Raw genomic sequence first — 56,686 nt, 5'->3', positions numbered from 1 at the left:
CCCAGTCAGCCGTTCAGCCTGAGAGGACCCTGCTCAATGTCTTTCGTGCAATCCCGCTTCGCCAGAGCGGCCGGCGCGGGCACGGCCGCGGCAACGCTGCTCAGCGCGGCAGCGCTGGTCGCCACACCGATGATGGCCCACGCCGCCCCCGCCGCCACCTCGATCACCATCGCCTCGCCCGCCGGCGGCAAGGTCGCCGCGGACACCGAGAAGCAGGTGGTCATCATCAACGTCGTCGGCCTGACCGGCGCGACCCTCGACGAGAACTCGGTGGCGAGCGTCGACCTCGGCGCCGACACCGACTGCCAGGGCCTCGACTTCTACATTGTGACCGGGACGACCCAGATCGCGACCAAGACGCCCACCGGCGGCTGCGCGGCGACGTCCGGCGTGGCCTCCGAGACGATCGCGATCAACTTCGCCAACGGCGGCGGCACGCTCACCAAGGCGCTCTCCGGCCTGGTCTTCATCGCGCCGCCGGAGCTCGACACCACCGCCCCGGTCATCACCGACCTGAGCAGCGCGCTGCAGTCCGCGGACCAGATCAAGCAGTTCGCCTCGACCGGCGGCCAGGTCGTCCGGGTCAAGGCCGGCAACAACTTCACCTTCAGCGGGGCCAGCGGCGCCCTGAGCGCCACGCTCGGTGGCAAGCCGCTGACCGAGGTCAAGGTCTGGAAGAAGACCGACGGCACCCAGATGACCACGGCGCCGTCGGGCGCCACCGAGAACGGCAACTGGTTCACCGGCAAGACCGCCGCCGGCATGACCAACGGCAACCTGTCGATCACCCACAACGGCGTCACCAAGACGTGGACCGCCACGGACCTCACCACCAGCGTCGTCACGGTGCCCGTGGTGACCGCCATGACCCCGAACATCGGCAAGATCAACACGGCCACCAGCGTGACACTCACCGGCACCTTCACCGGCGCCACCGACGTGACCTTCTGCGGCGTGTCCGGCACCAACTTCACGCTCAACACGGCCGCCACCTCGATCACCGTCAAGACGCCGACCACCGGCCTCGCCGACGACGCGGCCGGCCTCGGGGCTGGCAAATTCTCCGGCGTGTGCCCGGTGAAGGTCGTCGCCCCCGCCGGCTCGAACATCCACACCGCGACCACGGTGTTCTCGTTCGTCGCCGAGTAACGCTCCGCTCCACACGGCAACGGCCCGGCCTCCACCACATCGTGGAGACCGGGCCGTTCCGGCTTGGGGGTTTTGGCAGGCGAGGGCACACCATCGCGATATATGCGGGGGAACCACGAAACGTGTGCCCTCGCCTGCCGTGGTAGACCCGCCCGATCCCTGGGGAGGACGCCTGGCCGGAGGCGTTCGGAGCCGGCGGAGGCATGCCGGCAACCGTGCCCGGGCGGGTCTGTGTGTCGCGGTGACCGCGGCCATGGCGGGAGCGCCGAAGTCACCGCTCAGATCAACGATCGGGTCAGAGAAAGGTTCCCCGGTTGCCGCCGGCGCGGTGCCAGCCGCCCCGGGAACGTTGCGGGGCGCCGAGGTCGATCCGCCAGTCGGGCATCGTCCTCAGGCTGTACAGGTCGTGCCGGGCGGTCCAGGCCTCGTTCCACGGCCGCCGCGAGGCGGCCTCGGCGTTCTCAGCGAGCCGGCGTGGCGCGCACGGCCACTCCCGCCCGCACCAGATGCACTGTCCGTCACCGTCCGACCCGTTGTGCCGGCTCAGGATCTGCGTGGCGTCGCGCCACAGCAGACGGTCGACGACGTCTGTTGGCTCGGACTGGTCAACACTGACCAACTTCCCTACCCCCAAACTCTTGAGGCTCCCTGAGAACCTCCGGACGAAACGTTAAACAATCTGGATGCACGCATGGGCGGACAGCCTGTGCGATTCCCGTGCGACCACTCGAAAGGGGACGGCGTGGCGGAGCGGATAATGACCGGCATGGAGAGCCCCCTGCTGCAGCGCATCCGCGACGCCGTCATCGGTGACGACCAGGTGATGTGGGGGCCGTACGGCGCGCGCCGCGTGACCTACGCCGACTACACCGCGTCAGGACGGGCGCTGGACTTCATCGAGCGGTTCATCCGTGACGAGGTGTTGCCACGGTACGCGAACACCCACACCGAGTCCTCCGGCACCGGACTGCAGACGACCCGCCTGCGGGAGGACGCCCGGCAGATCGTCAACGACGCCGTCGGCGGCGACGCCGAGACCGTGGTCATCTTCACCGGGTCCGGCTCGACCGCCGCGATCGACAAGATGGTGCACATCCTGGGGCTGCGGGTGCCCGCCGCGCTCGACGACCGCTACGGCCTGTCGGCGCACATCCCGCCCGCCGACCGGCCCGTGGTGTTCATCGGCCCGTTCGAGCACCACTCCAACGAGCTGCCGTGGCGGGAGTCCATCGCGGACGTCGTCGTCATCCCCGAGGACCACAACGGGCACATCGACCTGGCGTGCCTGCGGGCCGAGCTCGACCGGCACGCCGACCGGCCGCTGAAGATCGGCTCGTTCTCCGCGGCGTCCAACGTCACCGGGATCGTCAGCGACACCCACGCGATCTCGGCCCTGCTGCACGAGCACGGCGCGCTGTCCTTCTGGGACTTCGCCGCCGCCGCGCCCTACGTGGACGTGGCCATGTACGGCCCCGGCCCCGGCCAGTACAAGGACGCGGCCTTCATCTCGCCGCACAAGTTCGCCGGCGGGCCCGGGACGCCCGGCGTCCTCGTCGTGCGGCGCGAGGTGCTGCGCAACCGCGTGCCCACCGTGCCCGGCGGCGGCACCGTCGACTACGTCAACCCGACCGACCACCACTACATCGCCGACGCCGCGCACCGCGAGGAGGGCGGCACGCCGGCGATCGTCGAGTCCATCCGGGCCGGCCTGGTCTTCCAGCTCAAGCAGGCCGTCGGCACCGACACCATCCGCGACCTCGAGGAGCGCTTCCTGCGCGAGGCCATCACCTCGTGGAAGACCAACCCCAACATCGAGGTCCTCGGCAACCTGGACGCGTCGCGGCTGTCGATCGTGTCGTTCGTGGTGAAGCGGCCCGGCGGCCGCTATCTGCACCACAACTTCGTCGTGTCGCTGCTCAACGACCTCTTCGGGATCCAGTCGCGGGGTGGCTGCTCCTGCGCCGGCCCCTACGGCCACCGCCTCCTCGGCATCGACATCGAGCGCTCGCAGCGCTTCGAGCAGGAGATCATCGCCGGCTGCGAGGGCATCAAACCCGGCTGGGTCCGGGTGTCCTTCAACTACTTCATCTCCGACGCGGTGCTGCGCTACATCGTCGACGCCGTCCACTTCGTCGCCACCAACGGCTGGGCGCTGCTGCCGCAGTACCGCTTCGACCCGTACACCGGACTCTGGAAGCACAAGGACGGCCTGGTCGAGCCGCCGCTGCGCCTCTCGGAGCTGCGCTACGACACCGACGGCGAGCTGCGCTGGCCCTCCAGGCACGAACGTGCGCCCGAGTCCGCGCTGGCCGGATACCTGGACGAGGCGGCGCGCATCGTCGCCGAGGCCTCACAGGTCTCGCAGGTCGAGCAGCCCGACGGCGTCGTCTCCGCCAACTTCGAGGCCCTGCGCTGGTTCGAACTCCCGGCGATCTCACTGTCGCCCTGACGCGCGTCCCGCCATGACGCGCGTTCCGCCATGACGCGCGTTCCGCCATGATCCGGAAGAGAGATTGTCGCCAGAGCGGCGACATGTCTTCCGGATCATGGCGGAAGTGGGTCAGCGCAGGTGGGCGAGGAGGTCCTGCCTGGTGATGACGCCGGCGGGCTTGCCGTCGATCAGGACGACCGCGGCGTCGGCCTTCTCCAGCAGGGCCACGGCCTCGCTGACGGGCTGGCCGCCGCCGATCATCGGCAGCGGGTCGCCCATGTGCTTCTCGACGATGTCGTGGAGGTGGGCCTGGCCGGTGAAGAGCGCGTCCAGCAGGTCACGCTCCGCGATCGAGCCGGCGACCTCGCCCGTCACGACCGGGGGCTCGGCCTTGAGCACGGGGAGCTGGGAGACGCCGTACTCACGCATGTAGTCGATGGCGTCGCGGACGGTCTCGTTGGGGTGCACGTGGACCATCTGCGGCATGCGCCCGTCCTTGCCGACCAGGACGTCGGCGACGGTCGGCAGTTCCGCGGCGGTACGAAGGAAGCCGTAACGGGCCATCCAGCCGTCGTTGAAGATCTTGCTGAGGTAGCCGCGGCCGCCGTCGGGCAGCAGGACGACCACGACGTCGTCCGGACCCGCCTCGCGGGCGACCTTCAGCGCCGCGGCGACGGCCATGCCGCAGGAGCCGCCGACGAGCAGGCCCTCCTCGCGCGCCAGGCGGCGGGTCAGGTCGAACGAGTCCTTGTCGGATACCTCGACGATCTCGTCGCAGATGTCGCGGTCGTACGTGGTGGGCCAGAAGTCCTCGCCCACGCCCTCCACGAGGTACGGCCGGCCGGTGCCACCGGAGTAGACGGAGCCCTCGGGGTCGGCGCCGACGATGCGGACCGTGCCGCCGGAGGCCTCCTTGAGGTAGCGGCCGACGCCGGAGATCGTGCCGCCGGTGCCGACGCCGGCGACGAAGTGCGTCACCTTGCCTGCCGTCTGCTCCCAGATCTCGGGCCCGGTGGTCTCGTAGTGGGAGCGGGGGTTGGCCGGGTTGGCGTACTGGTCGGGCTTCCACGCGCCGGGGATCTCCCGGGCCAGCCGGTCGGAGACGTTGTAGTAGGAGCGGGGGTCCTCGGGCGCGACGGCGGTCGGGCACACGACGACCTCCGCGCCGTAGGCCCGCAGCACGTTCTGCTTGTCCTCGCTGACCTTGTCGGGGCAGACGAAGACGCACCGGTATCCGCGCAGCTGCGCGACGAGGGCGAGCCCGACCCCGGTGTTGCCGCTGGTCGGCTCGACGATCGTGCCGCCGGCCTTCAGCAGGCCGGCCTTCTCGGCCTCCTCGACCATGCGCAGCGCGATGCGGTCCTTCACGCTGCCGCCGGGGTTGAGGTATTCGACCTTGGCCAGGACGGTGGCGGAGATCCCGTCCGTCACGTTGCGGAGCCGGACAAGGGGCGTGTTGCCCACCAATTCGACGACGTTGTCGTAATAGCGCACACGACCAGCGTATAGCGCCGGAATCGGCTACTTGACGACGTGCCCCGGGATCACGTTGTCGCGCTGCTTCTCCCACTCCAGGAAGCGCTCCAGCTCGTCCAGCAGCGCACCGGCGAAGTAGGTCGCCATCGCCAGGTCGTCGACGACGCCGAGCACCAGCAGGAACAGCTCCGGCACGGCGTCGATCGGGGACACGATGTAGACGGCCGAGGCGGCGAGCAGCGCCAGGCGGGTGCTGCCGTCGTATTCACCTTTGAGCGTCGCCTTCACCATCCGCGGGATGGCGCCGAGCCGCTTGCCGAGCCCCGGCGTGCCGGGCTTGAAGACCCTCAGCAGGGCCGTCCACGCCAACCGCCGTCGCAGCGCGCTGTCTGCCATGATCGCCGCCCTCTCTCCTCTGGCTATGAATGTAACGGTGTCTGTCACGGACGGCGCGCGGTAAGAATGACGGATGGATCTCGGCGGTCCCCGCGGGCGCGGACGTTTGGCCGGTTGCTCCCTTCGGGCAACCGGAGGGGACCACCTGTGCTGGGATGATCACCCACGGCAGCGACCGGCATCCCGATCGGTCGGGATGAAGACGATCGGGATCTTTACTTGAGAGAGCGGATACTTGTGATCTGGGGGTTAGCCTCGCCAGGGCGCTGAGTGGCGAGAGGCGGGAAGGCGATGGGGGCGTTGAGGCTTCGGTCAGAGCAGGTGCGGCGGATCGCCACGGCAGCGGCGCTCGGCAGCGGCGGCATCGCGAGCGCCGGCGCGCTGTTCTACGGCGTGGTCGTCGGGCAGGCGCTGCTCGCCCGCCGGGTCATCCCGCAGGTCGTGAGCCCTCCCCCGCGCGCCGACGGCACCTACGGCGCCCACTTCGACGGCGAGCCGATCCGCCTGGTCGTGCTCGGTGACTCCTCCGCCGCGGGGTATGGGGCGGAGGTGCCCAGCGAGACCTTCGCCGCGGCGGTCGCGGCCGGGCTGGCGGAGCAGCAGCGGCGGCCCGTGTGGATGCGCTGCCTCGCCGTCGTCGGCTGCGAGTCGCGGGGGCTGCCGCCGCAGGTGGACGTGGCGCTGCGGCACCGCCCCGACGTGGCCGTGATCTGCATCGGCGGCAACGACGTCACCCACCGGGTCAGCGTCTCCCTCGCGGTGCGCCACCTGGTCGAGGCGGTCCGCCGGCTGCGGGCCGCAGGCATCCAGGTCGTCGTTGGCACCTGCCCCGACCTGGGCACGATCCGGCCGATCCAGCCGCCGTTGCGCTGGCTGGCGCGGCACTGGAGCCGGCAGATGGCGACGGCGCAGACGATCGCGGTGGTCGAGGCCGGCGGGCGGACCGTGTCGCTGGGTGACCTGCTCGGCGAGCTGTTCTACGCGGAGCCGGACCGGATGTTCAGCTTCGACCGCTTCCACCCCTCCGGCGCCGGTTACCTCGCGGCGGCGCAGGCGGTGCTGCCGACCGTGGTCGCGTCGCTGACCGAGCCCGACGTGGCGGCGCCGCTGACCGCGTCGCTGCGGGCCGGCGAGGGCGTGCGGTCCCTGCCGCGCGCGGCGGCCGAGGCGGCCCAGCGCCCCGGCACCGAGGTCAGCGCGGCGCAGGTGGCCGGCAAGGAGCGCGGCCCGGCCGGTCGCTGGGCGCAGCTGCGCCACCGGGTCTGGCACAGGCTGCCGCAGCAGGCGGCACGCGAGCCCTCCCCAGCCCCTGAGACCGCCGTAGAGATCGCCCCTGAGCTGCACGGCCGGTCCCCGCAGGAGTCCACATGACCACGATGGAGTCGGCATGATCACGATCAAGCGACTGGCGCGGATGGCCACGGTCACCGTGATCGCCGGCACGGTCGGCGGCGCCGCGGTCCTCGCCGCGCAGGCGATGGCCGCCCGCGCCCGGTCCTACGCGAAGCCCGACATGCGGCTGGCGATGCGCTCCACCGTCGGCGCCGCCGGCAAGCCGCCGATGCGGCTGGTGCTCCTCGGCGACGCGACCGCGCTCGGCGTCGGCGTCGACCGCGTCGCCGACACCGTCGGCGGCCAGCTCGCGGCGCTGCTGTCGGAGGGCACCACCGAGGGCGCAGTGGGCCGGCGGGTGGAGCTGTCCAGCGTCGCCGTGGCCGGCTCCCGCTCCTCCGACCTGGCCACGCAGGTGGCCCGGGCGCTGGTCGGCCCCGCGCCCGACGTGGCGGTCATCCTCGTCGGCACCAACGACGTGACCCACGTCGGCCGTGGCTCCGACGCCGCCGAGTACCTCGGCTCCGCCTGCCGCCGCCTGCGCGACGCCGGCATCCCGGTCGTCGTCGGCACCTGCCCCGACTTCGGCGCGCTCCGCGCCTTCGCACCCCCGCTGCGGCAGTTGCTCGGCTGGCGCAGCCGCAGGGTGGCGAAGCAGCAGGCCGCCGCCGCGGGCACCGCCGGCGCGGTGGTGGTCGACCTGGCCGCCCGCACCGGCGCCGTCTTCCGCGCCGACGCGGGCACGCTGTGCCACGACGGCTTCCACCCGTCCGCCGACGGCTACCGCGTCTGGGCCCACGCCCTGCTCCCCGCCGTCGAGGAGGCCGCCGCCGTCCGCGGCTTCCTGCACTGACCGCCGCTCCGAGAGCGCTGCTTCCGGCGCTCGGTCGTGTTTTCCTGCACTGAAGATGCACTAAGTCTGCAGATTTCTCACAGGTGCTCGCTGGGGTTGATTACCCTGCAGTAGCGTCAGTGACATGCCGGAAGCTGTCATCGTCGCCACCGCCCGGTCCCCGATCGGCCGTGCCGCCAAGGGATCGCTGCGCGAATTCCGCCCCGACGACCTCGCCGCGACCATCGTGCGCGCCGCGCTCGCCAAGGTGCCCGAGCTCGACCCGCGGGACATCGAAGACCTGTACCTCGGCTGCGGCCTGCCCGGCGGCGAGCAGGGCTTCAACATGGCCCGCGTGGTCAGCACGCTGCTCGGGTTCGACCACCTGCCGGGCGCCACCACCACCCGCTACTGCGCGTCGTCGCTGCAGACGACCAGGATGGCGTTCCACGCGATCAAGGCCGGCGAGGGCGACGTGTTCGTCTCCGCCGGCGTGGAGTGCGTGTCGCGCTTCGCCCGCGGCAACTCCGACGGCCTGCCCACCGAGGCGCAGGCGGCGGTCGGCGGCCCGTGGCAGAACCCGGCCTTCGCCGACGCGTACGCGCGCACCACCAAGCGCGCCGAGGGCGGCGGCGAGCCGTGGCACGACCCGCGCGAGGACGGCGCCCTGCCCGACATCTACATCGCGATGGGCCAGACCGCCGAGAACCTCGCCGAGCTCGAAGGCGTCACCCGGGCCGACATGGACGAGTTCGGCGTCCGGTCGCAGAACCTGGCCGAGGAAGCGATCAAGAACGGCTTCTGGGCCCGCGAGATCACCCCGGTGACCGCCCCCGACGGCACGGTCGTCTCCACCGACGACGGCCCCCGCGCCGGGGTGACCCTGGAGGGCGTGGCCGGCCTGAAGCCCGTGTTCCGCCCCGACGGCCGGGTCACCGCCGGCAACTGCTGCCCGCTCAACGACGGCGCCGCCGCGGTCGTCATCATGAGCGACGTCAAGGCCCGCGAGCTGGGCATCACGCCCCTCGCGCGCATCCTGTCGACCGGCGTGACCGCCATGTCGCCGGAGATCATGGGCATCGGCCCGGTCGAGGCATCCCGCAGCGCCCTGAAGCGGGCCGGGATGACCATCGACGACGTCGACCTCGTCGAGATCAACGAGGCCTTCGCCGCGCAGGTGATCCCGTCGTACCGCCAGCTCGGCATCCCGATCGAGAAGCTCAACGTCAACGGCGGCGCCATCGCCGTCGGCCACCCGTTCGGCATGACCGGTGCCCGCATCACCGGCACGCTGATCAACTCGCTGAACTGGCACGACAAGTCCATCGGCCTGGAGACGATGTGCGTCGGCGGTGGCCAGGGCATGGCCATGGTCATCGAGCGCCTGTCGTAGGTAGGGTCGCGCCGACCGGGCGGGGGCGTCAGAGCTGACCGCGCACGGCCTTCACCTTCTCGGCGGCCTCGTCCACCAGGGCGGGGCCGCCGAAGCGTGCCAGGTCCGCCGCCACCACCCGCAGCTGGTCGGGCAGCGCGAGATCGTTGTCGAGCCGCGGCACAGGCAGTCGCGGCCGGCCCTCGGCGTCGGCGCAGCGGTCGGCGAGCCACTGGATCAGCTCGTGGACCGTGTCGCCGCGCGGGACCCCGGACGCACCGGACGCCGCCCATCGGGGCGGCGTCCAGTGTCCGACCTGGCCGACCAGCCTGCCCACCGTCGCGGTGAGCTGGTCGTCGGCACTCATCAGCGTCGCAGGTAGCTGAGCATGCGCAGGATCTCGAAGTACAGGAAGATCAGGCCGACGAGGATGCCGAACGAGCAGTACCACGCGTACTTCTCCGGCAGCCCATACCGGACGCCCTGCTCGACAGCGTCGAAGTCGAGGACGAACGTGAGCGCGCCGACGACGATGATCACGAGGCTGAAGACGATCGGCAGCCAGCCGACCTTGCCCTCCAGGCTGTACTGGCGCAGGCCCAGGTTGATGTCGAAGAGGTAGAACAGGAAGTTGGCCAGGCTCAGCACCACGACGCCGATGAGCGCGCCGATGACCATCTTCGTGAAGCGGGGCGTGGCCCGCACGATCTGCAGCTTGTAGAGCACCGCCATGATCGCGAAGATGCCGAACGTGCCGATGACCGCCTGGATGACGATGCCGCTGTAGGCACCCTCATACCAGCGGCTGACCAGGCCGAGCAGCACGCCTTGCAGTGCCGCGTAGGCCATGATGACGGCCGGGTTGGTCACCCGCGCGAACGAGATGACCAGGCCGAGGACCACGCCCGCGATGATCGAGCCGACGGCCGCGATCGCGGTGATGGCGCCGCCGGCGGGCAGCAGCGCCCACGACACCGCGCCGAAGATGCCGGTGATCGCGAGCAGGGCGACGGTGCGGACGACGACGTCGTCCATGGTCATCGCCCGCGTGGCGGCCGGGGGCTGAGGCACCCCATAGCCGGACTGGGGATACCCGAAGCCAGGGGCCGACAGCTGCGAGCGCTCCTGCCTCGCCGCCTGACCCAGGCGGTTGAGCACCGGGTTCGAACTCTGCACGATCAGCCTCCAGAGGCGTCGCATTCATGTGTACGACCAGCGTACCGCGTGTGCCGGCGCTGAGTGGATCTCAGTTTCGCCGGCACACGCGGCGTCAGACGCCGAACGACTCGCAGCGACCGCCCGCGTTGGTGTCGGTGCCGCGACCGGCGGAGGCGCTGTCGGTGCCGGTGCCGCAGTCCACGACGTCGTTGCCGCTCCCGGTGCCGATCACGTCGGCGCCCGCGCCCGTCGAGACGGTGTTGTTGCCGTTCCCGGCGTCGACGCGGTCGTCGCCCGCGCCCGTGGTGATGCTGTCGTTGCCCGCGGCGGTGACGACCACGTTGCCGCCGTCGCCGGCGCGGATGACGTTGTTGCCGCCACCGGCCTCGATCCGGTCGTCGCCGGCGCCGGTCGTGATGACGTCGTTGCCCGAGGCGGCGATCACGGTGTTGGCACCGGCGCCCGCGTCGACGACGTTGTTGCCGCCGCCCGCGTCGATCAGGTCGTCGCCGTCCGCGGTCGTGATGACGTCGTTGCCGGGGCCGGTCACGACGCAGTCGGCCCCGCCACCGCCGGTGACGGTGTCGTTACCACCGCGGCCGATGATGAGGTCGCTGCCGGCGGTGCCGGCCAGCCGGTCGTTGCCGGTGGTGCCGACCACGACCGCGTCGACCGCGAAGCACGTGAGGCCGGCGGCCTGGACGGTGACGGCGCCGGCGTGCTGGATGCCGGTCAGGGCCGCCGTCAACGCCAGGGACGCACCGGCCGGGACGCTGAACGTGACCGGCACCGACCGCGCCGTCACCGCGACGGTCGCCGCGTCGCCGGCCAGCGCCGACACCCCGACCACGCCCGTGAGCAGGTAGGAGCCCTCGCCGAGGCGGATCGCCGCATCGCTGCCGGACAGCTGGACGACGGCGGGAGTCGTACCGGCGCCGACGTCGAACCGGACGGCCGAGGACGGCCCGGCCGAGACCGCGACAGTGCGCCCACCGGCGTCGACGATCCGGCCGGTGACGGCCGCCGAGGCGAACGTCGCGTTGGCCGGGTCCGTGGGCGCCGGGTCGACGGTGTCGAGGATGCCGTCGTCGTCGGCGTCCAGGTCGACGCAGGCGATCGTGCCGGCGCGCAGCGCGTGCCCGCCGGTGCCGCTGTCGTCGGACCAGACCACCGGCTTGCGACCGGCGACGCACGACTGCTGCGGCGCGATCGCGAAGCCCTCGTTGTTGAGGTTCGGCAGGCCGGCGGGGCGCTCGTACAGGCCGCTGACGGCGAACGCGCCCGCGGTCACGTCGAGCGTGGCGACCCGGCCGTTGCACGTGTCGTCGCAGACGGCCCACAGGTGGCCGGTCTCCGGCTCGAACTCCAGGTCCATCACCGACGGGAACCCGCTGGCGAACGTCGCGACCCGGGTGAAGCCGCCCGGCGTGAGCGCGTACGCGTAGACGCTGCCGTTGGCCTCGAGCCCGACGAGGAAGAGCCCGTCGCCGTGGCCCGGGTACGCGGCCGGGTCGTACGCGGCGCCGGTGCGCTGGTCGGCGAACCCGTGCGCGGTGAGGTACGCGTCCGGCACCCAGGTGATCGCCTCCAGGCCGCTGTTCGCGGCGACGGCCGGCAGGTCGGCGGTGAGGTTCCACTCCGCGTTCGCGGTGCCGCTGACGCCGTCGTAGCGCTCGATGGTGGGCCGGCTCACGCCGCTGACGGCGTTGTTCCGCTCGGTCGACACGTAGATCCCGTCCGGCCGCCACACCACGCCCTCGGCGTCGACGTCGCCCGTGCCGTCCGCGTAGTGCAGCAGGGTGGACGACGACGGCGTCCAGGCCGTCCCGTCCCAGGTCAGGCGGTACAGGGTGCCCGGTCCGTTCTTGACCGCCCAGAGGACGCCGCCGCTCTGGAACGACAAGCCGCTCATGTTCCCGCCGAACGCGCCGGACTGGTCAGCGGTGGTGACGCCGGCGCCGCCCGGCCAGGCCGTGGCGGGCGTCTGGCCGGCGCAGGCGTTGGCCGCGCCCCGCGTCGAGGCGGTCGTGGCGGCGAACTGGCCCGTGCCGTCCGGGCAGCGCCCGTAGGTGATCGCCGCGTGGGCGGTCCAGGTGTACGAGTCGACCAGCGTCACGCCGTCTGCCGCGAACAGCCGGGCGGAGTCGGCGGCGCCGAGGCCGAACACGGGATCCACGTCCAGGGCCAGGTAGGCGCCGGGCGCCACGGACGTGTTCGCCGGGATGGTGAACACGTGCGTGTCGTCGTTGTCCTTCACCAGCCACCCGGACACGTCGACGGCCGAGGCGCCGGTGTTGACCAGCTCGACCCAGTCTCCGGGCGTGCCGCCGTTGGACTCAACCTCGTTGATGTGGATGGCGGGCGTTTCCGCCGCGGTCGCCGAGGGGGCCGCGACAGCGATACCGGCCAAGGCGGGCAATAAGGCAAGAATCGTTCGGAATGGGGTGCGCAATGTCGCAGGTCCTTCGCGGGGAATGTGTTTCCCGCGAGCCTCGGCCACGAGGAAGGCCAGCACATGAACACACGGCGAAACGCTCGGTGCGAGTCCACCGCCCGCGGGGTGGAAACCCACCGCGCGGACATCAGGGCAGCAGGAAAGGGTGCCCGGGGCGGGGTTCGAACCCGCACGCCTCGCGGCAGCCGCTTTTAAGGCGGCCGTGTCTGCCGTTCCACCACCCGGGCGTAGAAACGCGTCTCACGGTAGCCCGTCCGACGAACCCTCAACACCGACAAGGGGACCGCCGTTACTGTCATCCGGGTGACCAGCCCCCCACTGACCGACGAGGTTGAGATGGCGCCGCCGGAGGCCTTGACAAACGAGGGCCCGCCGTTGCAGGCACCGCGACGCTGGCCGGTCGACGTGGGCGCCGGGCTGCTCTTCATTCTCGCCGCCGCGCTGCTGACGCACCGGCTCTGGCCCGGCCCGGCCGGGCGTGCGCTCGCGCACAACCCCAGTGACCAGGCACTCGACGAGTGGTTCCTCGCCTACGCCACCCGAGCGTACCGTGGCGACTTCACCTTCGTGACCGACATGCTCAACGCGCCCGAGGGCGTCAATCTCCTCGCGAACGCCTCGCTCATCGGCATGGGGCTGCTGCTGGCCCCGGTGACCCTCGCGTTCGGCGCGCCCGTCACGTTCAGCCTGCTGGTCGCCGGCAACCTGGCCGCGACGGGGATCGGCTGGTACCTGCTGTTCGCCCGCACCCTCGGCACGCACCGGGCCGGCGCGCTGCTCGGGGGCGCGTTCGCCGCGTTCGCGCCCGGCATGGTGTCGCAGTCCAACGCGCACCTGCACATGACGGCGGCGTGGCTGGTGCCGCCGATCGTCTGGTGCGTGGTCCGCCTCGCCCACCAGACGGACGTGACGTGGCGGACCGCGCGGACCGGGCTGCTGCTCGGCGCGCTCGTCACCGCGCAGTTCTTCGTCGGCGAGGAGGTGCTCTTCCTCACGGCCGTGACCCTCGCGGTGTTCACGCTGGTGTTCGCGGCGGCCGCCCGGCCGTCGCGGCGGGTGGCGCCGCCGTTCATCCTCGGCCTGGGCATCGGCGCGGGACTGGCCGCGATCCTGCTGGCGTACCCGCTGTGGCTGCAGTTCCAGGGGCCGCAGAGCGCCGCGGGCGGGGTGTTCCAGCCGGTCTTCTTCTCCGCCGACCTCTACAGCTTCACCGCCATCTCGCCGCTGTCGCTCGCCGGCGACGACAGCGCCGCGCGGCTGGTCAGCGGGCCGGCCGAGTACACCACCTTCTTCGGCGCGCCGCTGCTGCTGGTCGCGCTCGGTGCGACGGTCTGGATGTGGCGGCAGCCGGCGGTCCTCGCCTCCGCCGTGACCGCGGTCGTGCTGTCGCTCTTCGCGCTCGGGCCGTGGATCGTCGTCGACGACTCGCCCACCGACCAGCGCGGGCCGTTCGCGCTGCTGTCCGGCCTGCCGGTGATCGAGTCGGCGCTGCCGACGCGGTTCGCCCTGCCCGCGATCCCGTTGCTCGCCGTGATCGTGGCGCGAGTCGTACACGCGGCGATAACGCAGACGGAGACGCTGCGGCTGCTGGTGCCGGTCGCGGTGACGGCCGCGCTCGTGCCGCTCGCCCCGGTGCCGCTGGCGGTGACCGACCGTGCCCCCGCGCCGCGGTTCTTCACGGAGGGGTACTGGCGGATGTACACGCCCGAGGACGGCGTGGTCGTGCCCGTGCCGCTGCCGGACCCGCGGGACCCCGACGCGATGCGGTGGGCGGCGGCGACCGACGTGCGGATCGCCACCCCGCAGGGCTGGTTCATCGGGCCGTACGGCAAGGGCGGCGCCGCGGCTGTCGGCGTCTACCCGCGGCCGACGTCACAGCTGCTGCAGCGGGTCGCGAAGTCCGGGTCCGCCGCTTCCGTGACCGACCAGGACCGTGCTTCGCTCGACCGCGACGTCGCGTACTGGCGGGCGTCGTCCTTCGTGCTGGACCCGCGCCACCCGAACGCCGGGGCGCTCAAGCAGACCATGGATGGGCTGCTCGGCCCCGGCGAGCGGGTCGAGGACGTCTGGGTGTGGCGCGCCCCGTAGCTTCCGGCGCTCCGCGGCTTTCCGGCGCTCCGCAGCTTTTTCGGCGTTCCCGCTAGGCGGCCTTCACCGACTTATGCGGCCTTTGCCGACTTTCCCGGCTTTTCCGCCTTTGCCGGGTGCAGCGGGATCGGCGGCGCCACGGTCAGGAACGGCTCGCGCGGATCGTGCAGCGACCCGAGCGCGACGACCTCGCGGCGCAGCACGAGCTGCAGCGTCCAGTCGACCAGGACCCGGATCTTGCGGTTGAGCGTGGGGATCCTGCTCAGGTGGTACGTCCGGTGCATGAACCACGCCGGCAGCCCGCGGACCTTGACCCCGTAGACGTGCGCGACACCCTTGTAGAGGCCGAGCCCGGCGACCGAGCCGACGTGCTTGTGCTTGTACTCCACCGGCCGGCGCCCACGCACCACGGCGGCGATGTTGTCGGCGAGCTGCGCCGCCTGGCGGACCGCGTGCTGCGCGCTCGGCGAGCACAGCGCGCCGGGCACCTCCGACGTGAGGTCCGGCACCGCGGCGCAGTCACCGGCGCTCCAGGCCCCGTCGACGACGTTCTGGTCCGCGTCCACGACCTGCAGCGTCGGCAGGCAGGTGATCGCCCCGCGCTGGGTCCGCGGCAGGTCCGTGTCCTCCAGCATCGGGTGCGGCTTGACGCCCGCCGTCCACACGATCGTGTCCGCCGGGAACTCGTCGCCGTCGGACAGCTTCACGATCCCGTCGACGCACGACTCGAGCCGCGTGCCGAGCCGGATGTCGATCGCGCGGCGGGTGAGCTGCACCACCGTGTAGGCGCCCATCTCCGGCCCGACCTCGGGCAGGATCCGCTGGGCCGCCTCGACCAGCACGAACCGCACGTCTTCCTGTGGGATCTCCGGGTAGTAGCGCAGCGCGCCCCGGACCATGTCCTCCATCTCGGCGAGGGCCTCGATGCCCGCGTACCCGCCGCCGACGAAGACGAACGTCAGCGCCCGGCGCCGGGTCGCCGGGTCGTCGGTGGTCGCGGCGACGTCGAGCCGGTCCAGCACGCTGTTGCGCAGGAAGATGGCCTCACCGATCGTCTTGAAGCCGACCGCGTGCTCGCGCAGCCCTGGGATCGGCAGCGTCCGCGACACCGACCCCGGCGCGACGACGATGTGGTCGTACGGCACCTCGCGAGCCGGGCCCACGATCGGCTGGACGATGGCCACCTTCCGGGCGTGCTCGATCCGGGTGACCTCGCCGGAGAGCACATGGCAGCGCTTCAGCTCGCGCCGCAGCGGCACGACCGAGTGCCGCGGTGAGATGTTGCCGGCCGCCGACTCCGGCAGGAACGGCTGGTAGGTCATGTGCGGCTGCGGGTCGACAACCGTCACCTCGGCCTCGTGCCGGCGCAGCTTCTTGGACAGACGAAGAGCGGCGTAGAGCCCGACGTGCCCCGCGCCGACGATCAGGATTCGCTTAGCAGCCACACCAGCAACGCTAGCCGCGAACACCTCTCATCTTCAGTCAGGCCACAGACATGTAACGACCATTACGCAAGCTGTAACCGCAGTCACTGTAATTCCCCCCACCGCTGCCGCGGCGGGGCCCGGCGGGGATTCTCACCCGCACCCCAATGCGCCGCTCCGCGACGCACTGCCCGCGCTGAGACGCGTGGCAGGAAAGCGGCGCATGCGCGCCGCATCCGCTGGTCGCCGCCCATCCAGGACTGTCCACAGCTGCCTTTGATCGGCAATCGAGACATCCCGCTCGCCGCCACGAAACCGTGACGCCCGCCACTCCAGGAATCGGATCGCCCAACTCATTTGCCGCTTCATCGTAGCGACCGGGTACGACAATTCCCGCCACGCCGCAGGACCATCAAACAATGCTCCTGTACATCACCAATGCAGCGGGTTCTCCAAATGCTGTCGTCGAACAACCTTGGCCCGCCCCGCCACCGCGCTCCGTGTTGAGCGCGCCGAGAAGGTCGACGATCTCCGAGCCGCGGCACTGGCGTCCGCAGTGACGATCGGTTGTTCGGCGGGTGGGGTGCCATGGATCGAGGGCACGCACCTCGGGCAGGCCGGCCAGGACAGCGGGCGAGCACCGGATGCGGCGCGTACGCGTCGCTTTGCCTGCCTCGCGCCTCGGCGCGGGCAGTGCGCCGCGGAGCGGCGCATTGGGGTGCGGGTGAGAATCCCCGCTGGGACCCGCCGCGAAGCGGTGGGGCGGAAACACAGCATCCCCGCCGGGACCCGCCGCGACAGCGGTGGGGTTGTTACTGAGCTTTGCGGGTGATGAGCCAGGCGAGGGCGGCGGCGGCGAGGACGCCGATCAGGGAGGCGGCCAGGAAGACGGGGCCGATGACGGCCTTCACCACGGCGAGGAGCATGACGCTGACGATCGCGCTGGCGCTGACGATGGCGGCGGCGCGGAGCAGCCAGCCGACGATGATGCCCGGGGAGACGATGGCGTCGTAAGGGAGGGCGGCGGCGAGGGCGGCCAGGGAGTGGGTGAGGTAGAGGAGGGTCGCTAGGCCGATGAGGCGCGGGATGGTGATGGTCTGGCCGTACTCGTAGGTGTTCAGGAGCCAGCCGAACACGCACAGCAGGATGGCCAGCCCGACCAGCCGCGTGCGGGGGAAGACGGCGGGCAGCGCGGCCAGTACCGCGGCCGCCAACAGGGCGAGAGGGCGCAGGATCACCTCGGCCGGGAACGCGACCAGGGCCGCGACCAGGGTGAGCAGGAAGACCGTGAAGCGGACGAGGAGGGGGCCGGCGGCGGCGCGCTCGAGCATGTCCTTGAGGCGGCCGAGGCGGGTGAGCAGGGCGTCCTGCAGCTCCTCGATCATTTGGTGACCGTCCGGGAGAGGGCGACGCGGGCCACGCCGCGCAGGACCTCGTCGAGGCTGCCGGCGCCGCCCCAGGGGACGACGGGGACGCCGTGCTCGCGGAGCTGGCCGATGACGCTGTCGCGTTCGAGGAGCCAGAGGCGGTGGGCGACCGCGCCCCACGGGCCGGTGCCGCGCAGGGCGGCGGAGGGCTCGGTGAGGGTGTCGACGGCGACGACGAAGCGGCCGGCGCGGGCCAGGTTGGCCAGCATCGCGGCGGAGCGGGGGTCCAGGAGCGGGGTGAGGACCATGACCAGCGCGTTGTGCTGCACCATGTGCGGGCCGAAGACCGACGGCGGCGGCTCGTCGGCGACCTGCGCGGGCGCGATGTCGAGCAGCCACTCGAGGGTCGTCATGTAGTGCCTGCGGCCGCTGGCGGGGCGCAGCTGGCGGATCTGGCCGCCGTACTGCAGCAGCGCCACCCGGTCGCCGCGGCGCAGGTAGTGCTCGGCGATGCCGGCGGCGGCGCGGACGGTGGTGTCCAGGACGGACGCGCGGCCGTTGATGCCGCCGGAGCGGCCGGCCTCGTGCAGCGCGTCGAGCAGGACGACGACCTCGGCGTCGCGGTCTGAGAGGGTACTGACGACGTGCAGCTCACGCGTGCGCAGGGAGACACGCCAGTCGATGCGGCGCAGCCGGTCGCCGGAGCCGAAGCGGCGGACGCCGGCGAGCTCGCCGCCTTCGCCGGGGCGGCGGGAGCGGTGGCCGCCGACGTGGCCGGCGGCGCGGGGCATTGCCTCGGCGGCGTCGAAGTGCTCGATCGCCGGGTACGCCTTGACCGGTAGCGCGGGTGCCTGCACGGCGCGGCTGATGAGCAGGCCGTCGGCGGCGAAGCCGTGCGCGTCGACGGGGCCGAGCGGGTGGCGGCCCCAGCGCAGCACCTGGCCATGCAGGTCGACGGAGGCGATCGTGCCGGGGTCGACGCCGACCGCGTACGGGCGGTCGCTGTGCTCCAGGCGGATCCAGCGGGGCACAGTGATGCGGACCACGACGAGGTCGAAGCCGCCCGGGTTGGGGTTGCCGACGCCCACGCTCACGTCGAGGTCGGCGCCCTCGACGACGAACGGCTCGGCGGCGGTGACTTCGAGCGTCGGCGCGCGGCCGGGCCGGCGCAGCAGCGACAGGGCGGTGCCGAGGGCGAACGGCGTGGCGAGCACGACCAGGTCGAAGCGGCCGACGAGGACGGCGACGAAGACGAGCACGCAGGCGACGAGGATCGCCCGGCCGAGGGCGCGGGTCGGTTCGAAGGCGCGCGCGTGCGACCGCGCGCCGGCGACCGGGCGCGGTGAGGGGCGCCGCTCAGCCACGCCTTCCGCCGTACGTGGGCAGCGCGCCGCTGGCGGGTGCCGGGGTCTGCGCGAGCACCTCGCCCACGACGGCCCGGGGGTCGATGCGCTTGAGCCACATCTCCGGCAGGAGCGTGATGCGGTGGGCGAGGGCGGGCACGGCGACGGCCTTGACGTCTTCGGGGATGACGTAGTCGCGGCCGCTGAGCGCGGCGGCGGCCCGGGCGAGCAGCAGCAGCGCGAGCGAGCCACGGGGCGAGGCGCCGACGAGCACCTGCGGGTGGGAGCGGGTCGCCGCGGTGAGGGTGACGATGTACCGCCCGATCGAGTCCTCGACGCTGACGTCCTCGAGCGCGCCCTGCATGGCGAGGAGGGTCTCGGAGTCGACGACCGGCTCGATGATCGCGTCCTCCTGCCGGCGGGACATCCGGCGGCGCAGGACCTCCCACTCCTCGTCGGCCTCCGGGTATCCGAACGACACCCGCAGCAGGAAGCGGTCCAGCTGCGCCTCGGGCAGCGGGTAGGTGCCCTCGTACTCGATCGGGTTGGCGGTGGCGAGGACGTGGAACGGCGGGTCCAGCCGGTACGTGGCGCCCTCGACCGACACCTGCCGCTCCTGCATCGCCTCCAGCAGCGCCGACTGCGTCTTCGGCGGGGTGCGGTTGATCTCGTCGGCGAGCAGCAGGTTCGTGAAGACCGGGCCGGCGCGGAAGGTGAACTCGTGCGAGCGCTGGTCGTAGAGGAACGAGCCGGTGACGTCGGCGGGCAGCAGGTCGGGGGTGAACTGCAGCCGGCGGAAGCCGATGCCGAGCGTCTGCGCGAACGAACGCGCGGTCAGCGTCTTCGCGAGGCCCGGCAGGTCCTCCAGCAGCACGTGCCCGCCGGCGAGGATCCCGGCCAGCACCAGCTCCAGGGAGTCGCGCTTGCCGACGACCACCGTGCCGACCTGGTCGAGGACCACCTTGGCGATCCGGCCAACCTCGGCCGGTGCGAGCGTCTTCATAGCCCCTCCACCTTCGCGACGATCGATGCTACGTCCCCTGGGCTCGGCACGCGCGACGGCGGCTGGTGCAGCAGCGTCCACAGCTCCTCCCCCAGCAGTGCCCTGGCCTGTCTCGGCGACCCCGCCAGGGTGATCCCGTGCCGCTGCCGCAGCCTGGCGTCGACCAGGTCGGCGATGCGGGGCACGACGAGCGCGGCGAAGCGTTTCGCGTCGCGCTCGCCCCAGACGAGGCGGTCCTCCCACCGGCCGACGGCGAGGCGCAGGCCGTCGAGGACCGGGACGCCGTCGAGGACCTCGCCGGTGCGCCGCGTCCTGGCCAGGGCCTTCTTCTTGGCCAGGGTCGGCGGGCGGACCGGGGTGAGGCCCCGGCCGGTGACGGTGACCGGCAGCTCGTCGGCGCGGACCTGCCGCAGCGCCTCCTGGATGATGCCGACCGCCAGGATCCCGAGGAAGGCGAGCGGGTAGGAGACGGTCAGGCCCACCACGTACAGCAGCCCCCAGCCGACGGTGGTGAGCGCGAACGCGATGAACAGCCGGCGGATCCACCAGCGGGTGTCGTACGGCCGGGACGGGCGGCGCACCGGCCGCGGGTCGGCGGCGACGGCGGTGCGGCCGGCGTCGAAGAGCTCCTCGAGGCTGACCATCTCGTCGGGGTTACGCGCCACGGACGGCACCTCCCTGCAGCGCCAGCTCCGTGCGCAGCTGCCGCAGCGCCTCGATCGCGCCCTGGCGGGACCGCTCGTCGACGGGGCGGGTCGCGTACCGGGCCTCGCGGTAGACGAGGGCGAGCCCCTCCAGGGTCGGCCGGCTGACCTGGTGCCCGGCGAGGAGCCTGGTGACCAGATCGGTGGGGCTGTCACCGATCTCGCGGGGGGTGCCGGCGGCCGCGGCGGCCCGCTCCAGGCGGACCCAGCAGGCGATGACCGCGCGGCGCGGGTCGGTGTCGGTGTCGGAGAGCTCGACGATGCCGGCGTCGACCGCGGCGATCACCTCGGCGCCGCCGTCGGTCATCGGGGTCGGCTGCTTCGGCTCGACGAAGAGCCGGGCCTTGCGCTTCGGGCCGGCGTTGCGCAGCAGCGACCAGGCGAGCCAGCCGACGAGCACCACGACGACGAGCAGGCACAGGGTGCCGGCGGTGTACGTCACCCAGTCGGGGAGCGTGAACGGGGCGTCCTGCGGCGCGGCGGAGGTCAGCGGCCGGCCCGAGGCCATGACCTCCGGCGTCGGGGAGGCCGCGGGTGGTGTCCCGCCGAGCTCCGGCAAGGGCACCTTGCTGATCTCGGGCGACGAGGTGGACGCGGCGACAGCGGCGATGCCGAGGACGGCGACGACGGCGAGCACCGGCAACCAGCGGTTGAAGGTGCGGTCCATGACATCCCGTCGGTCAGCGTCATCCGATCCCGGCGAGTGCCTTCGCGCGGGTGAAAACCTCGTCCAGCATTCCTGGCGTGAGCCTGCCGGTAAAGGTGTTCTGCTGGCTCACGTGGTAACAACCGAGCAACGCGGGGGCGCCGTCGGCCTGCCACAGGGTGCCGTGGCCGAACGGTACCTTTCGCGCCGGTGCTACACCGTAGACGGCGCGCAGCGCGGGCCAGAAGGCGGCCCAGGCGAATCCGCCGAGCGCCACCACGACCCGCAGGGTCGGGCGGATGAGGGCGAGCTCGCGGTGCAGGTAGGGCGCGCAGGTGTCGCGCTCCGCGGGGGTCGGTTTGTTGTCCGGCGGGGCGCACCGCACCGCGGAGAAGATCCTGGTGCTCTCCAGTGTCAGGCCGTCGTCGCGGGCGACGCTGGTGGGCTGGTTGGCGAGGCCGGCCCGGTGCATGGCGGCGAACAGCACGTCACCGGACCGGTCGCCGGTGAAGATGCGACCGGTCCGGTTCCCCCCGTGTGCGGCGGGTGCCAGGCCGAGGATGGCGAGTGTGGCGTCGTGGGCGCCGAAGCCGGGGACAGGGCGGCCCCAGTACTCCTGGTCCTGGAACGCGGCCCGTTTCGTCGCCGCGACCTTCTCCCGCCAGGCGACCAGCCGGGGGCACAGCCGGCAGCCGGAGATTTCGGCGTCGAGGAGGTCGAGGTCGTCGAGGTCGTCGGGCACGCCTCAAAACTAGCGGGACGGGCTCGGGCTGAGTGACGCCGACGGGGACGCTGACGGAATCGCTGACGGCGGCACGGACGCGGCAGGAGACGCGGACGGCGACACGGCGGGAGCCGCGGATGGCGACTCCGACGGCGACACGGGCAGCGACGGCGTCGCGGACTCGTCGGGGCGGGGCGTGCCGAGACACAGCGGGTAGCTCACCGGCTTCGACTCGTCGCCGGTCGTGCAGCGCCAGTAGTCGCCGACCTGGATCGGCTGGCCGTTCTGGTCGTACAGGGTGATGTGCTGCAGCGAGCGGCCCTGCTCGTCGACCGGGAAGACGTTGGTCACGCTTTCGAAGCGACCGCTGCTGGCCTGGTAGTAGTCCTGGCTGCTGCCATACCCCTGCAGCAGGTTCGGCGCGTTCGCGATCACGAACAGCACGCCGACGGCGGCGACGGCGGTCCCGGCGAAGCGGATCCAGCGGGGCGCCCGGGGCACGCCGGTCGCGCCGATGCGGATCGACACGACGATCGCGACGGCCAGCAGCAGCCAGCCGATCGGGTCGTCGAAGCGGTCGGCGGGCACCACGTCCATGGCGAAGATCAGCACCACGATCCCCACCGCGCGGGCGATCCACCAGGCCGGGCGCAGCAGCCGCAGGAACTCCGTCGCCCGCGGGTAGCCGATGACCCGGCCGGCGCGCCGGTCAAGCTCCGGCAGGGCCGCGACGAACCGCTCGTAGTAGACGACGAGCGGCGCCCGGCCGGCGGTGTCGCCCGTGGCGGCGTCGAGGCCGGCGGCGGCGCGCAGCTCGGCGGCGTAGGTCGCCGGCGGGCCGAGGCGGTCGACGAGCGGGCCGCCCTGCTCCTCGAGCACCTCGGCGAAGTGCGCCGGCAGGTCCTCGAGAAGCTCGTCGCGGGTCTCGGCGGGCAGGTCGGCGAGGGCCGCGGCCACCCGCTCGTAGTAGTAGTCGATCTCGATCGTGGCTGCCTCGGTCACGACGTCTCCCCGATCAACTGGTCCATGGTCGTGGCGAAGCCCCGCCACACCTTGCCCGAGGCGCTGAGCTGGGTCCGGCCGGCGGCGTTCAGCGCGTAGTACTTGCGGTGCGGCCCCGACTCGCTGGGGACCACGTAGGTGGTGAGCATCCCGGCCTGGAAGAGCCGGCGCAGGGTGCCATACACGGAGGCGTCGCCGACCTCGTCGAGCCCGGCCGACCGCAGGCGGCGCAGGATGTCGTAGCCATACCCGTCCTCGTCCCGGAGGACGGCGAGCACGGCCAGGTCGAGGACCCCTTTGAGCAGCTGGGTGGTGTCCACGTGAAGCACAGTAGTACGCAATGCACAGTACTATCAAGTGCGTAAACCAACGGGCGGCCCGCGTGTCACGCGGGCCGCCCGTCAGGAAGTGTGTCCGGAGCTACTTGGCGGGACCGAGGCAGAGCGCCTGTCCCTTGGCCGGGTCGGTGCCCTGCCAGAGCACGGACTCCGCGCCCTTCTCGATGTACGCGTCGCAGACGGTGGTCTTCGCCTTCAGCGCGTCAGCCTTGGCCACCTTGTCGACGATGCCGACGACCTTGTACCGCGCCTTGGAGTCGGTGCACTTGACGATGTTGAGGTCGACCTCTTTGGTGTTCGTGCCGGTGATCTCGTCACCCGCGAGGCAGTCGCCGACCTTGGCGTTCGTCGAGCCGTCCTTGGCGAAGTACCAGATCGCGCCGCCGCACCCGACGCACAGCACGGCGAGGACCGCGACGATGATCAGGATGACCTTGCCCGCCTTGCCCTTGGGCGGCGGGGGCGGCGGGGCGCCGAAGGGCGGGCCGGGCGGCGCACCGAACGGAGGCTGGTCGCCGTACTGCGGGACGCCACCGTACTGCGGCTGCTCCCCGTACTGCGGGGCGCCGAACTGGGGCTGCTGCCCGTACTGCGGCTGCTGGCCGTACTGCGGTGGCTGCTGCCCGTACTGCGGTGGCTGCTGCCCGTATGGATCACCGCCACCGGGAGGCGGCGGATAGCCGCCGGGCGGCGGGTACTGATCAGACATGTGCTTCCTTCCGGATTTGCCGCAAATATCACCCTAACGTGCCCTTAGGGCCCGGGGGTGACGGCCCACGATAACCGCAGGCGCGGGACGCATACAGTCAAGTGCGCGCACGTATTACGGTGTGCGCCGTGACCGATCTGTTGAAACGCCTCGCCTCGGCGCCCGGTGTCTACCGCGGGCGCGGCGACGGGCTGGAGTCCGGGCCATTCGTCGCCCGCATCAAGGTGACGTCGGTGGTGCGCGGCAACGCGATCACCCTCGATTACGAGGCGGTCAGCGACAGCAAGGGCCTGCAACACGTTGAGCACACCATCCTCACGGCGAGTGAGGCCGGGCGGCTCGAACTCCACGTCACATGCCTGGAACTGCCCGGTGTGACCCGGTTTGTGGAGCACGAGCCCGGGGTGTTCAACGCGTACGAGGGGCCCATGCCCGCGAAGATCATCATGACGATGCCGGCCGAGGGCGTCCTGACCTACGGCTGGTGGTGGTCCCGCGACGACGCCGACCCCCGCGAGCAGTCCCGCGCCGAGGTGCGCCGCACCGGCTGAGCCGGGCCGGTCAGTACTGACGGGAACACGACATCGCCACGCCGTCCAGAATGTCGGATTCGGAGGCGATGACGGCGTCCGCGCCGGAGCGCTCCAGGATGATGCGCAGGATCAGCGCGCCGGCACCGATCACGTCGGCGCGCCCCGGGTGCATGACGGCGTTGGCGAGCCGCTGCTCCGGCGTGGCGGCGAGCAGGTCCGCGGTCACCTTCGCCACGTCGGCGGTGGAGACCCGGGCCCGGTGGATGCGCTCCGCCACGTACTCGGTCAGCCCCAGCGCCAGCGCGGTCACGGTGGTCACCGACCCGGCCAGCCCGACGAACGTGCGGGCCCGGCCGGCGTCGACCGCCGCGAGGGCCCGGTCGACCGCGCCGGTGATGTCCTTCTCCGCCGCCGCGACCTGCGCCGCCGTCGGCGGGTGGTCGTGCAGGTGGCGCTCGGTGAGCCGGACGCAGCCGATGTCGACGCTGATCGCGGCGTCGACGCCGTCGGCGGAGCCCACCACGAACTCGGTCGAGCCGCCGCCGATGTCGAAGACCAGGAACGGCGCCTCGGCCCGCAGCCCCTGGACCGCGCCGGCGAACGTGAGGCGGGCCTCCTCGTCGCCGCTGACGACCTCCGGGGCGAAGCCGAGGGTGGCGGTGACCATGGCCCGGAAGTCGTCGGCGTTGGACGCGTCCCGGCTCGCGCTGGTGGCGACCATCCGCGCGTGATCCACCCCGGCGGCGGCGATCTCGGCGGCGTAGTGAACCAGGGCGACGCGGGTGCGCTCGATCGCCGCCTCCGCCAGCCGCCCCGTCCGGTCGACGCCCTCTCCCAGCCGCACGATGCGCATCTGCCGGGTGACGTCGACGAGGGACCCGTCGGGCTGGAGGTCGGCGATCAGCAGGCGGACGGAGTTCGTTCCACAGTCGATGGCCGCGACGCGAGTCATGCGATCAAGCTACAGATGCAGCAGCATCCGGTGGTTGCCGAGGGTGTTGGGCTTGACCCGCTCCAGGTCGAGGAACTCCGCGACACCCTCGTCGTACGAGCGCAGCAGCTCCTCGTAGACCTGGTGGGTGACCGGGGTGCCGTCGATCGGCACGAAGCCGAACGACCCGAAGAACCGCGTCTCGAAGGTGAGCACGAAGACCCGCCGGACGCCGATCTCGCGGGCCGCGGTGAGCAGCTCCGCCACGATCCTGTGCCCGATCTTGTGCCCGCGCATCGTCGGGTCGACCGCGACGGTGCGCACCTCGGCCAGGTCCTCCCACATGACGTGGAGCGCGCCACAGCCGACGATCACCCCGCCGCGCTCGGCGACCCAGAACTCCTGCACGGCCTCGTAGAGCGCCACCATCGGCTTCGACAGCAGCCGCCGGTCCGCCACGTACATGGCGACCAGCCGCCGGATGCCCCGCACGTCTCCGGTCCGGGCCCGCCGGACGGTTACCTCCATGACGGCCAGGGTAGTGGCGCGCGGATGTGGCATATGACACGTGAGCGCGTGCTTGTCGTCACCGCCGCGGTGGCGATCGTGGCCGCGGGCACCATGACCGTCCTGTACCTGACGCAGGATCCCGCCCCGAGGGTGGTGACCGTGGAGCGGACGCAGCTCGTGACGCCGAGCGCCTCCGCCGACAAGCCTGTCGCGAAGGGCGGTGTGAAGGCCGGCTACGCGGTGCGCAGCAAGTGGAAGGACGGCTTCAACGCCGAGGTGACGGTCACCAACATCGGCAGCCAGCCGCTGCAGGGCTGGGTCGTGCAGCTGCAGCTGCCGCCGCATGTGAACCCGACGTCCACCTGGGGCGCCGCGGCCGAGCACAAGGCCGACCGGCTGACGCTGCGCTCCCAGTCGTGGAACACGTACCTGGAGCCGGGCGGGTCGATCCGGATGGGGTTCGAGGCGAAGGGCGTCGCGGCCGATCCGGTCAGCTGCACCGTCAACGGGTCGCCCTGCTGACAGATCGTTGAAAGACGCGGTGACGGCCCCCACATTGGGCGGCATGCATCGACCCTGCGCCCGAATCCTGACCGTCGTGCTCGCCACCGCCCTCGGCGCCGGCACGCTCGGCTGCGGTCTCATAAACCAGGTCAAGCAGACCGTCGACAACGTCTCCGCGATCACCGACCTCGCCGACCGGATGGGCAAGTCCGCGAGTCTGACCTTCACCGCCGAGTACAAGACCGACGACGGCACCCCGACGACCGTGGTGCAGCAGCCGCCGAAGGCCGCGTACATCGGCAAGGACGGGCGCTTCATTCTCACCGAGGACGCGCTGCTGGCCTGCACCGCCAAGAGCGGCCAGAAGGTCGTCTGCCAGAAGAGCGCCGTGCAGGGCGGCCAGCTGTCCTCCACCGACCAGGCCGCCTACCTCTCCGCCGTCGCGGGCGGTGGCTTCATCAACACGGAGATGGCGCTCGGCCTGATGACGGCAGCCGCGCTGGTACCGGGTGTCAAGATCGCCGAGAGCACCGCGACCATCGCCGGTCAGAAGAGCGACTGCCTCGACGTCACCGGCATCCCACAGGACGCCAACGCGGGCCCGAACGGCGTCACGGCGAAGGAGTTCCACGTCTGCGTCGCCGAGAGCGGCCTGCTCACCCGGTTCAAGGGCGTGGGCACCGACGACAAGGCGATCGGCGTCGAGCTCAGTAAGTACAGCGACAAGGTCGACGCGCAGGCGTTCGTCGCCCCGAAGGGCGCCCAGATCGTCGAGGGCACCGCTCCGCCGGTCGCTGGTAAGTAACCGTTCCTGTCCTACTCTGTAGTCGTCGGGCGGCGAAGGCGCCGGGGCTGCCGTAACGTGCAGAACCGTGCTGACGCCGCCCGCTGGTCTTCCCGAAGACGCGCTCAAGGAGGCCCTTCTCCGCGAATGGGGCCTTTCCGTCGCGTCGCTGGGCTACCGGGCGGTCGGCTTCGGCAGCCACCACTGGGAGGTCGCCGACGACGAGGGCAACCGCTGGTTCGTCACCGTCGACCAGGACACCGACGTCCCCCGCCTCACCGCGTCGCTGAGCGTCGCCGTCGACCTGCACGCCACCGGCCGCACCTTCGCCGTCGCCCCCGTGCCGACCCGCCGCGGCGAGCCGCTGTTCCTGCTGGGGAGCTTCGCCGTCACGCTGTACCCGTTCGTCGACGGGCAGAGCTTCGACTGGAACGCCTTCCGCGGCCCCGAGCACCGCCAGGCCACCCTCGACATGATCATCCAGCTGCACACCGCGCCCGCGATCGTGCACCGCCACGCGCGCGTCGACGACTTCGCCGTCCCCGGCCGCACCGAGATCGAGGCGGCGCTGAAGGCCCCCGGCCCCGACTGCGGCCCCTACGCCCGCCTGGCCGCGGAGCTCCTCGCCGGCCACCGGGAGGCGCTCGCCGGCCTGCTCGCCCGCTACGACGAGCTGGTCCTGGACAGCCACGGCGAGCCGGTCCGCGCGGTCCTCACCCACGGCGAGCCCCACTCGGGCAACACGATGCTCACCCCGACCGGCTGGCGCCTCATCGACTGGGACACCGTCCTGATCTCCCCGCCCGAGCGCGACCTGTGGCTCATCGAGCCCGGCGACGGCTCGATCTTCTCGGCCTACGCGGCGGCCACCGGCGTCCTGCCCCGGCCCTCGACCATCATGCTGTACCAGCTGCGGTGGGCCCTGACCGACATCGCCGTCGAGGTGCGCCGCTTCCGCCGCCCCCACACCGGCACCGCCGACGACCTCGAAGGCTGGGAGATCCTCCGCTCCGTCGTCACCCGCATCTGAACGGCTGTAATTCCCCCCACCGCTGCCGCGGCGGGGCCCGGCGGGGATTCTCACCCGCACCCCAATGCGCCGCTCCGCGGCGCACTGCCCGCGTTGAGGCGCGTGGCAGGGCAAGCGGCGCGCACGCCGCATCCGGTGGCCGGCCGCCGTCGTGGCCGGGGTCAGCGTCTGCTGTGAGTCCGGGTGCCGTGAGTCCGGGTGGCCGAGGTGGCCGGAATGGCCGAGGTGGCCGGAATGGCCGAGGTGGCCGGAATGGCCGAGGTGGCCGGAATGGCCGAGGTGGCCGAGGTGGTGATCGAAGTCGCGTGGTGGCTGTTCGGGCGGCCATTTCACGACTTGGATCTTCGGACGGTCCACCGACCGTAGACGGGCGTCCCGTGGCCGCGGCGGTTGCCTGACTTGTGCGGCAGGCGGGTCTGGCATACCGCGATCCGGAACAGGTTGATCGTCAGCGCTGCCGGCATCGCACAGAACATGACCGGCTTCACCGCGGCCGGCCGGGGCCGCGTGACCGGATGGCCGGGATGGCCGAGGTGGTGATCGAAGTCGCGTGGTGGCCATTCGGGCGGCCATTTCACGACTTGGATCTTCGGACGGTCCACCGACCGTAGACGGGCGTCCCGTGGCCGCGGCGGTTGCCTGACTTGTGCGGCAGGCGGGTCTGGCATACCGCGATCCGGAACAGGTTGATCGTCAGCGATGCCGGAATCGCACAGAACATGACCGGCTTCACCGCGGCCGGTGGCCGCGCGACCGGTGGCCGGGGTCAGGTGGCCAGCCACCGTCGCGGCCGGGGTCAGCGTCCGCCGGGTGGCCGGGGTAGCCAGGCGGCCAGGGTGGTGATCGAAGTCGCGTGGTGGCTGTTCGGGCAGCCGCTTCGCGACTTGGATCTTCGGGCAGTTTGCGGCGGTGGACGGGCGTCCCGGGGCGCGGCGGGGTCAGGCGGGTGGGGGGACGCACGGGCCGGCGGCCCACCACTCGGCCGCGAGGGCGAGGGTCTCGTCGCCGAACGGATTGACGCCCGGGCCGACCGCGAGGGCGTGGCCCAGGTGGACGTGCAGGCACTTCACGCGGGTCGGCATGCCGCCGGCCGAGACGCCGGCGATCTCGTCGACGTGGCCGACCTGTTCGCGGCGGCGGAGGTAGTCCTCGTGGGCCGCTTCGTACGCCTTGCGCAGCTCTGGGTCCTCGGCGAGGCGGGCGCCCATCTCGCGCATCAGGCCGGACGACTCCAGGCGGCTGCACTCGTGCACGGCGCGCGGGCAGGTCAGGTAGAACAAGGTCGGGAACGGGGTGCCGTCGGGCAGCCTGGGTGTCGTCTCGACCACGTCGGGCAGGCCGCAGGGGCAGCGGTGGGCGACCGCCCGGGTGCCGCGCGGGGTGCGGCCGAGCTGCGCGGCCACCACCGCGAGATCCTCGTCGGTGGCCGGCTCGAACTCCGTCCCGGAAGCGCCCGCCGACCCAGCAGCCGGCTCAGCAGCCGCCTCAGCGGGCGCAGGCGAAGGGGCCGCCGACCCGGGGGCCGCCGGCTCGAATTCCGTTGTCATCCTCAGTCCGCCGCCTCGACGCTCGACCACAGTTTGCCGTACCAGGGCCGGGCGGACTTCTCCGCACCGGGGATCGCGGCCGGGTCGGTCTGCTGGCCGCGCGCCGGGTCGATCACGACGATCGTCTTCTCGCCCGGCAGCACCATGTTCAGCCGCTGGCGGGCCTGGCTGATCACGTACTCGTCGTCATTCCACTTCGCCGCCCGCTCCTTCATCTCGTCGATCTTGACGGTCTGCCGCTCCTGGCTCTGCTCCAGGGCGGCGATCTCCGCCTGCTGGGCGAGGTAGACCCGGACGGGGTAGGCGTAGGCGAGCAGGAGGACGCTCAGGAGGAGGCCGAGGACCACGGCGCGGCTGGTGAAGCGCTTGGGCTGCGGCGCCCGGGTGCGCATCGCGGCGCCGCCGGACGACACGGACCTGCGGGCCACGGTCGGCCTGGCCGGTGCCCGGCCCGCGCCGGCCCGCCCGGCAGCGCCCCGAGGACCCGAGGCCCTGGTGGGCGCGCCGCGCCCGCCCGGCCTGGTGCGCTGCTGCATGCCTCCCCCTTGCTCGCCGCCGCAGTCCTGCCCTGGTCACTGCCCGGAAGCGACGTGGCACACACCCGCGGCCCTCATCGAAGAGGGCCGCGGACGTGAAACCGGACTAACGGTACCGCGGGAACGCGCCCCGACCGGCGTAGCGCGCCGCGTCGTCGAGCTCGTCCTCGATGCGCAGGAGCTGGTTGTACTTGGCGACCCGCTCGGACCGGGCCGGGGCACCGGTCTTGATCTGGCCGCTGCCGACCGCGACCGCGAGGTCGGCGATCGTGGTGTCCTCGGTCTCGCCGGAGCGGTGGCTCATCATCGTGCGGAAGCCGGCGCGGTGCGCCAGTTCGACGGCGTCGAGCGTCTCGGTGAGCGAGCCGATCTGGTTGACCTTGACGAGCACCGCGTTGGCGGTGGCGGTGGCGATGCCACGGGCGATGCGCTGCGGGTTGGTGACGAAGAGGTCGTCGCCGACGATCTGGATGCGGCCGCCGAGCGCGTCGGTCATCGCCTTCCAGCCGTCCCAGTCCTCCTCCGACAGCGGGTCCTCGATGGACACGATCGGGTAGGCGTCGACGAGCTGGGTGTAGTACGCGATCATCTCGTCGGAGGACTTGCCGCCACCCTCGAAGGCGTACGCGCCGTCCTTGTAGAACTCGGTGGCGGCCACGTCGAGGGCGAGGACGATGTCGCTGCCGAGCGAGAAGCCGGCCTTCTCGACGGCCTCGGCGATCAGGTCGAGCGCGGCGGCGTTGGTCGGCAGGTTGGGCGCGAAGCCACCCTCGTCGCCGAGGCCGGTCGACAGGCCCTTCTTCTTCAGGACCGACTTGAGCGAGTGGTAGACCTCGGCACCGGTGCGCAGCGCCTCGCGGAAGGTCGGCGCGCCGATCGGGGCGATCATGAACTCCTGGACGTCGACGTTGGAGTCGGCGTGGGAGCCACCGTTGAGGATGTTGAGCATCGGCACCGGCAGCAGGTGCGCGTTGGGGCCGCCGAGGTACTTGAACAGGCTGAGGCCGGCCGAGTCGGCGGCGGCCTTGGCGACCGCGAGGGACACGCCCAGGATCGCGTTGGCGCCGAGGTTGGACTTCTCCGGTGTGCCGTCGAGGTCCAGCATGGCCTGGTCGACGAGGCGCTGCTCGGTGGCGTCGAAGCCGCGGACGGCCTCGGCGATGCGCTCGTTCACGTTCTCGACGGCCTTCTCGACGCCCTTGCCGAGGTAGCGCTTCGAGTCGCCGTCGCGCAGCTCGTTGGCCTCGAAGGCGCCGGTCGAGGCACCGGACGGGACGGCCGCGCGGGCCAGGGTGCCGTCGTCGAGGACGACCTCGACCTCGACGGTCGGGTTGCCCCGCGAGTCGAGGATCTCCCGCGCGCCGATTGCTTCAATCGTGGCCACTGTCACTCCTTGCAGACAAAGATTGGTCGGCCGCCACGGTGCGGCACCCTGAGCCTATCGGTTGCACCGATCCCGCAATCCCGGACCTAGAGGTCCAGCAGGGTTCGCAGGTGACGGGGCGGGGGTGAGCCGTGGGCGAGCATCCGGTCGTGCCAGTCGCGCAGCGTGACGTTCACCGGTCGTTCACCGGCGATCTCGCGGACCTCGGTGTAGCCCACGAAGTACGTCGACAGCTGCGTCGAGGAGAGCAGCGCCCGGCGCCACTTCCCGGCCGCCTCACCCTCCTCCTGGAAGCCGGGGCCCATCATGAGCGCCATCGCCTCCTGCTCGGTCATCCCGTCGCAGTGGATCCGCTGGTCGATGATGGCGTTGATGCTCATCCGCAGCTGCATCTTGAGCTGCTGCAGCCGCACCGGCAGACCACCGAACCCGCGCTCGGCCAGCAACTGCTCGGCGTACACCGCCCAACCCTCGACGAACGGCCCGCTCCAGCCGATCGCCCGGGCCCGCGTGCGCCCCCGGAACCGCCGGGCGTGCGCGAGCTGCAGGAAGTGACCGGGGGTCGCCTCGTGGACCGTGAGGTCGCGCAGCATGTGGCTGTTGTACTCGCGGTAGAACGACGCGACCCGCTCCGCGCTCCAGTCCGACGGGGTGGGCGAGATGCAGTAGAACGTCGGCAGCGCCGCGGACTCCAGCAGGCCGGGCGGGTCGCAGTAGGCGACGGCGAAACCCCGCGCGAACTCGGGCATCTCCATGATGACCAGCGGGTCGTCGATGAGGGTGACGAGGTCGTGCTCCCGGACGAACGCGGTGGCCTCCTCCAGGGCGACCTTCGCCAGGTCCACGATCGTGTCGTTGTCGGGCGCGTCGGCGGCGGCCTGCGCGAACGCGGCGCGGACCGTCTCGTCGGACTCCGGGCCGCCGGTCAGCTCGGCGGCCGCGGCCCGCAGCTGGGCGGTCACCTCCGCGAGGTTGGCCTCGGCGCGCCGCAGGACGGTCGCGGCGCCGAGCTCGGTGTCCAGGGTGTGCCACAGCCGGGCCTCCCACAGCCGCCGGCCGAGCCGCGGGTCCCGGTCGGCGGTGTCGACCCGCTCGCGCAGCCAGGCGGCGAACCCGTCGAGCTCGGCCGCGGCCCGCTCCTGCAGCGGGCGCACGACGTCCGCCAGGCCCGGCGCCTCCTTCAGCAGTTCGCCGAGTTCATCCCGTACGAGCCGCGCGGTGCCCTGGAACTGCCCTGCCGCGGTCTCCACGTGGACCCGTGGCATGTCGGTGAGCGTGTCCCGGGCGGTGGCGAGCGCGTCGGGGATCGCCGACAGCCGGGCGGCGATCGAGACCAGGCGCTCCTCCGCCGGTGCGAACGGCCGGGAGATCAGCGCGTTGAGCAGCGTCGCCGGGTTGTGGGCGAGCGGGTTCCACTCGTGCTCGCGGATCTCGGTCCGCTCGAACAGCATCCGCTCGACCCGCGCCAGGAGCACCGCGTGGTCGACCTGCTCCTGCGGGTCCAGCAGGTCGAGGTCGACCTGGGTCAGCGCGGCGGAGGCGTCGCGGAGCATGTCGACGTCGCCGGCGACCGCCTCCGCGGACAGGTCCGGCAGCCGGTCGTCGAAGCGGTGGTCGCCGGCCGACGCCGCGAGCCGGGGGTCGGACTCCAGCAGCGCGTCGGCGATGTGCTCGGCCAGTGGCACGAAGTCATGCGGCATGGCTCGAACCTATCCGAGAAAAGCTATACGAGACCGGCAAGGGTCCTGACCGCTCTGGCGAGCTCGTGCGGGGTGTGCGCGGCGTACCCGAGGACGAGCCCCGGTGGCCCCTTGCGGACCCGCAGCGACGACAGGGCGAGGGGTCCCAGCCCGCACTCGGCGGCCCGCTGCGACACGGCCCGGTCGTCGGTGCCCGGCGGCAGCTCCACGACCAGGTGCAGCCCGGCGGCGATCCCGCCGATGCGGGCCCGCGGCAGGTGCCGGCGCAGCGCGGCGACCACCGCGTCGCGGCGCTCCCGGTGCAGCCGCCGGGCCCGGCGCAGGTGCCGGTCGTAGCCGCCGCCGGCGAGGAACTCGGCGAACGCGAGCTGCTGCAGCACCGGCCCGCCGTTGTCGGCGTCCGCCTTCGCCGCGCGCAGCGTCTCGAGGAGCGCCGGCGGCGGCGCGAGCCAGCCCAGCCGCAGCCCCGGCGCGAGGACCTTGCTCACCGAGCCGACCAGCGCGACCCGGTCCGGTGCGAGCCCTTGCAGGCAGGCGACGGGCTCGCGGTCGTAGCGGTGCTCGGCGTCGTAGTCGTCCTCGACGATCAGCCCGTCGACCCGGCGCGCCCAGGCGATCAGGTCGGTGCGCCGCTGCGGGGCGAGCACCACGCCGGTCGGGAACTGGTGCGCGGGGGTGACGACGACCGCCGTGCACCTGCTGCGCGCGAGCGCCCGGACGTCGAGGCCGTCGTCGTCGACCGGCACCGGCACCACGTCCAGCCCGAGCCGCCGCAGGTGCTCCCGCAGCGCCGAGGGGCCCGGGTCCTCCAGCGCGATCCGCCGCACGTCCCGGGCCAGGAGCGCCTTCGCCAGCAGGGCCAGGCCCTGGGTCACGCCGGCGGTCACGATCAGCCCTTCCGGCGGCACCAGCGAGGCCCTGACCCGCCCGAGGTAGCCGGACAGCTCCTGGCGCAGCCGGGGCGCGCCGGTCGCTTCGCCGTAGTCGAAGTCGGCGTCCAGTGCGCTGGTCAGGGCCGTCTCGTACGCCCGCCGCCACGCCGTGCGCGGGAACATCCCCAGGTCGGGCACGCCCGGCCGCAGCGGCGCGACCGCGACGGGCCGGTCCGGCGGGTCGCTGTGCCGGTGCTGCACCGGTGTGGCGACGGCGGCGACGACCGTCCCGGACCCCCGCCGCGTCAGCAGCCGCCCTTCGGCCGTGAGCTGCTCGTACGCCCCGACGACAAGGCCTCGCGAGACACCGAGGTCGGCGGCGAGGTCCCTGGTCGACGGCAGCCGCGTCCCGGGCGCCAGCCGCCCCCGGGTGATGGCCTCGCGCAGCGCGCCGACGAGCTGGTCACCGACCCGCGGCCGAGTGCGGTCAAGCTCGACCAACGCCTCCCAGACCGACAAAGTGGACCTCCAAACGCGGCGCTCGGTGGCACTGTAGCGTGGACCACTGGCGATCGTAAGTTCGCTGTCATGAACCGGCTGCACACCTTCTACTGCGTGCTGACCTGCGCGATCCTGGGCTCGTCGTTCACCGTCAGCCGGTCGCTGGCCGGCTTCCCCGTCCTGACCGGCCAGGCGCTGCGCTACACCCTCGCCGCGGCCGCGCTCGCCCTGCTCACCACCTGGCTGCGCCCCACCGGCCGCGAGCTGCTGCGCCTGCTGGGGGTCGCGGCGACGGGGCTCGTCGGTTTCAACGTGCTGCTCATGTACGCGCTGGGCCACGCCGACCCGGCGGCCATCGGCACGATCGTCGGCGCCAGCCCGCTGCTGCTCGCCCTGCTCGGCCCGCTGCAGGAGCGCCGCCGCCCCGCCCCGCGCCTGCTCCTCGCCGCCGCGGTCGTGGTCCTCGGCGCGGTCCTCGTGCAGGGCGGCGGCCGCATCGACGGCAAGGGCCTCGCCGCCGCGACCGGCGTCCTCGTCTGCGAGGCGGCGTTCTCGCTGCTGGCCGCGCCGCTGCTGCCCCGGCTGGGGCCGGTGCGGGTGTCGGCGTGGAGCACCGCCCTCGCCGTCCCGCTCCTCCTCGTCGCCCTGCCCTTCACCGGCGAGGTGCCGCGCCTGCCCACCGCCGGCGAGGCCGCCGCCCTGGCCTTCCTGGGGCTGGTGCTGACCGTGGTCGCGTTCGTCTGCTGGTACAGCGGCGTCGCCCGCCTCGGCATCGAACGCGCCGGCGTGTTCGTCGGCCTGGTCCCGGTGTTCGCCCTGCTCACGGTCGCTCTGGTGGACCGGGTCGCCCCCGGCCCGCACCAGCTGCTCGGCGTCGCGGCCGTCTCCGCCGGCCTGGTCCTCGGCCTGCGCGGCGGCTCGCCGGCACCGGACGCCGGCGCCGGGCGTGGTAACCAGGATGCGTGGAAGGCACCGCACGCACCGCACTCGTCCTCGGCGCCGGCGGCATCACCGGCGTCGCCTGGCAGCTCGGGCTCCTCATCGGCCTCGCCGAGCAGGGCCTCGACCTCACCGGCGCCGACCTGATCGTCGGCACCTCCGCCGGCGCGATCACCGGCGCCCTCGTCGCCGCCGGCCGCGACCCGGCCACCGCGGCCGCGATGGAGGCGCCGCTCGGGCCCGGCGAGCCGCAGATCCGCGCCGACTGGACCCGCGGCGCCGTCGCGTTCCAGCTGCTGCAGGACCCGTCGCTGCCGCCCGCGGAGCTGCGCCGCCGGATCGGCGCGATCGCGCTGGAGGCCGAGGTCGGGCCGCCCGAGCCGTGGCTGGCGTCCTTCGCCCGCCGCCTGCCGATCGACCGCTTCCCCGACCGGCTCCTCATCACCGCCGTCGACACCGCCACCGGCGAGCCGGCCTTCTGGACCGCGGCGTCGGGTGTCCCATTGGTGCCGGCCGTCGCCGCGAGCTGCGCGGTGCCGTGCCTGTTCCCGCCGATGCCGGTCAACGGCAGCAGGTACATGGACGGCGGCGTCCGCTCCCGCACGAACGCCGACCTGGCCGCCGGCTACGACCGCGTCGTCGTCCTCGCTCCGCGCATCCCGATGCTCCAGCGCGACACCGCCACCGTCGGCACGCTGATCGAGCCGGACCCCGCCGCCCAGTCCGCCATCGGCGGCAACGTCTTCGACCCGTCCCGCTGGCCCGCCGTCGTCGAAGCCGCCACCCGCCAGGGCGCCACCCACCCCCTCCCCTGGTGAGCGCTTCGGACCAGGGGGTGGTGCGGGATCGCTACTCCGCGCGGCGGACGGCGTCCAGGTAGGACAGCGCGGCGGTGCGCAGGGCGGCCTCGGCGTCCCGGCCGGTCCGGTGGGCCTCGACGACCAGCGCGAAGAGGGCGGCGCCGAGCGGGTCGGCGGGGGTGAAGTCGACGGTCAGGCCGGCCCGGGCGACCCGGTGCAGGAGCTTCGCGGTCAGGGCGAGCGCCGGCTGGGAGAGGGCGACCCCGTCGACGGCGGAGGCGCGGCCCTTCTCGGCCTGCTTGATCTGCTCCCAGTTGGCGATGATGTCGTCGATGCCGCCGACCTCGGTGTCGGCGAAGACGTGCGGGTTGCGGCGGATGAGCTTCTCGACGAGGTCGCCGGCGACGTCGTCGAGGGTGAAGCCCGCGGTCTCCTCGGCGAGGCGGGCGTGCAGGACGACCTGGAGCAGGACGTCGCCGAGCTCCTCGCGGACCGCTTCGAGGTCGGCGTCGCGGATGGCGTCGTAGAGCTCGTACGCCTCCTCGAGCAGGAACGGTGCCAGGCTCTCGTGCGTCTGCGCGCGCTTCCACGCGTCGCCGGTCTCGGGGTGCATGAGCCGGTCCATGACGGTGACGGCGTCCAGGACGCGGGCGCCGGGCGGGTCCCAGGAGCCGTAGAGCAGCTCCAGGACGGCGAGGCCGGGCTCGCGGGCCAGCCGCAGGCCCAGCGAGCGGGCGAGCTCCTCGTCGCCGTCGGGGGCGGCGAGCCACACGATGGTGCCGTGCTCGGACAGGGCGTCGAGCAGGACCTCGACGGTGGGGTCCACGACCGTCACGGTCGCGCCGGCGGCCCGCAGCGCGTCGACCTGGGGGGAGGCGGCACCCACGTACACCGGGTGGGCGCGGACCACGTCCCACGCCTCGGCGGTGAGCACGCCGGCCGGGAGGCGCGGCGAGGTCACCAGCAGGATCACGCTGCCCGGCACAGTTCCTCAGACCTCCTCGGCGAGACCTCCGTCGAAGGTCAGATGGACCAGGATACTGGCCCGGGCGACGCCGCCCCGGCCGATCTCGACGGTGACCGGCAGCCCGTACGTGAGGCCACGGAACCGCGGGTTGACGGTGATGCCCGAGTCGGCGACGGCGTCGTCGAGCTGCCGGCGCAGCGCGATCATCCGGCCGATCGCGTCGCGGGTCAGCAGGTACTGGACCTGCTCGAACGCGTAGAAGTCGGAGACCGGGCGGCCGTTGGCGAAGTACAGGGCGTCGAAGGCGGCCCGCTGCTGCGCGAGGTCCGGCTCGACGGGCGTGACGGCGGTGGCGAGGGTGAGCAGGACGTCCTGGGCCTCGGTGACGAGCGGCACGATCGGCGCGGCCGGGTCGACGCGGTAGTACTGCGCGACCAGGCCGGGATCGGTGTCCTGGCGGATCGCCAGGCCGCGCGCGGCGGCGAGCCGGCCGCCGACGTCCCGGATGATCATGGAGCCGAGGACGTACCCGGTGACGTCGCCGCGCTGGGCGGGGGCGTAGGTCAGGTCGTCGGCGACGGCGGCGACCTGGTCGATGGTGACGGCGCCGCCGCCGAGGTAGGCGGCGACGCCCGGGTCCGACCGGCAACCGGCGAGGGCGGTGCAGGCGAGCGCCGCGACCAGCGCGAACACACGGATCCGGGGCATGGTCACTTCTTCCTCGTCTTGCCGGCGGCGGCGGTGGTCATCGGCGTGTAGTGCGGGTCCTGGGCGAGGGACGTGCGGAAGGCGCCGAGGACCGCCGGGTCGTCCGACACCTGGAACTGTTGCGTGGGGCCCTTGTTGTCCGTCGGGTCGGACTCGAAGTACATCACGGCTCGGATCTGCGGGTTGGCCTTGAACGTCGCGGACGCGTCACGCAGCCATGTGGCGCGCTGCTCGGTGCCCCACACGCGGGCCACCCCGAACTCGCCGATCATCACCGGCTTCGTCGGGTGGGCCGCGCAGAACTCCAGGAACTGCCGCATCAGCGCGCCGATCGTGCCGTACCTGCTGCCGGCGTAGACGTCGACGCAGTTCCAGTCGACGGCGTCGTCGCCGGGGTAGAAATCGGCCGCGTAGCCGCCCTGGAAGCCCTCGACGGTCGGGCACCAGACCCAGGACGCGTTGGTGGCGCCCTCCGCGGTGAAGATGGCGCGGACGTGCCGCCAGGCGGCGACGTAGTCCTCCCCTGACCACATCTGGGCCCGCAGGTTGGGGCGGTCCATCTCCCATCGGAAGCGCATCAGCACCGGCTTGCCGAAGGCCTTGAGCTCGCGGGCCCGCTCCCGGATGAGGTCGTCGTAGCGGCCCAGGGTGATGAGCCTGGTGTCGCCGCCCGCCCACGACAGCATGAGGGTCGTGCCGCGGGCGGCGAACTGCTCGTCGGAGGCGTTGAAGAAGTTCTCGTCGAAGCGGCGGTACGTGTTGACGATCGCCATCTTGCGGCCGACGGACTTCTCCCACGCCGTCATCGCCGACAGCCGGCCCGACTCGGTGAGGTGCTCCGGCCGGACCCACGCGCCGAGGTACGAGCCGTGCTGCGGCGGCGCGATGGGGCCGGCCGCGAACGGGCCGGTCGAGGTGGCGATCGCCGGCGGTGCCCCGGGCTCCCCCGGGGGCGCCTGGGTGCCGGTCGGTGCCGGCCGCGGGGCCGGGGTGTCCTTCGTGGACATCACGCTGAGGGTCACCGCCGCCGCACCCGCCACGACGGCGACCACGACGGCGGCGACGAGCCCGATCCGCTTCACTGCGAGAAGGTCCTCCGCTAGAGCTACTTGGGTATCCGCCGTGCCACGTAGAGCACGTCGGTGGCCACCCCGGAGAGGCGGCGGCTGCGCGCGGCGATGTCATCGGTGCGGCGGGCGACCGGGCGCAGCCATTCGCGCCGGTACGCCCCGGCCGGGCACAGCGCGAAGCCGCGCCGCTCGACGACCTCGAAGCCGTGCCGGGCGAGCAGCTGCTCCACCTCGGCGTGGTGCAGCTCCGCGAACCAGGTGTTGGCGCGGTTGGAGCGGTGCCGCAGGTGCCGCAGCGACGAGCGGTTGCCGTGGTTCTCCACCACGAGCAGGCCCGACTCCGCCTCCGGCAGGATCTTCGCGGCGAAGGCGATCGCCCGGTCCCGGACGTCCTTCGGCGCGTTGAGCAGCAGCCGGAACACGGTCACCAGCGCCGGGCCGTCCGCCGTGGCCGGCTCCGGGACGGGCCCGTCGCCGTCGACCTGGTGCAGCTTCGCGTAGACGCCGTCCTCCTGGGCCTTCGCCAGCATCTGGGCGGACACGTCGTAGCCGTGCGCCGCTCGTACGACACCGTGCAGCAGCTTGATCGCCCGGCCGGTGCCGCACGCGAAGTCGTGCTGGACGGGCCGGCGGGCGGTGAACTCCCGGCGGACCAGGCGGCGCAGGAACGCGCGCTGCCGGCCGCTCACCGCCGTCGAGTAGGTCTCCGGCGCGTAGACCACCCGTTCGTACTTGTCGACCGCCGCATCCGACTGGAAGACCTCCGCGTAGTCGGTTCTCATCGCTCCCCCTGCATCAGAACGTGCCTCAAACGCACGGCCGCGTAGCAGTACGCAGCCGCACCCGCCCCCGTGGCGGCGAACTTCACCATCAGCCCGTGGACCGGCAGCACGGCCAGCTGCGGCACGGCGAAACACGATGTGGCCAGCCCGCAGGCGAGCAGCGTGGCCCGCCCGAACGGGTGCAGCCCGAGGCCCCGCACGACCTGCACGAGCGGGACCAGGTTGTTGACGAGCACCGCGGCGCACAGGCCGACGGCGGCGCCGAACGCGCCGTGCCCGGGGATCAGCAGTGCATCGACGCAGAGCATGGTGGCCAGGGCGAGGCCGACGTTGGCGAGGTTCCACCACGTGCGGCCGGCCATGGCGAGGACGACGTCGACCATCCCGCACGCGGTCGCGACCATCATCGTGGCGGCCAGGAGCCGCACGATGCGCGCGCCGCCCTCGTAGTGCTCGCCGAAGAGGTCGAGGTACAGGTGGGCGTAGGTGAACATCAGCAGGTACAGCGGCCAGCAGGCGAGCACGACCCAGGCGGTCGCCTGGCGGTAGAGCAGGTTCGCGCCGGCCTTGTCCCGCACGGCGAGGCGCTCGGCGAGGCGCGGCTGGACGGACTGGGTGACCCCCTGGTTGACGAACTGCCCGAGGATGACGAAGCGGCCGGCGACGGCGTACATGGCGGCGGGTGCCAGGCCGGCGAGCGCCGCGACGAGCAGCACGTCGACGCGCTGCAGCGCCATCTGCGCGAAGCTGGCGACGGCGCGGGGCACGGTGAACGCCCAGAACCGCCGCGGGGTGAAGTCGGAGCGCTCCGCCGCGTCCGATGTGGAGACCGCGATCCGGGTGCGGAGCCGGGTCAGGGCCACGCCGGCGAACAGCGCCGCCGGCAGGTAGGGCAGCGCCCACAGCGCGGCGAACACGTCCGGGCCCCAGCCGGTGATCCACACCAGTGCCAGCAGGACCAGCTGCGCGCCGGGCCGCATGACCCGGTCGAGCAGCACGGTCGGGCGCATCGAGCGCAGCCCGCGGGTCGCCGCGAGCAGCGCGTCGCTGATCGCGGCGAGCGGCAGGAACACGGCGAGCGTGCGGACCAGGTCGGGCCGGCCCGGCAGCAGGTCCGCGGCGAACCAGAGGCCGCCGGCGATGACCAGCGCCGCCACGGCGACCGGGGCCAGCGCCGCGCGCAGGCACTCGCTCAGCCGCGACAGGTCGCCGACCGCGCGCATCCGCGCCGGCCAGTACACCAGCGACGTCTGCACACCGAGCTTGGCGACCGTGACGCCGAGCCCGAAGACGGCCGTCGCGGCGAAGAAGGCGCCCGCGCCGCGCGGGTCGAGGGCACGGGCGGCGAGCCACGTGACGCCGAGCCCGGCGACGCCGGTGCAGACGGTGCCGGCGAGGTTGGCAATGCCTCCCCGGGCGGCGCCGCGCAGCATGCCGCGCGGCGACTCCAGGCCGGCTCCGGTGGTGGGCTTGTCGAGGGTCGCCGTCACGCCGGACTGTCCGCTGTGGACAGCCAGGAGGGACGGTGGCCGAGCCAGGCGGCGAGCCGCTCGTCGTAGGGCGCGTAGTGCGCGGCGAGCTCCTGGGCGATCGAGTCGTCGAGGCGGTTGCGGGGGCGGGCGTTGTGCCGCTCGAACGCCGGGTACTGGCCGGTCCGCGGCAGGCCGAGGAAGTCCAGGACGGCGTCGTACACGGGCTCCGGTCGCAGGAAGAACTCGGTGCTGTCGACGACGTGCACCCGGTCGCGGCCGAGCAGTGCGGCCATCGGCTCGATGTACTCGATGTACTCGCCGCGGGCCCGGTACGCGTGGTGCTGGTGCGCGAAGCTGTAGGCGCCCGGGTCGTCGACGAGCAGCTCCCGCTGCCCGGCGAGCCGCGACGGCTCCAGCGCGAGCGCCTTGCCGAAGTCGACCTCGGTCTCGAAGCCGCGGGCGACCTCGTGCGCGTGCTGGGAGTAGGCGCGCTCGACCGGGTCGCGGACCAGCACGACGAGCTTCACGTCGGGCAGGTCCCTGGCGATCCGGGCCAGGGCGTGCGGGTGGTACATGTAGTACGGGCTCGACTCGAACGTCTGCGCCGGCACGCCGAGCTCGTCGCGGATCCGGTCGGCCCGCCGCTGCAGGGGGAAGTGCCCGCGGTACCAGCGCAGCCCGTGGTGGTAGCCGACGTCGAAGTAGTGCACGCCCTTGTGCAGCACGGCCTTGATGACGGCCGGGTGCGCGGCGAGCGCGCGGTAGAGCGACGTGGTGCCGCAGCGCTGCCCCCCGCAGATCAGGAACTGCGGCAGCATCCGCCGGTTGGCGGTGAGCTGCCCGTAGTTGCGGGATCCGAAGTGGATGATCCGCTTCATCGTGTCGGGAACCTGCACGGGCATGGTTACAGAGCCTCCACTCGCGCGACGAGAACGGGCAGCAGCCAGCTGCCGAGCACGCCCAGCCGGGCGCCGGCCTCCGCCTGCCGGTCGGTGACGTACCGGGTGGCCAGGTCGATGAGGTAGAGCAGGGTGGTCACCTCGACCGCCTGGCGGTGCACCACGCCGAACGGCAGCAGCAGCTCGGGCGCGGCGTCGATGAGGTCGTTGACGGCTTGCGCCGCCGACGGTGCCCGGCCGATGCCGATCTGCAGCGCGTGGTGCAGCGCGTCGTAGCCGATCGGGACGCCGGGGGTGAAGCGTTCCCAGTCCCAGACCAGGATCGTGTCGGCGAGGCAGGCCATGTTCCATGGGGACCAGTCGCCGTGCCAGGAGCCGTAGGTGAGCTGGACGCCACCTGCCGCGCGGCCGATCCGCTCGGCGGCGGCCCGCAGTGCGCCGCCCTCGGTGTGGCCGGCGACGGCGTCGAGCCGGGCCCGCAGCCGGGTCCAGTAGCCGCTGTCGTCGAGGCGGCCGCGGCGGGTGCCGCAGCAGGCGGCGACCTCGCCCATCGCCTTGGCGAGCCGGGGCGCGGTCAGCGGGACCCTGGGCTGCCACACCGGCAGCGCCGACTGCACGAGCACCTCGTGCTCGCCCCACTGTCCGATGTGGATGGCGTCGGGCACCCGCAGCGTCTTGAACCCGGCGGTCGACACGGCCGCGAGCGCGTTGCCCTCGGCCTTCACCAGGGTGCGGGTCAGCGCCGACGTGCCGAGCTTCGCGAACGCCATGGTGGCGCCGGACTCGGTGAGCAGCTGCAGCACCGGCTTGCGGTTGGCCCTCGCCGGGCCGATGTGGACGCTGAGCCGCACGTCGGTGCCGAGGACCCGGCGCAGGTACGTGTCGATGGTGTCGGCGCCGGGCGTGATCCGCAGCCGGTCGCGCAGCAGCACCGACGACGCGCCGGTGCGCAGGGCGGTGACGACCGCGTCGCGCTTGAGCCTCGCCATCCGGGACTGCGGCTCGGCGTAGCGGCGCACGGCGGCGGCGGCGAGGCGGCGGTCGTCGGCGGGCACGAGCAGCCGCGGCTTGCGGGCGTTCGGCACGACCAGGTACTCCACGACCCCGGCGCCCTCCCCCGGGTACAGCAGGGCGAGGACCTCCTCGATGTACTGCGCGCGCAGCTGCTCGTCGTCGGCCTGCAGCGCGGCCGGCGCGGTCTTCACTGGGCTCATCGGCTCTCCAAACGGTTGCGCCACAGGACGGCATACGCGAGGAAGGTCAGCGCCAGCGGGGTGACGAGCGCGTTGTACCAGAACATCGCGGCGAAGCTGGACACGATCGCGGCGGACGCGGCGAGGCCGACGGGGGTCGCGTCGCGCCGGAAGCGCCACAGCCCGACCACGAAGAACCCCAGGTAGGTGCCGGTGCCGAGCAGCCCGTGCGCGAAGAGGAGCTGCCACAGCTGGCCGTTGCCGCCGATGGTGAAGTTGCCGCAGCGCTCACAGCCGGCGCTCTCCCCGACCGCGATCGAGTTGCGGCCGCCGATGGTGTTGCGGGTGGAGCCGAAGCCGATCAGCGGCGACTCCGCCACCCCGCCGATGGCCTTCTCGGTGGTGTACATGCGGACCCCGTTGGACTTGCCGTCCTCGAGGCGGGCGGCGACGACGTCGCCGAGCGGCGTGGTGGCGACGGCGACCGCGACGGCGACGCCGGCGACACCGACCAGGCTAAGGGCGGCGAATCGGCCCCGCAGCGCCAGGCGCACCGACACGTACAGTGCCATCACGCCCAGGCCGATCCACAGCCCGCGGTTGAGCGAGTAGACGATCGGCGCCATCGCCACGAGCAGGACGACGACGGTGCCCGTCTTGACCTTCCTGCTCCTGGTCAGCGACCAGCCGGCGACGAGCATCCAGCCGATGAGCAGGCAGACGTTGTTGCCCCAGGTGTTGGTGTACCCCCAGGGAGCGCCGGGCCGCGGGGTCTCCCCGCCGAGCAGGTTCATGATCTGCGCGGCGGTCGGGTGGACCAGCGACTGGATGAAGCTGTTCGCGCGCAGGTGGTGCGGCAGCAGCAGCTCCAGCGGGGCGGTGAACTCGAACCTGGGCGCGGCCATGCCGAGCAGCCCGCCGGCGACGGTGATGACGAAGAGCCACGCGAGCAGCCGGACGAACCGCTGCTGCGGCAGCTCCCGGCGGTCGACGTTGCCGGCGTAGATCAGGATGACGGTCAGCGCCGCGTAGCCGCCGAGCCGGTACGCGTAGGAGACCAGCCGGCTCGCGGCGGTGCCCGGCACGGTGCCGGTCGGGTCGGCGCCGAGGCTGAACAGCCCCAGCGCGACCACGGCGAGGAACAGCAGCCACAGCAGGAACCCGGGCGGCAGCTTGACGAGCTGCCCCGACGCGCGGTGCCGCACCAGCGACACCAGCATCGGCACGGCGACCAGGAAGAAGATCAGGGTGCCGAGGCCCAGGGCCCACCACAGCGGGTACGGCAGGAGCAGGCCGGTCACGGGCCAGGCGGGCAGCCGGTGCGCCCGTTTCAGCAGGCCGGGTCTCGGTGCCGCCGCCTGCAGCGAGGGATGGTTCGCGAGGGTGGTCATCCCGCCACCTCCGCATCGCTGCGGCGTCGGCCTGCCCTGAACCTGCTACATGATTCGCTCGCAAGCTCACTCATCGGCGCTTGTCAGCGCCGTTCTCACCCGCGGTGTCGGCGCTGACGCGGGTCACCGAGATGGTGCGGGTCTGCCGCTTCGGCACGTTCGGCGGCGCCTGCGCGACCTTCGGCGCCGTCGCGGTGGCGGTGCCGCCGACGGGTGCGGCGGCCGCGGCGGGCGCCGTGCGGATCCGCTTCGGGACCACCGGCTCCTCGGGCTCCTTCGCCGGCAGCTTCTCCAGGACGGCGGTCATGTCGTCGGCGACGGTGACCTCCTGCGCGTCGCGCTCCTCGCCGCCCCGGGTGGCGGCCAGGCGCGGCAGGACGACCGCGCCGAGCAGCGGCGTGCCGACCCGGCGCAGCTGGTCGGCGGCGTCGGCGACCTCGGTGTTGCGGGTGCGCCGCAGCTCGACCGCGACGATCGCGGCATCGGCGAGGCTGGCGAGGCTCTGCGCGTCGGCGCTGGTCGAGGTCGAGGGCGCCTCGACGACCACGTACGCGGCCCGCTCCCGCAGCGTCGCGAGGGTGTCGCGCAGCGCCTGCGACTGCAGCAGCCCGCCGGCGCTGGCGGTGCCGCCGGTGGTGACGACGCTGAGGTTGGGGTGCCGAGGCGCGCGCTGGGTGGCGCTGCTCAGGGAGAACCGGCCGGCGAGCACGTCGGACAGGCCCGGCACCGACCGCACGCCGAGCATCTTGTTGATGCTGGCGGTGTCGACGAGGCTGTCGGGGAGGTGGGCGCAGACGAGGACCGTTTCGGCGCCGGTACGGGCGAACGCGGCCGCGAGGTTGGCGGCGACGACGGTCGACGCGGCACCGCGGCTGGCCCCGGCCACGACGACGACCTGCCCGGCGAGGGCGACCCGGGCGTCGGCGCCCACCGGCGCGGGGATGCTGGCGAGGACCTCGTTGCGGAGCCGGTTGAAGATGCGGCCGCCCGCGCCGAACGGCGCGAACACGTCGTCGAGGCGCGGCTTGACCCGGCCGGGGACGGCGGCGAGGACCGCGACGTCGACCCGGCGGGGCAGGTCGGAGGCGCGGCGGACGCGCTGGTCGAGCCGCTCGCGCAGCAGGGCCGCACCGACGCCGAGCAGCAGGCCGAGCATGGCGCCGCTGGCGAGGTTGAGCAGCCGGTTGGGCTTCACCGGGCGGGACGGCAGCTCCGCGTCGCGGGTGATCTTGCCGGCGTTGACGGTCGTGGTGAGCAGCTGGTTGAGCTGACCGGCGAGGGTGTTGATCTGCGACGTGGCGGTGGTGCGCTGGCTCTCCAGGTTGGGCCGGTTGGGGTCGGTCGGGCGGAGGTTGGCGAGCCGGTTGTTGATCTGCAGCAGGTTGGCGTTGAGCTGGTTGAGCTTGTCCTGCAGGATCGCGATCCGCCCGGCGACCTCGGTCTTCGCGCTCTCCTCGCGGTTGCGCAGGTACGCCTCGGCGAACGCGTGGGAGCCGGCCTGGGCGGTGCGCGCGTTGCTGGACGAGTAGGTGATGACCAGGAACGTGGTGTTGGGCGGGACCTCGACGCGGACCTTGCGGGCCAGCTCGTCCGGCGACTCCGCGGCGCGCATCAGCTCGCGGGCGCCGGTGGCCACCGTCGTCGAGGTCACCAGCTGCGCCTCGTTGTCGAGGTTGATGTCGCCCTTGGTACGGCCGCTGGTGGAGTTCGCGTCCTGCCCGTTGCCGAGCGGCGACACGAGGACGGACGTGGCGGACTCGTACACCTTCGTCTGCATGCCGGTGAACTGCACCGCGCCGAGGAGACCGGCGCCGACCATCAGGAGCACCAGCCACCAATGGCGCCGGGCCATGCCGAGCAGGTCGACGCCCGGAGAGTCGATATCGGCGGAAAGCTGGCGGTTGGCGTCCATGAAGCGGCGGCCCCTTCGGCGTCAGGTTCTCCAGGGGCTAACGCTTCCGGGACGTCCGGCGTAATGGGCTGTTGTGCCCGCTTTTACGTCTTTACGTCTCTTTTACGGAATCGGGCGGGGGTCCAGCCAGCCGTTGTTGCCGAGGTAGCGCAGGACGGTGGTGACCGCCTCGCCGTACGACAGACCCGTCGTGTCGATCGTCAGCTCGGCGTCGACCGGTGTCTCGTACGGGTCGTCGATACCCGTCATGCCCTTGATCAGGCCGGCCCGCGCCTTCGCGTAGAGCCCTTTTCGGTCGCGCCGCTCGCACTCGGCGAGTGGCGTCGACACATGAACCAACACGAAACCGGCCCCGGCGTTACGGGCGAACTCGCGCGCGGCCACCCGGCCCTCGTGATACGGCGCGATCGGGCAGCAGATCGCCACCCCGCCGTGCCGGCCCACCTCGGCGGCGACCCAGCCGATCCGCTTGATGTTGGTGTCGCGGTCCGCGGCGGAGAACGTGAGGCCGGCCGACAGGTGCCGGCGGACGATGTCGCCGTCGAGCAGGGTGATGGTGCGCTCCCCCGTCTCCTGCAGCGCGTCGGCCACGCCGGTCGCCATCGTCGACTTGCCGGAGCCGGACAGGCCGGTGAAGAACACGACCAGGCCCCGCTGCCGGCGCGGCGGACGGTCCCGGGTCAGCTCACGGGCGACCGCCGGCGGGGTGTGCCACTCCGGCAGGATCGTCCCCCGGTCGAGGTGGTCGTCGATCTCCGCGGTGGTCAGCGGCAGCCGGCGGTGCTTCGGCGGGATGTCGTCGAGCGAGCGCCACTGCCCGTCGCGGCCGTCGTACGCGAGCTCGCGGGGCACGAGCACCCGCAGGCCGCCGCCGGACAGCATCGAGTCGCTGGACGCGAGCAGGTGGGTGACGCCGTAGGCGGCGGCGACCCGGGTGCGCAGCATGGCCGCGCGGATGTCGTCGCCGTCGTGGTGCGGCAGCGGCAGCGTCACGATCGTGCACGGGGGCATCCGGTCGCGGGCCGCCAGGACGCAGCGGACCAGCGCCTCCGGGGCCAGGCCGTCGGGGCCGGGGCTGCCGACCGGCACCAGCACGAGCAGGTGTGCCGCGAGTGTACGGGCGGCGCGCGCGATCTGGGCCAGCTGCGGCCGGTGCAGCGGGCGGTCCGCGATGACCCCGAGGACCCGGCCCTGCGGCAGCACGCCGCGCACCTCCGCGGGCGTCCTGCGCATGCGGCGGAACGGCCCGTGGCCGCCGTCGCCGAGCCGCTTGACCGTGCCGGCGGCGCCCCAGCCCTGCCGCGTCGGGTACACCTCGGCGGTGTCCATCGCGGCGATCGGGGCACCCTCGAGGTCGGCGAGGATCAGCACCCGGCGCGCCGGGTCGGCGACGTCGAGCTGGCCGACCAGGCCCGGCGGCACCTCCAGCGTCACCGGCACCGGCCAGGCCGTCCCGTCCGCGAGCCGGCCGTTGCGGCGCAGCGACGTCAGGTCCGCCGGGCCGAGGAAGCCGGTCAGCGGCCGGTACGCGCCCGACAGCAGCAGCTCGAGGTCGGCGATCTCCGACGGCTTGGGCGTGTAGGTCGGGGCGTCCCGGAGCACTTCGTCCGGCAACGACCATTCCTCGGCAGGCCAACCGTTCACAGACACGCGTGACAGTCTGTCAGTTTCCCGGCCTTTTCTCCCAGCGGGGGTTCTCGTGGCCGGGCCCGCCGTCTCTCCGGCGGGCCCGGCCACGGACTCAGCCCGTGTTGCGCATGCCGGCGGCGATGCCGTTGACCGTGGTGAGCAGGGCGCGCTCCAGGGCCGGGTCCGGCGAGGACTTCCGCCCGCCGCCCCAGACGCCGCTGTCGGCGGCCTTGCTCGCCCGGTACTGCGCCAGGAGCGAGACCTGCAGGTGGTGCAGGGGCTGCAGGTAGCTGTCGCGGACGCCGAGCGTGCGGTCCAGCACCGGCTGGCGCTCCAGCAGCGACGACTCGCCCGTGATCGCGAGGACCTCGGCGACGGTCTTGTCGTACTCCGCGCGGATGACGTCGAAGACCGGCTTCAGCGGATCGGGCACCAGCGAGTCGACGTAGCGCGAGGCGATCTCCAGGTCCGTCTTGGCCAGCATCATCTCGACGTTGGACAGGAACGTGCCGAAGAAGTGCCACTTCTCGTGCATCTCGCGCAGCACGTCGCCCAGGCCGGCCACGCGGGCCGCCTCCAGGCCGCTGCCGACGCCGAACCAGCCGGGCACGATCTGCCGCGACTGCGTCCAGCCGAACACCCACGGGATCGCCCGCAGGCCGCCGAGGCCGGCGTCGGCGTTCGGCCGCTTCGCCGGGCGGGAGCCGATGTTCAGCGCGCCGAGCAGCTCCGTCGGCGTCGCCGCCCAGAAGTACGCCGGCAGGTCCGGGTTCTCGACCAGGGCGCGGTAGTTGGCGAACGCGGCCGCCGACACCGTCTCCATCGCCGCGTCCCAGCGGGCGAGCGCCTCGGCGGGCTGCCGCGGCTCGGTGTGCAGCAGGGCGCTCTGCAGCACGGCGGCGAGCGTCAGCTCCAGGTTCTCCCTGGCCAGCGCCGGCAGCGTGTACTTGTCGGAGATGACCTCACCCTGCTCGGTGACCTTGATCGCGCCGTCGAGCGTGCCCCACGGCTGGGCGAGGATCGCCTCGTGGGTCGGGCCGCCGCCGCGGCCGACGGTGCCGCCGCGGCCGTGGAAGAGCCGCAGCCGCACCCCGTGGCGGGCGGCGACGTCACGCAGCTGCCGCTGCGCCTTGTGGATCATCCACTGGGAGGTGGTGATGCCCGCGTCCTTGTTGGAGTCGGAGTAACCGAGCATGACCTCCTGGACGTCGCCCCGGGCGCGCACGATCGCGCGGTACACCGGGATCGACAGCAGATCGTCCAGCAGCTCGCCGGCCATCTCCAGCTCACGAGCCTGCTCCAGCAGCGGCGCGAAGCCGACCCGGGCGCGGGCCGACTCCATCGACGCCCCGCCGAACCCGGCCCCGGCGCTGACCTCGACCAGGCCCCATTCGCGGGCGAGGACCACCGCGGCGAGCACGTCGTCGATGCCCTGCGTCATCGAGATGATGTACGTCTCGACGACCTCCGGGCCGAACCGCTCCTGCACCTCGCGGATCGCGGCGAACACGTCGAACGTCTTGCGGGCGGTGTCGGTCAGCCCGGTGTCGCGGGTGGCGAGGGGACGGCGGCCGTTGAGCTCGTCGATCAGCAGCTGACGGCGGGCGTCCCGGTCGAGCCCGGCGTAGTCGACCTCGCCGACCCGCCGGTACAGCTGGGCGAGCACCTCGTGGTGGGCGTCGGCGTGCTCCCGGACGTCGAGCGTCGCCAGCTGCAGGCCGAACGCGGACAGCGTGCGGATCGCCGAGGCGAGCTTGCCGGTCGCGGCGAGCTGGCCGCCGTTGCGCGCCAGGGACGCCCGCATCAGCTCCAGGTCGGCGATGAGCTCGCTGGTGCCGAGGTAGTCGCGGCCGGGCTTGTGCGGCGTGCCGGTGGCCAGGCGGTCGCGGGTGTGCTGCAGCTTCAGCCGGATGCAGCGCAGCTTCAGCCGGTAGGACTCCTCCAGGTTGACCCGCCGGTAGCGGGCCGGCAGCTCCGGCAGGTTGTCCAGGTCGGCGGCGAGGCTCGCGGACAGGTCCAGCGACACCCCGCGCAGGCGCTTGGAGACCGAGATCTCGTCGATGAGGCCGTCGATGACGCCCTCGGCGGCGCGGATGCCGTACTCGTGCTGGATCAGCAGGACGTCGCGGGTGACGGCCGGGGTGACGAACGGGTTGCCGTCCCGGTCGCCGCCGATCCACGAGCCGAAGCTCAGCGGGCGGGCGGTCGGGGGCAGCTGCACCCCGAGGTCCTTGAGCGTGTCGTAGAGGTCGTCGAGCACCTGCGGGGCCGCGCCGCCGGCCAGGTCGGCGAGGTAGTAGACCGCGTTGCGGGCCTCGTCGCTCGGCTCGGGCCGCTCCAGCCGCAGCTCGTCGGTCTGCCACAGCAGGTCGAGCAGCTCAGCCAGGCGGCGGTCGGTGCGGGCGGTGCGGGTCTTGTCCGGCTCCAGCGAGCCGTCCAGCGCGGTCGCGACCGCCTCGGCGTCCAGCTCGTCGCCGACGGCCCGCAGCTTCGTCAGGATCGAGCGCCGGGCCGCCTCGGTCGGGTGGGCGGTGAAGACCGGCCGCACCGCGAGCTTCGAGGCGATCGAGCCGATCTCCTTCACCCCGACGCCACGGTCGGCGATCAGCTTCGCGGCACGCTCCAGCCAGCCGCCCTCACGGACGCGGATGCGGCGCAGCTCACGGGCCCGGTGCACCTGCTCGGTGATGTTGGCCAGGTGGAAGTAGGTGGAGAACGCCCTGGCCAACTGCGTGCCGGCGACCACATCGAGGCCGCTCAGGCGCTCGGCGGCGGCCTCCGGGTCGGACCGGACCAGCGCGCGGACCTCTTCGACGAGGTCGAGCAGCTGCTGGCCGTCCTGCCGGACGAGACTCTGCCCGAGCAGCGAACCGAGGCGACGGATGTCGGCGCGCAGCGCGGCGTCGGCGTCGCTGGACGCGGGTGCCTCTGCAGACATGCTGGATCCCTCCGGACGAGACGGCTGGGACGGCGCTGTCCGTTTTCACCGGCATCGTATCGGCTACTACGACGCACCGTGCCATTCCGGTGAGTCAGGTCTCAACGCTGTCTTTGTCATACCCCAGGGCTAGGCTGGGTACCGCTTGATGCACCCCCACCCTTCCTGGGCGCCGGGGTTGTTTGCTGTGCAGATGGGTTGCTCCAATGCCAAGACTCGCCGGTCTCACCTCCGCCGCACTGCTGGACTCAGCGCTCGCCCGGGTCCGTGACCTGGCCCGGGGCGGCCACAGCGATCAGGTCGACCTGACCGCGCCGCCCGCGCTGCGCACGTTCGTGACGGCGGTCGTGGCGGCCGAGCGGCCCGTCCTGGCGGTCACCGCGACCGGCCGCGAGGCCGAGGATCTGGCCGCGGCACTGGGCTGCCTGCTCGACCCCGCCGACGTCGTGGTCTACCCGGCGTGGGAGACGCTGCCGCACGAGCGGCTCTCCCCGCGCTCCGACACGGTGGGCCGGCGGCTCGCCGTCCTCCGGCGGCTCGCGCACCCCACACCCGATGCCGGCCTGCCCCGAGTCGTCGTGGCGCCGGTCCGCTCCGTGCTGCAGCCGCAGCTCAAGGGCCTCGGCGACCTGTCGCCTGTGGTGCTGTCCCCCGGCGACACGGCCGACCTCGACGCGCTTGTCTCGCGCCTCGCGCACCTCGCCTACGCGCGGGTGGACCTGGTCACCAAGCGCGGCGAGTTCGCGGTCCGCGGCGGCATCCTCGACGTGTTCCCCCCGACGGAGGAGCACCCCCTGCGGGTGGAGTTCTGGGGTGACGAGGTCGAGGAGATCCGCTCGTTCGCGGTCACCGACCAGCGCACGATCGCCGCGGTCGACCGGCTGTGGGCGCCGCCGTGCCGCGAGCTGCTGCTCACCGACGAGGTCCGGGCCCGGGCCGCGGCCCTGTCGACCGACCACCCGCAGCTGGCGGAGCTGCTGGACAAGCTCGCCGGCGGCATCCCCGTCGAGGGCATGGAGTCCCTGGCGCCCGCGCTGCTCGGCGACACCGACTCCCTCGAGCTGGTCCTGCACACCATGCCGGCCGGCACGCACGTGCTGCTGTGCGACCCCGAGCGGATCCGCACCCGCGCGCACGACCTGGTCCGCACCAGCGAGGAGTTCCTGGAGGCGAGCTGGGCCGCCGCCGCGGTCGGCGGGAAGGCGCCGATCGACCTGGGCGCGGCCGCGTTCAAGAGCCTGGCCGAGGTGCGCGCGGCGGCTTCGTCGCTGGGGCTGCCGTGGTGGTCGCTCAGCGCCTTTTCCCTGCCGGCTTCGCCTGTGGCCGACGAGCCCTGGCGCCTCGGCGAAGACGTTCCGGTGGTGGTCTCGGACGACGCCATCTCGATCGCGCTGCCCGCGCAGCCCGCGCCGCTGTATCACGGGGAGACCGCGCGAGTCGTCGACGACCTGAAGCGGCTCGCGGGCGACGGGTGGCGGCTCGCGCTGGTCTTCGAGGGCACCGGCCCGGCGCAGCGCGCCGTCGAGGTGCTGCGCGACGCGGGCCTCGGCGTGACGCTGGTCGACGGCATCGCCGCGGTCCCCGAGCCGGGTGTCGTCACCGTCACCACCGGCTCGCTGGGCAACGGCTACCTGGACGAGGGCGCCCGGCTGGCGATCATCACCGGCACCGACATCTCCGGCGGCCGGGGCGCGTCCACCAAGGACATGCGCAAGATGCCTTCGCGGCGGCGCAATCAGATCGACCCCCTTGAGCTGCGCACCGGCGACTACGTGGTGCACGAGCAGCACGGCATCGGCCGCTATGTCGAGATGGTGCAGCGCACCGTCAACGGCGCCGACCGGGAGTATCTCGTCCTGGAGTATGCCGCCACCAAGCGCGGCCAGCCCGGCGACCGGCTCTTCGTGCCCACCGACCAGCTCGACCAGCTGTCGCGGTATGTCGGCGGCGAGACGCCCACCCTGCACAAGATGGGCGGCGCCGAGTGGCAGAAGGCCAAGTCGCGGGCCCGCAAGGCGGTCCGGGAGATCGCCGCGCAGCTCATCCAGCTGTATGCCGTCCGGCAGAACTCGCAGGGCCACGCCTTCGGGCCCGACACGCCGTGGCAGCGGGAGCTGGAGGACGCGTTCCCGTATCAGGAGACGCCCGACCAGCTCGCCGCGATCGAAGAGGTCAAGAGCGACATGGAGAAGCCGACCCCGATGGACCGGCTCATCTGCGGCGACGTCGGCTACGGCAAGACCGAGATCGCGGTCCGGGCCGCGTTCAAGGCCGTGCAGGACGGCAAGCAGGTCGCCGTGCTCGTGCCGACGACGCTGCTCGCGCAGCAGCACTTCAACACGTTCTCCGAGCGGGTCTCGCAGTTCCCGGTCGAGGTGCGGCAGCTGTCGCGCTTCCAGACCCCGACCGAGACCAAGCTGACCCTGGAGAAGGTCACCGAGGGCACGGTCGACATCGTCATCGGCACCCACCGGCTGCTGCAGACCGCGACCCGGTTCAAGCAGCTCGGGCTGGTCATCGTCGACGAGGAGCAGCGCTTCGGCGTCGAGCACAAGGAGTTCCTGAAGCAGCTGCGGGCCTCCGTCGACGTGCTCACCATGTCGGCCACCCCGATCCCCCGCACCCTGGAGATGGCGATCACCGGCATCCGCGAGATGTCGACGATCGCGACCCCGCCCGAGGAGCGGCACCCGGTCCTCACGTTCGTCGGCGCGCAGGACGACAAGCAGGTCTCCGCGGCCATCCACCGCGAACTGCTCCGCGACGGTCAGGTCTTCTACCTGCACAACCGGGTCGAGTCGATCGAGCGCGCCGCCCGCAGGCTGCGCGAGCTTGTCCCCGAGGCGCGCATCGCGGTCGCCCACGGCCAGATGACCGAGGAAGCCCTCGAGAAGATCATGGTCGGCTTCTGGGAGAAGGAGTATGACGTCCTCGTCTGCACCACGATCGTGGAGAGCGGCATCGACATCCCCAACGCCAACACCCTCATCGTCGAGCGCGCCGACCTGCTCGGCCTCTCCCAGCTGCACCAGATCCGCGGCCGCGTCGGCCGGGGCCGCGAGCGCGCCTACGCGTACTTCCTGTACCCGCCCGACAAGCCGCTGACCGAGCACGCCCACGAGCGGCTCGCCACCATCGCGCAGCACACCGAGCTCGGCGCCGGCATGTATGTCGCGATGAAGGACCTCGAGATCCGCGGCGCCGGCAACCTCCTCGGCGGCGAGCAGTCCGGCCACATCGAGGGGGTCGGCTTCGACCTCTACGTGCGCATGGTCGGCGAGGCCGTCCAGCAGTTCAAGGGCGAGCGCCCCGAGGAGGAGGAGCCCGACGTCAAGATCGACCTGCCCGTCGACGCCCACCTGCCGCTGGAGTACATCTCCGCCGAGCGCCTCCGCCTGGAGATCTACCGCAAGATCGCCGGCGCCAAGGACGGCGCCGCTCTCGACGAGATCGTGGCCGAGATGAAGGACCGCTACGGCGAGCCGCCGCTGCCGGTCGCGAACCTGCTCGCGGTCGCGCGGTTCCGCTTCCTCGCCCGCTCCTACGGCCTGACGGACGTGTCGCTGCAGGGCAAGCACGTGCGCTTCGGTCCGCTGCAGCTGGCCGACTCGAAGCAGCTGCGCCTCAAGCGCCTCTATCCGGAGTCGGTCTACAAGGCCGCCGCCGACACCGTGTCGCTCCCCCGCCCTTCCACCCGCCGCATCGGCGGCGAGCCCATGCGCGACACGCAGCTGCTCGACTGGGCAGCGGAGCTGCTCAAGTCCGTGCTCGGCGACCCGGTCCCCGCCTGACCCCTCACCCCCTCGGCGGGCCACCGCCCGCCGAGGGGCCCACATCCACCCTCACCGCGCGCCGCTCCACCGCCGCCCACCACTTCCAGGCGCCGTCCACATCCGCAGTCGGTCTACCCTGCCGTCGTGATCGAAGGACGACGCTGGTCGTCTGAGTGGTCGCTATCGCTGCATTTGCGGGTGGGCTGAGCGGGTCAGGCGCGGTGGGCGGGGCGGTGGGTCAGGCGGTGGTGCAGGGAGCGGGCGAGGAGGGCGGCGGCGAACGGGGCGTCCTCGCGCAGGTAGCGGCGGGCCAGGCGGCGGGGTTCGCGGGCCAGGCGGTCGAGCCACTCCAGGCCGGCCTTCTGCAGCGCCGGGTTCGCGCGCTGGATGTCGCCGGCCACGAAGTTGACGGCGGCGCCGCAGCCCAGGAACCACGTGCGGGGCAGGGCGGCGCGGAGGCGGCGGATGAGGTGCTCCTGGCGGGGGAAGCCGATGCCGACGTACACCATCTGCGGGTCGGCGGCGACGACCGCGTCGCACACCTCGGCGAGCATGGCAGGGTCCTTGTCGAAGCCGAACGGCGGGCAGAGCGTGCCCGCGATCCGCAGGCCCGGGAAGGTGTCGGCGAGGACGAGGGCGGCCCGGTGCGCACCGTCGTCGAGGTCGCTGGGCGTACCGCCGAGAATGAAGACACCGTGGTCGTCGGCGGCGAGCGCGCGGGACAGCGACCAGATGAGGTCGGAGCCGGTGACGCGGGCGGGGAGGTTCCAGCCGGCGAGGCGGGCCGCCCAGAGCAGGGGCGTGCCGTCGGCCACGACCAGGTCCGCCTCCCGGAGCTGGGCGCGCAGCTGCGGGTCGCGGGACACGTGGCGCAGGATGTCGACGTTCGGCGTGACGATCCAGCCGCCCTCGCCGCGGGCCAGGGCGGAGCGCACGTGCGAGACGACCTCCGCCTCGGTCAATGGGTCCACGGAGAGGCCGCCGAGAGGGACCCGCCGCCAGCGTGCTCTGGTGTGCAGCATCGTTCATCCGTAATTCGTCGTTAGAGGTAGCAGATGCCAGCACAGCTGGCATATCTACCAAAACGACCAAGGAGGACGGTTGGTACGCGTTCTGTTCCTCGGCGGGCTCGGGCGCAGCGGCACCACCCTGCTGGAGCGCCTGCTCGGTGAGCTGCCCGGCGTGTGCCCGCTCGGCGAGGTCGTCCATCTGTGGGAGCGCGACGTCGCCGGTGACGAGCGCTGCGCCTGCGGGGCACACTTCTCGTCCTGCGACTTCTGGCAGGCGGTCGGGGAGAAGGCGTTCGGCGGCTGGCAGCAGGTCGACGTGTGGCGGGTGCTCGCGCTGCGGCACGCGGTGGAGCGGACCCGGCACATTCCGCGGTTGGCGAGTGTACGGATGAGCCCCTCCCACCGGCTGCTCGTCGAGGAGT

General features: G+C 72.6%; 50 protein-coding genes and 1 tRNA gene (1 of these 51 running past the window's edge). 15 read left to right on the top strand and 36 right to left on the bottom strand.

Going from position 1 to position 56,686, the window contains the following annotated elements:
- The first annotated feature begins 36 nt into the window (after nt 1-36).
- Nucleotides 37-1,149, top strand: a complete 1,113-nt coding sequence (locus tag ACFY3L_RS26765) for a hypothetical protein (protein ID WP_389329440.1) — start codon at nt 37-39, stop codon at nt 1,147-1,149.
- Nucleotides 1,150-1,444: 295 nt separating this feature from the next.
- On the opposite strand, the gene ACFY3L_RS26760 is transcribed toward ACFY3L_RS26765, so the two are convergent.
- Nucleotides 1,445-1,768 (bottom strand): hypothetical protein, encoded by a 324-nt coding sequence (locus ACFY3L_RS26760; protein WP_344501713.1) that lies wholly within the window; start codon nt 1,766-1,768, stop codon nt 1,445-1,447.
- 147 nt (nt 1,769-1,915) lie between these two features.
- Between ACFY3L_RS26760 and ACFY3L_RS26755 the strand changes: the two genes are divergently transcribed.
- Nucleotides 1,916-3,598 carry an aminotransferase class V-fold PLP-dependent enzyme gene (locus tag ACFY3L_RS26755; RefSeq protein WP_389329437.1) on the top strand — a complete coding sequence of 561 codons (1,683 nt, stop codon included), beginning with the start codon at nt 1,916-1,918 and terminating at the stop codon, nt 3,596-3,598.
- Nucleotides 3,599-3,709: 111 nt separating this feature from the next.
- On the opposite strand, the gene ACFY3L_RS26750 is transcribed toward ACFY3L_RS26755, so the two are convergent.
- Both ACFY3L_RS26750 and ACFY3L_RS26745 read right to left on the bottom strand, forming a co-directional pair.
- Nucleotides 3,710-5,074 carry a cystathionine beta-synthase gene (locus tag ACFY3L_RS26750; RefSeq protein ID WP_389329434.1) on the bottom strand — a complete coding sequence of 455 codons (1,365 nt, stop codon included), beginning with the start codon at nt 5,072-5,074 and terminating at the stop codon, nt 3,710-3,712.
- A gap of 27 nt (nt 5,075-5,101) precedes the next feature.
- Complete coding sequence (locus tag ACFY3L_RS26745) at nt 5,102-5,452, bottom strand: YkvA family protein (protein WP_389329431.1); 351 nt, start codon at nt 5,450-5,452, stop codon at nt 5,102-5,104.
- A gap of 291 nt (nt 5,453-5,743) precedes the next feature.
- Here ACFY3L_RS26745 and ACFY3L_RS26740 point away from each other — a divergent pair, with 291 nt between their 5' ends.
- The 3 genes from ACFY3L_RS26740 (at nt 5,744) to ACFY3L_RS26730 (ending at nt 9,009) form a co-directional block, all read left to right on the top strand.
- Complete coding sequence (locus ACFY3L_RS26740; protein WP_389329428.1) at nt 5,744-6,823, top strand: GDSL-type esterase/lipase family protein; 1,080 nt, start codon at nt 5,744-5,746, stop codon at nt 6,821-6,823.
- A gap of 16 nt (nt 6,824-6,839) precedes the next feature.
- A complete protein-coding gene (locus tag ACFY3L_RS26735) occupies nt 6,840-7,637 on the top strand; it encodes an SGNH/GDSL hydrolase family protein (protein WP_389329425.1) in 798 nt (265 codons plus the stop codon).
- A gap of 124 nt (nt 7,638-7,761) precedes the next feature.
- Nucleotides 7,762-9,009, top strand: coding sequence for an acetyl-CoA C-acetyltransferase (locus tag ACFY3L_RS26730; protein ID WP_389329422.1), 1,248 nt, complete (start codon nt 7,762-7,764; stop codon nt 9,007-9,009).
- Nucleotides 9,010-9,037: 28 nt separating this feature from the next.
- On the opposite strand, the gene ACFY3L_RS26725 is transcribed toward ACFY3L_RS26730, so the two are convergent.
- From ACFY3L_RS26725 to ACFY3L_RS26710, 4 genes are all read right to left on the bottom strand, one after another.
- Nucleotides 9,038-9,355, bottom strand: a complete 318-nt coding sequence (locus ACFY3L_RS26725) for a hypothetical protein (RefSeq protein ID WP_389329419.1) — start codon at nt 9,353-9,355, stop codon at nt 9,038-9,040.
- Nucleotides 9,355-10,164 carry a Bax inhibitor-1/YccA family protein gene (locus tag ACFY3L_RS26720; RefSeq protein ID WP_389329416.1) on the bottom strand — a complete coding sequence of 270 codons (810 nt, stop codon included), beginning with the start codon at nt 10,162-10,164 and terminating at the stop codon, nt 9,355-9,357. The genes ACFY3L_RS26725 and ACFY3L_RS26720 overlap by 1 nt, the downstream gene beginning before the upstream one ends.
- A 94-nt stretch (nt 10,165-10,258) precedes the next feature.
- Nucleotides 10,259-12,556, bottom strand: coding sequence for a lamin tail domain-containing protein (locus ACFY3L_RS26715; RefSeq protein WP_389329413.1), 2,298 nt, complete (start codon nt 12,554-12,556; stop codon nt 10,259-10,261).
- Between the two features lie 191 nt (nt 12,557-12,747).
- Nucleotides 12,748-12,828 (bottom strand) — tRNA-Leu (locus tag ACFY3L_RS26710).
- 76 nt (nt 12,829-12,904) lie between these two features.
- Here ACFY3L_RS26710 and ACFY3L_RS26705 point away from each other — a divergent pair.
- The gene (locus ACFY3L_RS26705; protein ID WP_389329410.1) at nt 12,905-14,689 is read left to right on the top strand and encodes a hypothetical protein; all 1,785 of its coding nucleotides are present in this window, start codon (nt 12,905-12,907) and stop codon (nt 14,687-14,689) included.
- 71 nt (nt 14,690-14,760) lie between these two features.
- Here the strand turns inward: ACFY3L_RS26705 and ACFY3L_RS26700 are convergent, their stop codons facing one another.
- From ACFY3L_RS26700 to ACFY3L_RS26655, 10 genes are all read right to left on the bottom strand, one after another.
- Entirely contained in the window at nt 14,761-16,134 is a 1,374-nt protein-coding gene (locus ACFY3L_RS26700) for an NAD(P)/FAD-dependent oxidoreductase (protein WP_389329407.1), read from the bottom strand.
- A gap of 791 nt (nt 16,135-16,925) precedes the next feature.
- The gene (locus tag ACFY3L_RS26695; RefSeq protein WP_389329404.1) at nt 16,926-17,498 is read right to left on the bottom strand and encodes a hypothetical protein; all 573 of its coding nucleotides are present in this window, start codon (nt 17,496-17,498) and stop codon (nt 16,926-16,928) included.
- Complete coding sequence (locus ACFY3L_RS26690) at nt 17,495-18,844, bottom strand: DUF58 domain-containing protein (RefSeq protein WP_389329401.1); 1,350 nt, start codon at nt 18,842-18,844, stop codon at nt 17,495-17,497. Before ACFY3L_RS26690 ends, ACFY3L_RS26695 begins: the two co-directional genes overlap by 4 nt.
- Nucleotides 18,837-19,826 carry an AAA family ATPase gene (locus tag ACFY3L_RS26685; RefSeq protein WP_389329398.1) on the bottom strand — a complete coding sequence of 330 codons (990 nt, stop codon included), beginning with the start codon at nt 19,824-19,826 and terminating at the stop codon, nt 18,837-18,839. The genes ACFY3L_RS26690 and ACFY3L_RS26685 overlap by 8 nt, the downstream gene beginning before the upstream one ends.
- Entirely contained in the window at nt 19,823-20,491 is a 669-nt protein-coding gene (locus ACFY3L_RS26680; protein WP_389329395.1) for a hypothetical protein, read from the bottom strand. The genes ACFY3L_RS26685 and ACFY3L_RS26680 overlap by 4 nt, the downstream gene beginning before the upstream one ends.
- The gene (locus ACFY3L_RS26675) at nt 20,481-21,197 is read right to left on the bottom strand and encodes a DUF4129 domain-containing protein (protein WP_389329392.1); all 717 of its coding nucleotides are present in this window, start codon (nt 21,195-21,197) and stop codon (nt 20,481-20,483) included. Before ACFY3L_RS26675 ends, ACFY3L_RS26680 begins: the two co-directional genes overlap by 11 nt.
- Before the next feature lie 19 nt (nt 21,198-21,216).
- The gene (locus ACFY3L_RS26670) at nt 21,217-21,918 is read right to left on the bottom strand and encodes a uracil-DNA glycosylase (RefSeq protein WP_389329389.1); all 702 of its coding nucleotides are present in this window, start codon (nt 21,916-21,918) and stop codon (nt 21,217-21,219) included.
- A gap of 9 nt (nt 21,919-21,927) precedes the next feature.
- The gene (locus ACFY3L_RS26665) at nt 21,928-22,902 is read right to left on the bottom strand and encodes an HAAS signaling domain-containing protein (protein ID WP_389329386.1); all 975 of its coding nucleotides are present in this window, start codon (nt 22,900-22,902) and stop codon (nt 21,928-21,930) included.
- Nucleotides 22,899-23,222: a PadR family transcriptional regulator gene (locus ACFY3L_RS26660; protein WP_354776443.1), complete on the bottom strand. Its 324-nt coding sequence runs from the start codon at nt 23,220-23,222 to the stop codon at nt 22,899-22,901. The genes ACFY3L_RS26665 and ACFY3L_RS26660 overlap by 4 nt, the downstream gene beginning before the upstream one ends.
- 100 nt (nt 23,223-23,322) lie before the next feature.
- A complete protein-coding gene (locus ACFY3L_RS26655; RefSeq protein WP_389329383.1) occupies nt 23,323-23,949 on the bottom strand; it encodes a hypothetical protein in 627 nt (208 codons plus the stop codon).
- Nucleotides 23,950-24,077: 128 nt separating this feature from the next.
- On the opposite strand from ACFY3L_RS26655, the gene ACFY3L_RS26650 reads away from it, so the two are divergent.
- Nucleotides 24,078-24,500, top strand: a complete 423-nt coding sequence (locus tag ACFY3L_RS26650; RefSeq protein ID WP_344501734.1) for a hypothetical protein — start codon at nt 24,078-24,080, stop codon at nt 24,498-24,500.
- A 10-nt stretch (nt 24,501-24,510) separates the two neighbouring features.
- On the opposite strand, the gene ACFY3L_RS26645 is transcribed toward ACFY3L_RS26650, so the two are convergent.
- Complete coding sequence (locus ACFY3L_RS26645; protein WP_389329380.1) at nt 24,511-25,434, bottom strand: exopolyphosphatase; 924 nt, start codon at nt 25,432-25,434, stop codon at nt 24,511-24,513.
- Between the two features lie 9 nt (nt 25,435-25,443).
- Complete coding sequence (locus ACFY3L_RS26640) at nt 25,444-25,941, bottom strand: amino-acid N-acetyltransferase (RefSeq protein WP_389329377.1); 498 nt, start codon at nt 25,939-25,941, stop codon at nt 25,444-25,446.
- A gap of 33 nt (nt 25,942-25,974) precedes the next feature.
- Between ACFY3L_RS26640 and ACFY3L_RS26635 the strand changes: the two genes are divergently transcribed.
- From ACFY3L_RS26635 to ACFY3L_RS26620, 4 genes are all read left to right on the top strand, one after another.
- Nucleotides 25,975-26,445 carry a cellulose binding domain-containing protein gene (locus tag ACFY3L_RS26635; RefSeq protein WP_389329374.1) on the top strand — a complete coding sequence of 157 codons (471 nt, stop codon included), beginning with the start codon at nt 25,975-25,977 and terminating at the stop codon, nt 26,443-26,445.
- A gap of 43 nt (nt 26,446-26,488) precedes the next feature.
- Nucleotides 26,489-27,232 (top strand): hypothetical protein, encoded by a 744-nt coding sequence (locus tag ACFY3L_RS26630; RefSeq protein ID WP_389329371.1) that lies wholly within the window; start codon nt 26,489-26,491, stop codon nt 27,230-27,232.
- Between the two features lie 67 nt (nt 27,233-27,299).
- Nucleotides 27,300-28,241: a phosphotransferase gene (locus tag ACFY3L_RS26625; RefSeq protein WP_389329368.1), complete on the top strand. Its 942-nt coding sequence runs from the start codon at nt 27,300-27,302 to the stop codon at nt 28,239-28,241.
- 198 nt (nt 28,242-28,439) lie between these two features.
- Entirely contained in the window at nt 28,440-28,607 is a 168-nt protein-coding gene (locus tag ACFY3L_RS26620) for a hypothetical protein (protein WP_389329365.1), read from the top strand.
- A gap of 572 nt (nt 28,608-29,179) precedes the next feature.
- On the opposite strand, the gene ACFY3L_RS26615 is transcribed toward ACFY3L_RS26620, so the two are convergent.
- The 5 genes from ACFY3L_RS26615 to ACFY3L_RS26595 form a co-directional block, all read right to left on the bottom strand.
- Nucleotides 29,180-29,788 carry a DUF501 domain-containing protein gene (locus ACFY3L_RS26615; RefSeq protein WP_389329363.1) on the bottom strand — a complete coding sequence of 203 codons (609 nt, stop codon included), beginning with the start codon at nt 29,786-29,788 and terminating at the stop codon, nt 29,180-29,182.
- 2 nt (nt 29,789-29,790) lie between these two features.
- On the bottom strand, nt 29,791-30,324 hold the full coding sequence (locus ACFY3L_RS26610; protein WP_389329360.1) for a septum formation initiator family protein: 534 nt from the start codon (nt 30,322-30,324) through the stop codon (nt 29,791-29,793).
- A 106-nt stretch (nt 30,325-30,430) separates the two neighbouring features.
- Entirely contained in the window at nt 30,431-31,708 is a 1,278-nt protein-coding gene (gene eno, locus ACFY3L_RS26605; RefSeq protein ID WP_389329357.1) for a phosphopyruvate hydratase, read from the bottom strand.
- A gap of 86 nt (nt 31,709-31,794) precedes the next feature.
- Nucleotides 31,795-33,408: a DUF885 domain-containing protein gene (locus tag ACFY3L_RS26600; RefSeq protein ID WP_389329354.1), complete on the bottom strand. Its 1,614-nt coding sequence runs from the start codon at nt 33,406-33,408 to the stop codon at nt 31,795-31,797.
- 23 nt (nt 33,409-33,431) lie between these two features.
- On the bottom strand, nt 33,432-34,799 hold the full coding sequence (locus ACFY3L_RS26595) for a PLP-dependent aminotransferase family protein (protein WP_389329351.1): 1,368 nt from the start codon (nt 34,797-34,799) through the stop codon (nt 33,432-33,434).
- A 69-nt stretch (nt 34,800-34,868) separates the two neighbouring features.
- On the opposite strand from ACFY3L_RS26595, the gene ACFY3L_RS26590 reads away from it, so the two are divergent.
- Nucleotides 34,869-35,867 (top strand): EamA family transporter, encoded by a 999-nt coding sequence (locus ACFY3L_RS26590; RefSeq protein WP_389329348.1) that lies wholly within the window; start codon nt 34,869-34,871, stop codon nt 35,865-35,867.
- Complete coding sequence (locus tag ACFY3L_RS26585; protein ID WP_389330102.1) at nt 35,789-36,538, top strand: patatin-like phospholipase family protein; 750 nt, start codon at nt 35,789-35,791, stop codon at nt 36,536-36,538. The genes ACFY3L_RS26590 and ACFY3L_RS26585 overlap by 79 nt, the downstream gene beginning before the upstream one ends.
- Before the next feature lie 31 nt (nt 36,539-36,569).
- Here ACFY3L_RS26585 and ACFY3L_RS26580 read toward each other — a convergent pair whose 3' ends face one another.
- From ACFY3L_RS26580 to ppc, 11 genes are all read right to left on the bottom strand, one after another.
- On the bottom strand, nt 36,570-37,505 hold the full coding sequence (locus ACFY3L_RS26580; protein ID WP_389329345.1) for a MazG family protein: 936 nt from the start codon (nt 37,503-37,505) through the stop codon (nt 36,570-36,572).
- 6 nt (nt 37,506-37,511) lie between these two features.
- A complete protein-coding gene (locus ACFY3L_RS26575) occupies nt 37,512-38,195 on the bottom strand; it encodes a hypothetical protein (RefSeq protein ID WP_389329342.1) in 684 nt (227 codons plus the stop codon).
- 2 nt (nt 38,196-38,197) lie between these two features.
- The gene (locus tag ACFY3L_RS26570) at nt 38,198-39,277 is read right to left on the bottom strand and encodes a glycoside hydrolase family 26 protein (RefSeq protein WP_389329338.1); all 1,080 of its coding nucleotides are present in this window, start codon (nt 39,275-39,277) and stop codon (nt 38,198-38,200) included.
- A gap of 23 nt (nt 39,278-39,300) precedes the next feature.
- Complete coding sequence (locus ACFY3L_RS26565) at nt 39,301-40,047, bottom strand: methyltransferase domain-containing protein (RefSeq protein WP_389329335.1); 747 nt, start codon at nt 40,045-40,047, stop codon at nt 39,301-39,303.
- Entirely contained in the window at nt 40,044-41,537 is a 1,494-nt protein-coding gene (locus ACFY3L_RS26560; RefSeq protein ID WP_389329332.1) for a lipopolysaccharide biosynthesis protein, read from the bottom strand. The genes ACFY3L_RS26565 and ACFY3L_RS26560 overlap by 4 nt, the downstream gene beginning before the upstream one ends.
- On the bottom strand, nt 41,534-42,421 hold the full coding sequence (locus ACFY3L_RS26555; protein WP_389329329.1) for a sulfotransferase domain-containing protein: 888 nt from the start codon (nt 42,419-42,421) through the stop codon (nt 41,534-41,536). The genes ACFY3L_RS26560 and ACFY3L_RS26555 overlap by 4 nt, the downstream gene beginning before the upstream one ends.
- 2 nt (nt 42,422-42,423) lie before the next feature.
- Complete coding sequence (locus tag ACFY3L_RS26550) at nt 42,424-43,632, bottom strand: hypothetical protein (RefSeq protein ID WP_389329326.1); 1,209 nt, start codon at nt 43,630-43,632, stop codon at nt 42,424-42,426.
- Complete coding sequence (locus ACFY3L_RS26545; RefSeq protein WP_389329323.1) at nt 43,629-45,002, bottom strand: O-antigen ligase family protein; 1,374 nt, start codon at nt 45,000-45,002, stop codon at nt 43,629-43,631. The genes ACFY3L_RS26550 and ACFY3L_RS26545 overlap by 4 nt, the downstream gene beginning before the upstream one ends.
- Nucleotides 45,003-45,072: 70 nt before the next feature.
- Complete coding sequence (locus tag ACFY3L_RS26540) at nt 45,073-46,914, bottom strand: GNVR domain-containing protein (protein WP_389329320.1); 1,842 nt, start codon at nt 46,912-46,914, stop codon at nt 45,073-45,075.
- Nucleotides 46,915-47,016: 102 nt separating this feature from the next.
- Nucleotides 47,017-48,528: an adenylyl-sulfate kinase gene (cysC, locus tag ACFY3L_RS26535; protein ID WP_389329317.1), complete on the bottom strand. Its 1,512-nt coding sequence runs from the start codon at nt 48,526-48,528 to the stop codon at nt 47,017-47,019.
- A 127-nt stretch (nt 48,529-48,655) separates the two neighbouring features.
- Entirely contained in the window at nt 48,656-51,481 is a 2,826-nt protein-coding gene (ppc, locus tag ACFY3L_RS26530; protein ID WP_389329314.1) for a phosphoenolpyruvate carboxylase, read from the bottom strand.
- A gap of 206 nt (nt 51,482-51,687) precedes the next feature.
- Between ppc and mfd the strand changes: the two genes are divergently transcribed.
- Entirely contained in the window at nt 51,688-55,272 is a 3,585-nt protein-coding gene (mfd, locus tag ACFY3L_RS26525) for a transcription-repair coupling factor (RefSeq protein ID WP_389329311.1), read from the top strand.
- Between the two features lie 194 nt (nt 55,273-55,466).
- Here the strand turns inward: mfd and ACFY3L_RS26520 are convergent, their stop codons facing one another.
- A complete protein-coding gene (locus ACFY3L_RS26520; protein WP_389329308.1) occupies nt 55,467-56,276 on the bottom strand; it encodes a WecB/TagA/CpsF family glycosyltransferase in 810 nt (269 codons plus the stop codon).
- A 79-nt stretch (nt 56,277-56,355) separates the two neighbouring features.
- Here ACFY3L_RS26520 and ACFY3L_RS26515 point away from each other — a divergent pair, with 79 nt between their 5' ends.
- A protein-coding gene (locus ACFY3L_RS26515) for a sulfotransferase (protein WP_389329305.1) crosses the window boundary here: on the top strand, nt 56,356-56,686 show its beginning. 593 nt of this gene lie beyond the right edge of the window; only the first 331 of its 924 coding nucleotides appear in the window; its start codon is at nt 56,356-56,358; its stop codon lies beyond the right edge, outside the window.

It is taken from the genome of Dactylosporangium sp. NPDC000521, assembly GCF_042898305.1.
Taxonomy (GTDB): domain Bacteria; phylum Actinomycetota; class Actinomycetes; order Mycobacteriales; family Micromonosporaceae; genus Dactylosporangium.
The sequence above is the reverse complement of the archived record's forward strand: the minus strand, read 5'-3'. Positions and strand labels throughout refer to the sequence as shown.

Excerpts from the sequence above, each read along its gene's own strand:
- ACFY3L_RS26630 (WP_389329371.1), top strand. The coding sequence starts at position 26,489 with ATGCATCGACCCTGCGCCCGAATCCTGACCGTCGTGCTCGCCACCGCC.
- ACFY3L_RS26695 (WP_389329404.1), bottom strand. The coding sequence starts at position 17,498 with ATGATCGAGGAGCTGCAGGACGCCCTGCTCACCCGCCTCGGCCGCCTC.
- ACFY3L_RS26545 (WP_389329323.1), bottom strand. The coding sequence starts at position 45,002 with ATGACCACCCTCGCGAACCATCCCTCGCTGCAGGCGGCGGCACCGAGA.
- ACFY3L_RS26745 (WP_389329431.1), bottom strand. The coding sequence starts at position 5,452 with ATGGCAGACAGCGCGCTGCGACGGCGGTTGGCGTGGACGGCCCTGCTG.
- ACFY3L_RS26645 (WP_389329380.1), bottom strand. The coding sequence starts at position 25,434 with ATGACTCGCGTCGCGGCCATCGACTGTGGAACGAACTCCGTCCGCCTG.
- ACFY3L_RS26565 (WP_389329335.1), bottom strand. The coding sequence starts at position 40,047 with ATGAGAACCGACTACGCGGAGGTCTTCCAGTCGGATGCGGCGGTCGAC.
- ACFY3L_RS26590 (WP_389329348.1), top strand. The coding sequence starts at position 34,869 with ATGAACCGGCTGCACACCTTCTACTGCGTGCTGACCTGCGCGATCCTG.
- ACFY3L_RS26755 (WP_389329437.1), top strand. The coding sequence starts at position 1,916 with ATGGAGAGCCCCCTGCTGCAGCGCATCCGCGACGCCGTCATCGGTGAC.
- ACFY3L_RS26615 (WP_389329363.1), bottom strand. The coding sequence starts at position 29,788 with ATGACAACGGAATTCGAGCCGGCGGCCCCCGGGTCGGCGGCCCCTTCG.
- ACFY3L_RS26725 (WP_389329419.1), bottom strand. The coding sequence starts at position 9,355 with ATGAGTGCCGACGACCAGCTCACCGCGACGGTGGGCAGGCTGGTCGGC.
- ACFY3L_RS26765 (WP_389329440.1), top strand. The coding sequence starts at position 37 with ATGTCTTTCGTGCAATCCCGCTTCGCCAGAGCGGCCGGCGCGGGCACG.
- ppc (WP_389329314.1), bottom strand. The coding sequence starts at position 51,481 with ATGTCTGCAGAGGCACCCGCGTCCAGCGACGCCGACGCCGCGCTGCGC.
- ACFY3L_RS26730 (WP_389329422.1), top strand. The coding sequence starts at position 7,762 with ATGCCGGAAGCTGTCATCGTCGCCACCGCCCGGTCCCCGATCGGCCGT.
- ACFY3L_RS26675 (WP_389329392.1), bottom strand. The coding sequence starts at position 21,197 with ATGGACCGCACCTTCAACCGCTGGTTGCCGGTGCTCGCCGTCGTCGCC.
- ACFY3L_RS26735 (WP_389329425.1), top strand. The coding sequence starts at position 6,840 with ATGATCACGATCAAGCGACTGGCGCGGATGGCCACGGTCACCGTGATC.
- ACFY3L_RS26540 (WP_389329320.1), bottom strand. The coding sequence starts at position 46,914 with ATGGACGCCAACCGCCAGCTTTCCGCCGATATCGACTCTCCGGGCGTC.
- ACFY3L_RS26520 (WP_389329308.1), bottom strand. The coding sequence starts at position 56,276 with ATGCTGCACACCAGAGCACGCTGGCGGCGGGTCCCTCTCGGCGGCCTC.
- ACFY3L_RS26575 (WP_389329342.1), bottom strand. The coding sequence starts at position 38,195 with ATGCCCCGGATCCGTGTGTTCGCGCTGGTCGCGGCGCTCGCCTGCACC.
- ACFY3L_RS26740 (WP_389329428.1), top strand. The coding sequence starts at position 5,744 with ATGGGGGCGTTGAGGCTTCGGTCAGAGCAGGTGCGGCGGATCGCCACG.
- mfd (WP_389329311.1), top strand. The coding sequence starts at position 51,688 with ATGCCAAGACTCGCCGGTCTCACCTCCGCCGCACTGCTGGACTCAGCG.
- ACFY3L_RS26685 (WP_389329398.1), bottom strand. The coding sequence starts at position 19,826 with ATGAAGACGCTCGCACCGGCCGAGGTTGGCCGGATCGCCAAGGTGGTC.
- ACFY3L_RS26555 (WP_389329329.1), bottom strand. The coding sequence starts at position 42,421 with ATGCCCGTGCAGGTTCCCGACACGATGAAGCGGATCATCCACTTCGGA.
- ACFY3L_RS26600 (WP_389329354.1), bottom strand. The coding sequence starts at position 33,408 with ATGCCGCATGACTTCGTGCCACTGGCCGAGCACATCGCCGACGCGCTG.
- ACFY3L_RS26640 (WP_389329377.1), bottom strand. The coding sequence starts at position 25,941 with ATGGAGGTAACCGTCCGGCGGGCCCGGACCGGAGACGTGCGGGGCATC.
- ACFY3L_RS26550 (WP_389329326.1), bottom strand. The coding sequence starts at position 43,632 with ATGAGCCCAGTGAAGACCGCGCCGGCCGCGCTGCAGGCCGACGACGAG.
- ACFY3L_RS26655 (WP_389329383.1), bottom strand. The coding sequence starts at position 23,949 with ATGTCTGATCAGTACCCGCCGCCCGGCGGCTATCCGCCGCCTCCCGGT.
- ACFY3L_RS26610 (WP_389329360.1), bottom strand. The coding sequence starts at position 30,324 with ATGCAGCAGCGCACCAGGCCGGGCGGGCGCGGCGCGCCCACCAGGGCC.
- ACFY3L_RS26635 (WP_389329374.1), top strand. The coding sequence starts at position 25,975 with ATGACACGTGAGCGCGTGCTTGTCGTCACCGCCGCGGTGGCGATCGTG.